The organism is Collinsella aerofaciens, assembly GCF_028207065.1.
Taxonomy (GTDB): Bacteria; Actinomycetota; Coriobacteriia; order Coriobacteriales; family Coriobacteriaceae; genus Collinsella; species Collinsella aerofaciens_AR.
In genome coordinates, this window is sequence record NZ_JAQLFP010000010.1 from 21,965 (window position 1) to 68,896 (window position 46,932).

Genomic DNA, 46,932 nt, shown 5'->3' on the forward strand with positions numbered 1-46,932 from the left:
TTAGTAGTTCATCTGGTGGTAGTAGCGACGCGTGGTGAGCGGGTGGTTGCGGACGTGCTCGAGATGGCAGCTCAGGCGCTCGGTGATGGTGTAGGTGACCATCGGGGAGACGATCTTGCGGAACTCGGGGTCGCTGAACGGCAGCTCGACCTCGGCGGTGTCGAACTTGTTCACGCGGACATGGACGCCCTTCTCGTCGGCGAGCATGTGAGTGAAGTTGTCCACGCGGTCCATGAGCTTACGGGTGTCGTCCTCGCCGTAGAGCATGATGAGGCTCGTGCCCTCCTCGCACAGCTCGATGGTGCCGTGGAAGAACTCGGCGGCGTGGATGGACTTGGTCTTGATCCACTGCATCTCCTCGAGGATGCACATGGCGTAGTCGTAGGCCTCGCCCCAGAGCATGCCGGAGCCGATCACCATGTGGTAGTCGGTGTCCTTGAAGTCCTCGGCCATGGCGGCGCAGCGCTCGTCCTGGGCGTCCTTGGCCTTGATGAGGTACGGGGCGATGTTGCCGAACTCCTCCATGAAGGTGTCGTACTTGGGGAAGGCGCCGGCGTTCTTGAGGAAGCGGGCGACCAGCGTGATCTGGTAGGTGTAGATGGCCTCGCACAGGACGTCGTCCTCGGCGAAGCTGAAGAACTTGTAGTCGGCGTACTCGGTGGCCGGGGTGTTGTCGTTGGAGACATACATCAGCGTGCGGGCGCCCTGCTCCTGGCAGAACTTGGCGGCCTCGATGATCTCGGGGGTGGTGCCGGTACGGGTGGAGAAGACGCAGACCGAGTCCTTGTTGAAGGCCTTGGGCGGGCACGCGAGGAACTCAGCGGCGATCTCGCAGTGGACGTCGACGTCGGCCGTGGTGGTCTCGACCCAATACTTCATCGGGAGCGTGTGGGCCCAGGTGCCGCCGCAGCCGATGAAGAAGATGTTGGAATAACCCTGCTCGCAGACCTCGTCCACGGCAGCCTCAATCTGAGGACGGAGAGCGAGGGCATCGCTCACAACCTTCTCGTAACGAGGCTCATCGAAATTGAACATATCTAATATCCCTTCGTTTAATAGAGTGAAATTCGTTTCAATTGACAACTTGTCATTTCACTACGTATTAATACTTAATGACCTAAAAAAATACCTTTCTAGGAAATGGAAGCTTGGCCGTCTTTCATCTCGGCGAGTTTATGCTCGAATCCAAAGCCGCCGGGTTTAAGGCAATTCTTAGCTGAATAGTCAGCAGCGAATTCCATTGCATCCCGAATGATCTCCGCATCGAGCGGTTGCTTTTTACTCCAGCCATGCGAGAGACAGCTCACAACAAACGCAGCGATATACGAATCTCCCGCGCCCATGGTGTCAAGCGCATCTACGGGTCTTATATTTCCCTGGTACCATCGGGAACCGTCAAAGAACACAGGCCCTGCAGATCCCCGTGTAGCAATCGTGTAGCGACAACCATGCTCTATGGCCCTCTTCAATAGAACTTGAATCTGTTGATCGCTCTCGCCGGAACAGGAAAACAGACCAAGGGTTGTAGCAGGGCAAACAAGATCGAAATATGCGTCGGTTCGATACTTATCTTTAACGGAAAAGTCGTAAACCACCACAGCGGGAAGATCTTGAACTAGGTGCACATCATCCTGCAGCTTTGCATTGACGCTGGTAAAAACCGCATCGAATCCCTGAAGAAACTTGACATCAGAATCGTTGATATGGGTTTTGTGCGCCCAGCAAGCCCCCGTATCGTAACCAACTTCGACACGTTCACCGTTGTAAACATTTACATCGCAAGTCTTGGTTGTTGCTTTTTCAGGCATGCATGATTGCGAAAGGTCAACGTTCAGCGAAGAAAGGGCATCGGTGATTATTCGCCCTCCCAGGTCGTTGCCGATCTCCCCAATATACGCAGCCTGTGCGCCAAGCATGCTTGCATGGGCAGCGACGTTTACGGCATTGCCACCAGGATACATAACGCCTTTGTTGAGATAGCGATCAATAACGTTGTCACCAATTGCTGCGATTTTCACCTCAACGCCTCCCATCACGTACGGTCTTTATTAGTACTCGACCTTGCGGTAATAACGGCGGATGTCGAGCGAATGGTCACGAATTTCCTCGAAATTCTTGCTCACACGCGAGAGAATGGCATTGAGCACCACCGGAGAAAGCATCCAGCGGAATTCATCACTGATACCCGGCAACTCATAATCATGTGTATCGAATACGGTGAAATCATCCGCATATTGCTTACAGAAGCGTGCAACGCGCTCATCAAGAGGCCTAGTCTGCGCCTCCGTCATTGCGAGCGCGACGCAAACGCCCGGCTCAACAAGTTCGATAGTGCCATGGAAGAACTCAGGCGATGTAACGGATTTGGTGCGCAGCCATTGGGACTCCTCGAGCACGCACATGGCAAACGAATACGTGGGGCCCCACAGATTGCCAGAACCAATCCAAATCTGATACGGATCGTCCTTGTGCTTCAGAGCATATGCGCGAGCCATCTCGTCAGCGTTCTTGCCGACGGAAACGAGAGCAGCGGGGAGATTCACAAGCTCATCAGCGAAGCGATCGTAGTCATCGAAAAAGCCCCTGTTCTTGAGAATCTTTCCAATCAGAAGGTACAGCACGAGCTCCATAGGACGACCCTGCTTATAGATCACTCCATAATCGGAAAGTTCACCAAGCGGTGAACCGTCCACGCCAAGCGTAGAGACAATGGTGCAGCCTGCGTCTTTTGCCGCCTTTGCCGCCGCGACCGTCTCTTTGGTGTCGCCCGACTTGGACGCCATGAACGCCAAGGTCCCCTTACCGATGCGCCGATTGCCAACCGTGAGGAAATCTGCCGAAACTTGGGACTGGACGGGAATATCGGACATAACAGAAACCATATAGTCAAACGGCTGCATCATCGCAAGCGAGCCACCTGACGAGGTGAAGAAAATCGAATCGAAACCCTTTTCGCAAATTTCGTCAGCAATGCGTTCAATTTCGGCACGTTGATTGTAGATATAAGCACCGTTATCGAGAATTGCCTGTTCATCAAATGAAACCATGAGATATACCTTTCTAATTCAATTGGGCCAGACGGCGAAATCAACCATTTAGATTGCAAACACTCCGAAGAAGGAGCCGACGATACCAACCGCCATGAGAATAACGAGAATCCAAGCAATTTTGACCTTGTGCTGGACGAGTTCGTAAACTCCAAGTGTCACAAGCAGCGGCAGCAGGCTCGGCATGATACCGTCGATGATGCTTTGGATAGTCTGCGCACTGTCGCCGGTACCGAGAGAACCAGCCACGCTGACCGATACAAGGTTGGGCACCATAGCGCCGATAACCATAAGACCGAGAATTGCAGCCCCCATAGTGAGCTTTGGCATAAGACCAGATTTCTCGATCTTGCTCAAGAAACTGGTTCCGAATCCATAGCCCCATTTAAGGCAGAACCAACGAATCAGATAATGCGGAACATTGAATACGACAAGGAAGAGAAGCGGGCCGAGAATGTTACCCTGCATAGCAAGCGACACACCCAAGCCAGTGGCGATGACACGCAACGTTCCCCAGAACAGAGAGTCGCCGATGCCGGCCAGCGGGCTCATAAGAGCGGCCTTTACGCTGTTGATGGAGGATTCGTCAAAATCCTCTTCGTTAGCGTTTGCCTCTTCCATCGCTGCCGAAATGCCCAGAATTAATGTTGAGACATAAGGAGTGGTGTTGAAGAACTCCATGTGACGCTTAGCAGCAGCAGCCTGGTCATCCTTATTCTTATACACGCGACGAATGATGGGAAGCATGGAGAAGCAGTATCCCATGTGCTGCTGGCGCTCGTAGTTCCAGGAGTACTCCATCGTAAGCGAACGGAAAAATACCGATTTTAGATCACGCTTTGTAATCTTGTTGGAACTGGTGTCATTAGAAGTCGTCATCGTCGAAGCTCCCTTCCGAACTAAGCTGTGGCGTCTGAGCAATGAAGTTTGGCTGGACCACCACGAGAATTACTGCGAGGCAAAGCCCAATGATGGCAATACCAAGGATTGGAATGCTCATGTAGGCACAGAGCGCAAACCCGAGCACGAAGAAAATAGCAGTCTGCTTGTTGACAATCATTGAAGCGAGCAGTGCAATGCCGAGCGCAGGGATGAATCCACCCGCAATAACCAGGCCGTTACTTACAAACTCGGGAATTGCGTTAAGCACCGCGTTCATAACCGGCGTTCCGAGATAGAAAGCAAGGGAGCACACGAAAAAGCGAGGAAGCGATTTGACGATGAATCCACCAAGCAGATGCATCCGCTCCATACCTTTGAGGTCGCCCTTTGCCACGCAGTCGTCCGCTTTATGGACGAAAAACGGCATCACGATCAGCGTAAGCGCGTTATCAATGATGAGATAAAGCGACGCAATCGGGAAAGCGAGCGTCAGCGCAACTTCAGCGCCTTGACCCGTCGAAATTGCAAAGGCAGTGCCCAAAATACCACCGGTGATAACGTCAGGCGGAACGGCCGCCCCGATGGTAACCGATCCAATGAACACCATTTCAAGCGTGGCGCCGACAATAATGCCCGTCTGCAAATCACCCATCACAAGACCGATGAGGACGCCCGTGACAATCGGGCGAGAAGCAAGGCAAGTGCCAAGTGCCCACTCAAATGTCACGCACATTGCGACGAGGCCGATAAGGATCGCTTGAGTCAACATGAGGGATCCCCTTTCTATTGTATGTGCTTAAATCAAAATCTTCTCGTCTCTAGGTACCTGCCTGATCTCCACCTCGATTCCGGCATCACTGAGCTCATGTAGAAGCTCCACGTCGCGATCGGTAGCGAAAACCGTTGAAGATAGGCGTACATCTGCACCCTCACGCGGCTTCGTTCCTCCAATGTTGATATGCTCGATTTCGCTGTAGCCCTTTGCCAGGCGGTAAGCATCTTCGATGCTTTCAACGACAATGAACAAACGGTACTTATCGGTCACACCGCTCCTAAGAGCCTCGATAGAATCATCGACCGATTTGATAACCAATTTGACGCCTGCCGGACGTGCCAGCTTAAGCGTCGTCTTGCGCACGTCATCTTTCACAACCGCATCGCAGGCAATCAAAATGCAATTGGTGTCAAGCTCTTGCGTCCAAGTCATGGCAACCTGACCATGAAGCAAGCGATGGTCAACTCTCAGCAGCTTAATCATCTTTGTTCCTTTCTCAAAAATCCTCGTCTTCTTCTACCGAATTTGGCAGCGAACATAGGCATGTGCCCTTTTGGCGGACACTTGAAACCAATGCAGCGAGCTCGGCGTCATCAAGTGTGCTCAATTTCGAAAACACTTCGAGCACTAGTGGTAGCGACATGCCGGCAATGAGCCTTAGAGAATCGTCACCCAACCTTTCCATAAAAGCGTTATTCACTGACCCACCATAGACATCAGTGATGACAATCCACTGGTCTGCTGGGTCGCGAGAACGGTCCCAAAAATCTATCAACTCGTTTACATCCATCGTGTCCTCATCGACATATGCGCATAGCACCTTAACGCGAGGATCTTCACCGCAAAATAGCTGGAGCGTTTCACGCATCGCTCTAGCAAGTGGCCCATGGCTGGCCAAGAGCAACTTCCTCATTTATCTCCCAATCTCAGTCAATCATCTGTTAATAGAACGTTATATTTTGTATTGTTATCTACAGTATCCTCGAAACTTTCGCTTTGTCAAGACAGATCAATCGAGCTTCCTAAGCGGTAATAATTCGCCCGTAAACGGCAAAAAAACGCCCCTTTGTCGGGGCGTTTTCAATCTCTTGTTATTCGGTTAAGAAAGATCCGGGGTTTGGCTTTCGCTAGAGATAAAACTTTAAGCGCTCAGTGCAGTACACCTGCCGCGAAATAAACAATGGCACTCCCTGCGCGCTGCAACGCTTATCTACAAATAATAAAAGGGCAGATCCCGGCTTTACATTCAAATGTTCTGCCTCGTAAGCACTTGCAAAGCACACCTGCAACGTTCGCTCGTTATTGCCAAGTTCGATATGGCGTCTTCCCAGCACCTCAAGTAGAGAACCCGATAAATCTTCATGTTCCAAAAAGGCAAGAGAAGGAGTGTAGCTATTGGTTTCCAACATCGTTGGCACGCCATCGACTAAGCGCAAACGTCTAGTCTGAAGAATATTCTCGTCCTCCTGGACCTGAAGAAAACGCACGTCGCGCAGCGTAGGATAAATCCAAGCTACTTCGAGCACTACGGTAGAAGGCTTTTTATTTTCTTGAATGCAGGAATGGGTGAAGCTTTCCTGGTCATCGGCTGCATAGGCATTGCGTGTCGTGGTAACAAAAGTCCCTTTCCCTCGCGTGCGCTCAACGATATCGGCATCCTCTAGTTCCTTGATTGCCGATCGAACAGTAATACGACTAACGCCATATTCCTCCATAAGCTCCGTCTCAGTAGGAAGCTTATCCCCTTCGCTATATACGCCACTTTCTATTCGACTCACAAGATCGTGAACGATCTGCTTATACAATGGAACAGCGCTCTCCACTTTAACCATTATTCAACCTATTGCTTTCTACACTCAACGGCTTCAAGTCCCCGCCAATTGATGCCGAGTTGATTAGCCTTAATCGAAAAGAAGTATTTGAAATAATCACCCAACATCACCTGCTTAGTAAAGTGCACTGGCTTACCAGTGCTCATATAAACGGTCTCACTCAATATAAACATCGCAGCTTCTCCTGCGATATTAAGGATGCGCTTCTCCTCATCCGTAGCAAGCCCTGCTTCAAGCACAATAGACGGGAAACAATTATCCTCTAGTCGCAGCCCCGTCTCTCTCTCAATCGTTTCATAAAGTGATGCATTCTCCATATCGACACCCAGTAAAAACCCGAAGTTCTTTACTGGAAGATAAATATGTTCAATCATTGCATTTATGTGGTTAATTGACCTCACGCGTTTGAGGTAAACCGCAGATTCATTCTCTTCCATTCGCAAATGACGACGGACGGCAACGGGCGGCTCGACCTCCTGAAGAGCGAGAACACGAGACGAGGTTTCGATATTATTTTCATGGCAAAAATAAGTGAAACCCTTAAACGTGCTCAAGCTCGAGACGATTTTAGGCTGCCGGATAAATGTGCCCTTGCCATGACGCGTATCAAGCACGTCGTCATCCACAAGAGTTTGAATTGCCTTCCGTATCGTCGCACGGCTAACCTCGTATTCTTCGCAAAAACCATTTTCGCTAGGCAACACGCCACTTTCGGAAAACTCGCCCATCTCAATACGACGGCGCAAATCATCAGCTACTTGTACATATAGCGGCACAGCACTAGTCGGGTTAATCATAACGTTCTCCGTATAACATTCTATGAAACTTCTATACGTTATAAGATAACCTATTACGTATTATTTTGAAAGAAATAGACGGTTCAATCTTATTTTTGAACCGTCTACAATATCAAACACTCCATATGAAGGTGTCGAATGCCACTTGTGGCGCAAACAAGAGGGGCATTTGGCAAAAATGCCCCATTTCGCCTTGAAGTCGCTACCGTGAAATGCCAACGAGCCGCATGGTCGAGTCCAAGCAAATACGACCTCAAGCGGCCAGCTACGGCATGGCTCCCTAGAACGAGACTGCGACATTTGTTTGCATTGTTTTACGAACGCAACATAACGAATTATTTCCGAGCAAAATAACGACCGCTGAAAGCTGCTTTAGTAGTTCATCTGGTGGTAGTAGCGACGCGTGGTGAGCGGGTGGTTGCGGACGTGCTCGAGATGGCAGCTCAGGCGCTCGGTGATGGTGTAGGTGACCATCGGGGAGACGATCTTGCGGAACTCGGGGTCGCTGAACGGCAGCTCGACCTCGGCGGTGTCGAACTTGTTCACGCGGACATGGACGCCCTTCTCGTCGGCGAGCATGTGAGTGAAGTTGTCCACGCGGTCCATGAGCTTACGGGTGTCGTCCTCGCCGTAGAGCATGATGAGGCTCGTGCCCTCCTCGCACAGCTCGATGGTGCCGTGGAAGAACTCGGCGGCGTGGATGGACTTGGTCTTGATCCACTGCATCTCCTCGAGGATGCACATGGCGTAGTCGTAGGCCTCGCCCCAGAGCATGCCGGAGCCGATCACCATGTGGTAGTCGGTGTCCTTGAAGTCCTCGGCCATGGCGGCGCAGCGCTCGTCCTGGGCGTCCTTGGCCTTGATGAGGTACGGGGCGATGTTGCCGAACTCCTCCATGAAGGTGTCGTACTTGGGGAAGGCGCCGGCGTTCTTGAGGAAGCGGGCGACCAGCGTGATCTGGTAGGTGTAGATGGCCTCGCACAGGACGTCGTCCTCGGCGAAGCTGAAGAACTTGTAGTCGGCGTACTCGGTGGCCGGGGTGTTGTCGTTGGAGACATACATCAGCGTGCGGGCGCCCTGCTCCTGGCAGAACTTGGCGGCCTCGATGATCTCGGGGGTGGTGCCGGTACGGGTGGAGAAGACGCAGACCGAGTCCTTGTTGAAGGCCTTGGGCGGGCACGCGAGGAACTCAGCGGCGATCTCGCAGTGGACGTCGACGTCGGCCGTGGTGGTCTCGACCCAATACTTCATCGGGAGCGTGTGGGCCCAGGTGCCGCCGCAGCCGATGAAGAAGATGTTGGAATAACCCTGCTCGCAGACCTCGTCCACGGCAGCCTCAATCTGAGGACGGAGAGCGAGGGCCTCGCTCACAACCTTCTCGTAACGAGGCTCATCGAAATTGAACATCCCTTACTCCTAACTCACTTAGATGAACCCTTCGTTCATCCCATAACGTTATAATACTTTATATAACTAACTATGCAAGTATTATTTTGGTTCTGGTCTTTCATCAAGCCCCTTAAAACAACAATCGGCGTTTTTGGACACAGCGTGCAAGTTCATTGAACGATTCAATATGCATCGACTCTAGTTAAATGACGTCTTATGCAAATACCTTTAATCCGCTTGGGACCGACAAATCTTTTGACTGTCCGCAGAAGCTTTCCCGGAATTCCCTATGGATAGACGCACCGGCAATCGCTTCGTTATCCGGCTTATTGCGCATAGCCGGGGCATCTGGGAGAAAGCGAAATCTACCGCGTGGTCAACTAGCATTTCATCGGAATCGACCGCATCCGCGCCAAATGCATCCACGCCAAATACTAAATCGCAATCGTTGAAACTCGTCCGATCATATGACGGCAATTTCTCGCCTTAAAAATGAGCACGAAATAAGGGGGCAGCTGTTTGCAACTTGCTTTATTCGTAAGTGTTTTTACTGAAAAAAACAATCACCAACCAAACAGCACTATTAATTGTTTGGCTCTTTGCTGTACAGCCATCTTTCGTATACGTCTCTCGTCTATCTCTTATCTCACGGTTGGAGACGAAAGGTGTGCGGGAGTGGATAATTGGACGGCATTTGGGCCTGCGACGGATTATTTCGTCCGAAAATCCACGCTCGTGCGGTGAACGCGCGGGGCCTTTGTCCAATCCGCTGGCATCGTCTCCAGTTCGTCGCAGAGCCGCCGCCCCATATGGGTATACTCTCGGAGATTCGACTCGATTCGCCCCCGTTGGGGCGTCAAAGGAGACTGCATATGTCCACTACCTCAACCGACCCGCGCGCCGCTGCCGCCGCGCTGCTGGTGCCCGGAACCACCTGCCACGGCTTTACCGTCGAACGCCGCGAGACCGTGCCCGAGCTCGACGCAGACGCTTACGTGCTGCGCCACACCGCCTCGGGCGCTCGCCTGCTGCACCTAGCGTGCGACGACGAAAACAAGGCCTTTGCCATTGGCTTTAAGACGCCGCCGGCCGATTCCACTGGCGTGTTCCATATTCTTGAGCACTCGGTGCTGTGCGGATCGGCCAAGTTCCCCGTCAAGGAGCCGTTCGTGGACCTGATCAAGAGCTCCATGCAGACGTTCCTCAACGCCATGACCTACCCCGACAAGACTATCTACCCCGTTGCCACCACCAACGAGCAGGACCTGTACAACCTGATGGACGTGTACCTGGACGCGGTGTTCAACCCGGCCATCTATACCAAGCCCACCATTTTTGAGCAGGAGGGCTGGCACTACGAGCTGGACCTGCCGGAGGGCGCTGGCGGCGACGGCAGCGCCGCCAGCCTGCGCGAGGGCACGCTGCGCTATAACGGTGTAGTGTTCAACGAGATGAAGGGCGCGCTGTCCGACCCCATGAGCGTGCTGGACGACGCCGTCAACGCCGCGCTCTACCCCGACACGGCCTATGCGCACGAGAGCGGCGGCGATCCGCGCGCGATTCCCGCGCTCACCTACGAGCAGTTCCTGGACACGCACGCGCGCCATTACAACCCCTCCAACTCCTACATCACGCTCTACGGCGACCTGGACGTGGACCGCGCGCTGGCCTTTTTGGACGAGCGCTATCTGTCGCAGTCGAGCGCCGCGAGCCGCCGCATGGACGCAGCCGTCGCCGCCGGCGAGGACCCGTCTGCGCTGGCGCCCAATCCGCTGGTCGTGCAGACACCCGTGACCTGCGAGTATAAGCGCGTCGAGATGGCCACCACGCCCGAAAACGCCCTGGTGGGCCTGGGCCTTGTGCTGGGCAGCGCACTCGACCGCAAGCGCACGATCGCCGCGGACATCCTGTTCGAGGCGCTGCTGGGCTCCAACGAAGCGCCGGTTAAGAAGGCCATTCTGGCCGCCGGCCTGGGCGGCAACGTGGTGAGCTACACCGCGGCCGAAAGCCTGCAGCCCTACGAGCTCATCATGCTGCAAAACGCGCAGCCCGGCGTGGCGCGCGAGCTGCGCCGCGTGTTCCAGGACGCCTGCCGCGACCTGTGCGAGCACGGCGTTCCGCGCGAGCGCCTGGAGGCCATCATCAGCAGCAACGAATACGACCTGCGCCAGCGCGACTACGGTATCGCCGACGGCGTGGCCATTGCGTGCGACGCGCTGAGCACCTGGCTCTACGATGACGACGCCGCGACGCTGGCGCTCAAGTATGGCCCGGTGTACGAGGAGCTGCGCGGCGAGCTGGAAGGCAGCTACTTTGAGGACCTTCTGCGCGAGCTCGTGCTGGAGAACGACCACATGGCGCTGGTCGAGCTGGTTCCGGTGGACGCCGCTGAGGGTTCGGAGGGCGCCGAAGCTGCCGAGCTGGCAGCCAAGCGCGGCGCCATGACCGATGCCGAGCTGGCCGACGTGGTCGAGCGCACGGCTGCGCTGCGTGCCGCGCAGGAGGCCGAGGACACGCCCGAGGACAAGGCCACGCTGCCGCGCCTGCGCGTGTCCGACATTGGCGAGGCGCGCCCCGAGCCGCCGCTGGTCGTAGACACGACCGCGCCCATCCCCTGCCTGCGCCACGGCATCCCCACCAACCGCCTGGCCTACGCCATGCAGTATTTCGACCTGAGCTGCGTCGCATTTGAGGACCTGCCCTATGTGACGCTACTCTGCCGCCTGCTCAAACAGCTGCCCACGAGCGAGCACTCGGCCGAGGAGCTCGACAACCTGCTCGCCGGCAAGCTGGGCTTTTTGAGCTTTACGACCGAGGTCATGACGCAGCCCGAAGTGGACGGCGTGCGCCCCTACCTGCTGGTGAGCGCCGGCGCCCTGTCCGAGAAGATCGATGCGCTGGCGAGCCTGCCGCGCGAGGTATGGTCGAGCACGCTTTTGGCAGATGCCGACGCCGACCGCGTGCGCGACGTGCTCACGCAGATTCGCATTGGGCTTGAGCAGGGCTTTATCAACAACGGCCACTCGGCGGCGCTCGGTCGCGCGATGAGCTACAGCTCGCCTTCGGCCGTGGTTCGTGAGCAGCTCTCGGGCGTGGACTTCTACCTGTTCCTGCGCGATTTGCTCGAGCACTTTGACGAGCGCCTGGACGGCCTGCGCGCCAAGCTTGCCGAGCTGGCAGACCGCATCTTTGTGGCCGATGGCTGCATGGCGAGCTTTACCGGCAGCGACGAGGACTTTGACGCGTACTGGGATGCCGCGGGTAACCTGGGGCTTGGCGCGGGCGACGGCGCCGATGCCGGCCGCGACGCGCTCGTGGTGCCGACGCCGTGCAATCGCCACGAGGCTTTTGTCATCCCCAGCGACATCTGCTTTGCGGCAAGCGCGTGCGACCCGCGTCGCCTAGGCATTGACGTGACAGGCGCTTGGGCCGTGGCTGCCAACGCGCTCTCCTACGATTACCTGTGGAACGAGATTCGCGTGAAGGGCGGTGCATACGGCTGCGGATTCCGCGCAGCCGGCGAGCGCCAGACGGCGTTCTACACCTACCGCGACCCGGCAATCGATCCCTCGATTGAGCGCGTGGCGCGCGCGGGCGAATGGCTCGGCAGCTTTGAGCCCGACGGGGCCGCCTTTGAGGGCTTTATCGTGAGCTGCGTGAGCGGCATGGACGCGCCGGTAAAGCCGTACGCGCTCACCAAGCGCCGCAACACGACCTATCTGGCCGGGCTCGATCCGCATGCGCGCGAGGAGCGTCGCGCCCAGATGCTCGCCGCCACGCCCGGTGAGCTGCGCTCGCTCGGCGCCGACGTGACGCGCATTGCGGCCGAGTCGCCCACCTGCGTCTTTGGCGGCCGCGACGTCATCGCCAAGAGCAACGCCGGCTTTAACGTCGTCGACCTGATGGGCTAACCACAGCAAGCAAAACCACTACAAAGGGGACAGGCCCCTTTGTAGTGGTTCGAACACTTGTTCTATACGTACACATGTTCTATAGTATGGGTGATTGCATCGGATCTAAATTGCAACTAGAATATAGTTGCAGAATGTGAGGCGGGATGACTCGAGCCGATAAACTCATCGCCCAACTGTTTAGCTGCCCTTCGACGTATCGGTATGCCGATTTTTTAAAAGTCATGGCCTCATATGGCTTTGAAATGGACAGCAAAGGCAAGACATCCGGATCGCGCATTCGCTTCTACAGGCCCTCAGATGGCAGGATGTTCGTGATGCACGCGCCTCATCCATCTGACGAATTGACAGCGGGGACAATTCGAAACATCGTTCGATTTCTGCAGGATGTCGGAGGCAGTCATGAGTAACGTTTTGGCATACAAGGGCTATTTCGCCCCAGTCGAGTTCGATGCCGAGCAGCATGTACTAACAGGTATGGTCGCCGGCATTAGGGACGCAATTGTATTTGAAGGCTCCACGGCTGAAGAAGTGGAGCAATGCTTCCACGACGCCGTCGACGATTACCTTGAGTTTTGTGCCGAAAAGGGCAAGGAACCAGAGCGGGCTTTTAAGGGCTCGTTCAATGTGAGAACAGGCTCCGAGCTTCACAAGCAGGCAGCACTGGCGGCGGCAAAGAAGGGCGAGTCACTCAATAAGTTTGTGACCGAAGCAATCGCCGCGGCGTTATAGCGTTAACGCATGGGCCAAAACCACCACAAAGGGGACAGGTACCTTTGTGGTGGTTTCGACATTTGCCCAGATAAAACCTGCCAAAATAAACCTGCCCTTTTTGGTAGGTTTGGGAGAGGAAGCCGGGATGGACAAGGCTGAGTTGCGGCGGGCGGTGATTGCTCGGCGCGATGCTCTTGATTTGGACTTGCGGGCGGCGAAGTCTGCTGATATCTGTGCGCGGCTGGTTGAGCTGCTGGGCCGCTTGGATGCCGCGGCGCCGCACACCGTTGCCGTCTATGCCGCGATGGGTTCCGAAGTCGACTCAGCCGCGTTTGCCGCAGCTGCCGCCAAACGTGGCTGGCGCGTGGCCTATCCGTGCATGCTCTCGGCAACAGACGCCGCAGCTTGTGGCCAGCGCACGTGTATGCGGGCAGTTGCTGCCGGCGACGCGGACGCGGCTACGTTTATCGCCCACCCCACGCGGGCCTTTGCGGCCACGGACATCGACAGCAGCCGCTTCCCTATCGTGCCTGCCGAAGCTCTCGACATGATCGTCGCGCCGCTCGTAGCATTCGACCGCACCGGCACGCGCCTAGGCTACGGCGGCGGCTGCTATGACCGCTACCTGCCCATGCTCTCGCCCGTATGTCAAATCGTCGGCATCGCCTTTGACGAACAGCGCGTCGACCACATCCCCACCGACGCCCACGATCTGCCGCTGCCCCACATCATCAGCGCCTAACCGCTGCCACATCAGCCACGGCTACAGCGGCATCATCGCAGCCTAGTGCTCCTCGCCGGCGCGTGCTAGGTCGTAGGGCGTGGTTTGATAGACGTAGTAGTTGAGCCAGTTGGTGTAGAACAGCTGAGCCTGGCTGCGCCAGACGTTTCGCGGCTCGGCGGTGGGGTCGTCGCCCGGAAAGTAATGCGCCGGCACCTGAGGGTTGAGCCCGCGCTTCACGTCGCGCTCGTACTCCAGGCGCAGCGTGTCGGTATCGTACTCGGGATGGCCAAATACAAAAAAGCGACGGCTGTCGGTCGACTTGACAATGTACAGGCCAACCTCGTCGGACACGGCCACGACCTCAAGCTGCGGCTCGGCCTCCACGTCCTCGCGGCGCACATCGGTGTTGCGCGAATGCACGGCATAAAAACGGTCGTCAAAGCCGCGGACCAGCGGGCTTTGCGGCTTCACCAGATAATGCTCGAACACGCCGCTCGCCTTTGCCGGCAGGTCGTACTTCTGAATACCGTAGTGGTGATACAGGCCCGCCTGTGCGCCCCAACAAATATGCAACGTAGAGTGCACGTGCGTGGTGGACCAATCCATGATCTGGCAGAGCTCGGGCCAGTAGTCGACCTCCTCGAACGGCATCTGCTCCACCGGCGCGCCCGTGATGATCAGGCCGTCGTAGTGGATGTCGCGGATGTCGTCGAACGTGCGGTAAAACGTCTCCAGGTGGCCGGCGCTCACGTGCGTGGCCTCGTGCGTTTTGGTGCGCAGCAGGTCCACCTCCACCTGCAGCGGCGTGTTGGAGAGCTTGCGCATGATCTGCGTCTCGGTGGCGATCTTGGTGGGCATGAGGTTGAGGATGAGCACGCGCAGCGGACGGATGTCCTGATGTAGCGCGCGGTACTCGGTCATGACAAAGATGTTCTCGCTCTCGAGTTGCGCAGCAGCAGGAAGGGCGTCGGGAATACGAATGGGCATGGATGCTCCTTACGAGTCAGTTGCAGCTATGGTACAACGAGCGGCCCCATCCGCGCGAGCACATCGCCCCGCGATGCCGTCAGCGGCCCAAATCACTCCAAAAGTAGAGATTACGGCATGCCCCAAGAATCTACGGCGATTTAGCCTAGCAAAGTGACGCCTGGACGCTACAATGGTCCGACGCGAAAAACTCGGCCGAAAGGATACGTATATGTACCAGACGCGTAAGATCGGTGTGGTCGGCCAGGGCCACGTAGGAGCACATGTCGCCAACAGCCTGCTCATGCAGGGCATTGCCGATGAGCTGTACCTGTGCGATATCAACGAGGCCAAGGTGACGTCCGAGGTCCAGGACCTGCGCGACTCCCTTTCGTTTGTCCCGTACAACACCAAGATCGTCAACTGCTACGACCACTACGAGGAGCTGGCCTGCTGCGACGTCATCGTCAACGCCGCCGGCAAGGTCGCGCTGGCCGCCGGTAGCCGCGACGGCGAGCTGTTCTTTACCACCGACGCCGCCCGCACCTTTGCCAAGCGCATCGTCGACGCCGGCTTCGACGGCATCTTCGTGAGTATCTCCAACCCCTGCGACGTCGTGTGCACCGAGCTGTGGCATCTGACCGGCTACGACCCCAAGAAGATCATCGGCTCGGGCTGCGGCCTGGACTCCGCCCGTCTGCGCACCGAGATCTCCAAGAAGGTCGGCGTGAGCCCCAAGTCCATTGACGCCTACATGATCGGCGAGCACGGCTTTAGCCAGCTGGCTGCCTTTAAGTCCGCAACCATCGCCGGCAAGAGCCTCACCGAGCTTCAGGCCGAGAACCCCGACAAGTACGCCTTTGACCACATGGAGGTCGAGGAGCTCGCGCGCAAGGGCGGCTACGTAACCTACCAGGGCAAGCAGTGCACCGAGTACGCCGTCGCCAACTCCGCCGCGCGCGTCTGCGCTGCCGTTCTGCACAACGAGCACGCCGTGCTTTCCGCCTCCACGCTCATGACCGGCCAGTATGGCGAGGAGGGCATCTTCACCTCCCTGCCGTGCGTGATCGGCGCCGAGGGCGTCGAGGAGGTCTACACGCTCGACCTGTCGGAGTACGAGCTCGAGGGCTTCCACAAGAGCTGCCAGCACATCCGCGACAACATCGCCCAGCTCGACTGGTGGGACGCCGAGGCGTACGACGCAAAGTAAGCGTCGGTTGCCGCGACACCTCGCGAATCTAAGCGCGATACCAAGCGGGCCGCGCCGGAAATCCCCGGCGCGGCCCGCTTTTTTGACTCGCGCTGCGCCCTTGCGAATCGAAGGTGAATGGTTTTCCCGTTACCTAGTACTGCTCGATGCCCATGTAGCGACGAACCTCGGGGCTGTGGTCGAACACCTTGCCGCGGGCGGCGCGCAGCTCGCAGCTCATGTTGTAGAAGAAGATCGGCTCCAGGTACGAACGCACGCTGGCAGGCACGTCGCCCACGCCGTACTCGAGTGCGTCGAGCACCATGACCGTATCGGTGTGCGTGTTGAGGAACGCCAGCGCGCGCTCCTCCATGGGGCGGCACTCGCCCGATCCGAGCTGTACAAAGTAGAACACGCCGGGCTCGGTAGCCTCGAACGGGCCGTGGAAGTACTCGCCGGAGTGGATGTAGCAGCAGTGCTGCCACTGCATCTCCATGAGCGAGCAGATGGCCATGGCGTAGGTCTGGCTAAAGTTGGGGCCGGATCCCAGGATGTAGAAGAACTCGTGCTGCTGGCAGAGCTCGGCAAAGCGATCGCCCAGCTCGGCGTTGACCTTCTCGCGGGCAGCGGGCAGCAGCGCATCCATCTGCTTAAGGCCGGCGCACATGTCGGCAAGCGCCTCGTAACCCTCCTGCTGGTGGAGCAGTTCGGCGGCGATCAGAGCGCCGATGCCCTGCGGCACCTCGGCCTGCGACACGCCCTCGCCCCAAGGGTAGACCCAGGTGGTCCACTTGCCGTTGTCGATCTTTGAGCCCTCGCAGTCGGTGAGGGCAACGACCTCGGCGCCGGCTGCCAGCGCCATCTCGCAACCGTCGACGACCTCCTGCGTATTGCCGCTGTGGCTGCAGGCGATGACGAGTGACTTCTCGCCAAGACTCTTGGGGGCCATCAGGCAAAACTCGCGCGCCGTGTAAACCGTCGAGGTAAACGTGGTCGCCTCGCGCTTGAGCAGCTCGTTGGCCGGCATCAGGTCGATCATCGAACCGCCGCAGGCGATCCAAAAGACGTTCTCGATCTTACCCTTGCGCTCGATAATTTCCTGAATCAGATCGTGTGCGTTCACGGTGACGCTCCTCCTTGTGTGGCGGCTTTGGACGACGGCAGCTCGTACCTGCAGTCGTTCTATGTTGTTCTATTTATAGCATGCAAGCAGGTGCCCGTGAAGTCATTTCAGCAAATTTGTTCTATGTTGTTCTATCTATGGACGTTAGATGTCGAACACGTAGCGCGAGCCCACGATCTTTTGACGCCCGAGCAGCAGGGGCCGCCCGTCCGCATCGGTAAAGTACGCCTCCATATAGAAGAGCGGCTCGCCGACCGGCACCTCCAGCAGCGGGGCCGCCTGGGCATCGGCAAGCGCAATCTCCACGGTACAGGGGTCGGACTTGAGCGGCGCGCGGCCCGAATGCTCGGCGACGAGCGCAAAGATCGAGTTATCGGCGAGGTCCTCGTCGGCAAGCGTCTGCAGGTAGGGATGGTCGGCCAGCACAAAGGCGTTGTTCTCGAGCATGACGGGGATGCCGTCGGCCGTGCGCACGCGCTCGACCACGATGAGCTCGCAGCCGGGCTCCACGCCAAAGAACGCCGCATCCTCGCGCGTCGCCGCGACCACCGTACGCGACACCAGACGCGCTCCGGCCACCATGTCGTTGGCGGCACAACCCTCAGTAAAGCTCTGGACGTCGCCTTTCTGGACAATCTTGCGCTTGAGCTTGGGAGCGCACACAAAGGTGCCCCTCCCCTGCTGTCGGTTGAGATATCCCGCGCGCGACAGCTCCTCGATGGCGCGGCGCACGGTGATGCGTCCCACGCCGTAAGACTTCGCGAGCTCCATCTCGGAAGGAATGCGCGAACCGGCCGCGTACACGCCGCGCGCGATCTCGCCCTTTAGGTCGTCCATGACCTGCTGGTACAGCGGCACGGCGGACACGTCGGCACGCTCGGTTTTATCGTCGGTTGCCATCGTTACGCTCCATCTCGCGCATGCTCGGACTCAAACTCTTCAATCGCCGCCATAAACTGCTCGCCAAAGGCGTCGGCCTTTTTCTCGCCGATGCCGTTGACCTGGATAAGCTCGTCGCGCGTCTGCGGGCGCAGGCGGCACAGGCCGCGCAGGGCCTTGTCGGAGAAGACCATATACGGCGCCATCTCCAGCTCGGTCGAGATCTCCTTGCGCAGGGCGCGCAGGCGCTCGAACAGCTCGGCATCGTCGCCCACGCGCGGACGCTGATCCAGCTCGGCCTCCTCGCGCAGCAGGTCCACTGCGCGGCGGGCGCGGGCCGAGGCCTTGCGCTTGGACGCGCGGCGCTTAACAGTAAAGGCAAACGCCTCGTCCTCGACCTCGCCGGCACGCGGACCCAGGCCCACGACCGGATACTGCCCCTGTGAGGTGGCCAAATAACCGCGGCCGCACAGCTGGCCGATGATGTCCTTGATGCGGCCGACCGATTCGCTCGACAGCTCACCATAGCCGCGATCCTCGTCCAGATGCATCTGGCGAATGCGCTCGGTGTTGCCGCCGTGAAGCACATCGGCGATGAGCGACTTGCCAAAGCGCATGGGACGCGTGGCCACATAGCGCACGGCGGCGCGAGCCATACCGGTGACGTCCTCGACCTCGAACTGCGTGAGGCAGTTGCTGCAGTTGCCGCAGCCCTCGGCGTCGTCCGTGGCGGTGGCGCCCGCACCAGACGCAGCCGCATGCTCGGCCGCGGCCTCGTCGCCAAAGTAGCGCAGCATGTATTCGCGCAGACAGCCTGTGGTATTGCAGTAGCCCTCCATCTGGCTGAGCAGGCGATAACGGTTCTGGAGCGCCCACGCGCGCTGCTCGTCGTCGAGCGCCTCGTCGGCCGCATCGCCGCGGTCGATCAAAAAGCGGCGCATGCGAAAATCGTTGCCGTTCCACAGCAAGTGGCAGCTGGCTGGATCGCCATCGCGGCCGGCGCGGCCTGCCTCTTGGTAGTAGGCCTCGATGCTCTCGGGCACGTTGTTGTGGATCACGTAGCGCACGTTGGGCTTGTCGATGCCCATGCCAAAGGCGTTGGTGGCAACCATCACCTGAATATCGTCGTCGATAAAGGCGCGTTGACTTTGACGACGGGCGTCGTTGCCCATGCCGGCATGGTAGCGGCCAACGCGAATGCCGCTGGGGCCCAGCGCCTCGGCAAGCTCACCTGCCAGCGCATCGACTGTCTTGCGGGTCGAACAATACACGATGCCGCTCTCGCTCGAATGCGCGATCACATAGTCGCGCACCCACGCGGCCTTGGCCTTGTCGCCCATCTCCTCGCAGCCAAAGTAGAGGTTCTTGCGATCGAAGCCCGTCACCACCGTCGCGGGGTTTTGCAGGCCGAGCATCTGCTGAATGTCCGCGCGCACACGCTCAGTCGCCGTAGCGGTAAAGGCCGCCACGATGGGGCGCTGCGGCAGGGAATCGATGAACTCACGAATCTGCAGGTAGGCGGGACGGAAATCCTGGCCCCATTGGCTCACGCAGTGGGCCTCGTCAATGGCCACGAGCGGCACGCCAATGCCGCCGTCCGCCGCGGCCTCCTGCGCAAAGGCCAAAAAGCGTGGCTCGAGCAAGCGCTCGGGCGCCACGTACATAAGCTGGTAGCGGCCCTCGCGCGCCCGCTTGAGCACGGTGTTTTGCTGGGCCGGAGTAAGGCTGGAGTTGAGATAACTGGGGCGCGCACCCGCCGCGAGCAGCGCGCGGGTCTGGTCCTCCATAAGCGACAGCAGCGGACTCACCACAAAGGTGATGCCGGGCAGCATGAGCGCGGGTACCTGGTAGCAAATGGACTTGCCGGCGCCCGTGGGCATAACACCCAGCGCATCGCGACCGGCAAGGATCGCATCGACCATGCGGTCCTGTCCCGGGCGAAACGAGGTGTAGCCAAAATAGGCGCCGAGCGTGTCGAGCGCCGTCTGTTGCATGCTATCGGTCATGGTTTCCTAACGTCCAAGTCATCTGCCGCCGATTATACGCCGCCACGCGGACCGGTGCCGTACGGCTGTCAGCCACGCTCATTCTGCGGGTAGTCATTGGGGACGTTCTTGAATGACTAGTCGTTTAAGAACGTCCCCAACGGCTAAGCTCTTGACAGGCGTGGAAACGTCTCAGGTTGAGCATAAGTCAGCGAAAACGCCCCTAAGCGAGCAAGGTGACGTGAAAGAGGAGGGAAGCGTACTTCGGTACGCGACCGACGATTGAACGTCAGATTGCCGCTTAGGGGCGTTTGCAGCGTCGACCGGTCCGCCGTTCGCTAGAACGGCGGAACCAAGGGCGCAGCGTCGGCCCGTTACGCGGTTTGGTAAAACCGCGTAACTTACATGACCATAACGTAACGCGATCCCACGTAGTACTGCTTACCCATCAAAACCGGCTCGCCATTGGGGCCGATAAAGCCGGCACGCAGGTTGAGCAGCGGGTCGTGCGGGGCAATGCCCAGCTCGGCGGCCTGCTCGGCGTTGGCGCGAACGGCCTCGACCGTGCGGTAGCCAACCGAGACAATCGGCGTTCCGCCAACACGCTCGACCTCGGCAAAAATCGACTTGTCCTCAAGATCGGCCGTCAACAGCTCACGGTAAGCGTCAAACGGCACAAAAATGTTCTCCTCAAAGATGGGCTCGCCGTCGGCCGTACGCACGCGCTTGATATGCAGCAGCAGCGCATCCTTCCGCAGGCCAAAAAACTCCATCTCGTTTTGGCGCGCCGGAACGATCTGGCGATCGACCACATGCGCGCCGGCCTTCATGCCGTTATCGGCACACAGCGCGGTAAACGTCTGCAGCGTCGAGGCGTGAAACTGGCGATTGATGTGCGGCGTGGAAACAAAGGTGCCGCGGCCCTGCTGCTTAACCAGGTAGCCATCGGAGCAGAGCTCCTCGACGGCGCGGCGCACCGTAATGCGGCTCACCTCGTACTGCTCGGCAAGCTCAAGTTCGGACGGAATACGCTCCTTGGGTGCATAAACACCTTTCTCAATCGCATCCTTGATCTCGTCGTAAATCTGCTGGTAAAGCGGTGCATTTTTGGGCGCAGGCATATCTGATCACTCTTATCAAAATATCGAAATAACTAATACGTATATAACGTCTTTTTATATGTTATCTCAGTTTGATAAAACGATACACCACATACAGCAAATCCTTACTTGCCGTCGTCCTGCTGCAGGCTGTCCTGTTCACTGAGGCGCGCCTGACGACTCGCTATGCGAGCGGGCTTGTCGGGATCGGGAACGGCCGTGGGCATGGGCTCGTCGACATGACCGCCCCACCAGCCGCCCACAAAGTTGAGCGTGTGGAACACATTGATCACGGCGCCGGGATCAATGTCGCACACTAGCTTGATAATGTCCTGGCTCTCGTAGGTCGAGACAACGGTGTGCAGCAGGTACATCTTTTCACGGCTGTATCCGCCGATGACCTCGGCGCAGCTAATACCATGCTGAAAATGGTCAACATAGGCGGTCATGACCTCATCGGCCTTGCGCGTTGTGATCTGCAGCGTCACACGGTCGTAGCGATGATAGAAGCTGTCGATGGTCTTGGTCGAAATAAACTGGAACACGATGGAGTACGCCGCGTTGTCCCAGCCAAACATAAAGCCAAAGATCGCCAGGATAAAGCAGTTGAAACCAAAGATGACACCCCAGATGGTCTTGCCCGTGTGGTTGGAGACCCATAGCGCGATAAAGTCGGTGCCGCCGGTTGATGCACCGGACTTGAGCGCGATGGCAGCACCCAGACCCGAGACCACGCCACCAAAAATGATGAGCATGATCTTGTCGCCCAAAAACGGGGCGAAATGAAAGATGTTGAGGAACAGCGACGAGAGCATGACCTGCATCATCGAGAAGATGACGAAACGCTTGCTAATGCCGCTCCAGCATAGGAGCGCCACGGGGATGTTGAGCGCGAGCATGCCGAGCGAGATGTCGATATGAACGCCGCCAAGCGAGGTAACGCGATCGAGCAGGACCGCGACGCCTGTGAGACCGCTCGGAAGCAGATCGGCGGGCTGAATGAACGCCTGGATCAGAAATGTCTGGAGAACGGCTGATATGGTGACCGCCACAGCGGTAATAGCGCGGCGAACGATGGTAAGGCGGCCGAGCACGAGCACGCGGTCCGTGAGCTGATCGATGGCGTTCGCCACGTAGGCTCCCTTCGAAGGCAGATGTAGTTGTGGGGCATGTCGGCGATTGTAGCATGGAGCGACAGAGGGCGCCTCAATTCACCCTCTCTCGACAACCAAAACGGGACCGGTAACCCCACAACCAAAGGCCCAAATTCTAAGTGAGTAGACTTTTCGCGACCTCCCGAGCACAGCCAATAACAGCCACCTCTGTGACCTGCGGTTTTACTAAGTCAGAAACGCTTTGTGCCCGGCCTGCGCCAAAAAGTCTACTCACTTAGCCCGAATCGAAGCCAAACGGATCTAAATTGATGCCAAATTAAGCCAATCTGCAGCAAATGACGCGTGAACCAGTGCTTCTCGCGGTGGATTGACACTACAGAGCGGCCAAAATGTCGGTCAGGTTGTCGATGACGACGTCGGCGGCGGACTGGTCCAGGTTGACGCCCTCATGCGGACGCAGTGCCAGGACGCGGGCGCCGGAGCGCTTGCCAGCCTCGATGCCCAACGGCGAGTCCTCGATAACCAGGCACTCGGCGGGGTCAACTCCCAGCGTCTCCATGGCACGCAGGTAGATCTCGGGGTCGGGCTTAAACGCACTGCACTCGTGACCGCTGATGGTGTAGTCCAGCACGTCGGCGATACCGGCAATCTCAACCAGCTCGTCGATGAGCTCGCGGTAGGACGAGCTCGCGATGGCACACTTCACGCCGCGTTCGTGCAGTTCGCGCATCACCGGCTCCGTCTGCTCGTTGAGCAGCTCGGCATACGGAACGGGGTGGACCGGGCTGTAGACCTGCTTGTACTCCACACGCAGGCGCTCGCGCAGCTCGACATCGTCGGGCACCAGCGCCTCCCAAATGGCAGGCTCGTTAGACCCCGAAAGATCGGGAATCTCGTCAAAGTGGAAGCCCTTCTCCTCCATAAACGCCACGCGGCGACGGTTGTAGAACCACTCGGTATCGACCAGCACGCCGTCCATATCAAACAGCACTGCCTTGATCATACGCATCTCCTCCCACCTGCCAAAAAGAGACAGGTTTATTTTGGTAGGTTTTATCTGGGGTTTTGCGGCGCAACGAACACGCCCTCCCAAAACAGAAAAGGGGACGGGGTGTAAACCCCATCCCCTCTCAATCAACCCGTAAGGTCTACTTACTTGTGATTAGTAGGAAAGCTTCCACATGTAGCGACGCATGGTCAGCGGGTGCTGACGGGCCTCGGCGATCTGGTTGCCGTACTCGCGCATAACGGCGAGGTGCAGCAGCGGGTTGAAGTAGGTGACGACGCTCGCCGGCACGGCGTCAGCCAGGCCGTAGTCCTTGGAGTCGATCAGAGCGACCTTGGCGCCCATGCGCTTAAGGAAGGTGAGGGCGCGAGCGTCCATCGGACGGGTAGCACCGTCGGACATGAAGAAGACGTAGGGCTTACCCTCGGTGGAAACCTCGAACGGGCCGTGGAAGTACTCGCCGGTGTTGTAGGCGGCGGCGTCGATCCACTGCATCTCGGTGAACAGGAAGGCGGCGTGAGAATAAGCCATCTTCTCGGAGGCACCGGAGGCCATGAAGTAGATCATCTTGTCGTCCTTGAAGTCTTGGGCGAACTGCTTGGCGAGGCCCTTGGCGGACTGAGCGGCGTTCTCGCAGAGCTCGAAGACGTTGGTGAGGCCGGTGATCATGTCCTCGTAGTGGTCATAGCCCTCGGTCTGCTGAAGGATCTCGAGAGCAAGAGCGATGGCGTAGCCAGGCTTCTCGCACTTGGCAGCGTAGTTGGCATGGAAGCCGTGAACGATGACGTGGTCGGCGTCGACGGTCAGAGCGGAGCCGGCCTTGTTGGTGAGGGAGACGACCGGGCAGTTGTGCTTCTTGGCGGTCTTGTTGGCCTCGACGGTCTCGGGCGTGGAGCCACCGAGGGAGCAGGTGATCACGAAGGTGTGCTCGTTGACCCAGGAAGGCGTGTCGTAGTTGAACTCGTTAGCGGTGAAGATCTGAACGTTCAGCTTGTCCGTGTTGTTGGCCAGGAAGTACTTGGCAGGGTAAAGGTCGGACATGGAAGCACCGCAGCCGACGAAGGCGACGCTGTGGATCTCGTGGTTGGACAGGACGTCAGCGACGATCTGCTTAGGGAGGTTAAGGTCGATCTCGTACATCTGACACATTCCTTTCGATTTTTTGCGGCGCCACATTGCCGGGCGCTCGCAGGGTTACCGTGGTTTGGACCGAGTCGCCGGCCCGTTGAGGATGTGTCAAAGGAACTGTCCCTTTGACACATCTAGGGATGGAAGCCTGCCTGGGGTATGGGATGCCAGGCAGGCCCCCGGGGAAAGCGGTTAGACGCTTGGTCGCGACTAGGCCAGGATGCCGGCCGCGGAGAGGGCGATGCCGCCCACGATGGCGATCACGAGAAGCCAACCGGTGTTGACGTTCTTCTTGATGAGCCAGTACATAAGGCCGGTGAGGCCGAGGGAGATCATCTGGGGCATCATGCCGTCCAGGATGTCCTGAATCACGACGGTGCCCTCAGCGAACTGCAGCGGGGTGGTGGCGCCGATCAGCGTAGCGATCATGCCGCCCACGGACATAAGACCCACGATGCCGCAGACATACATGAGCTTCTCCATGAGGTCGCCGCCCTGGAGCTTGCTCAGGTACTCGTGGCCGCCCTGATAGCCGATCTTGGCTGCGAACCACGTGATCAGCACAGAGGGCACGATGGAGATGAGCATGGCCAGGATCGGGCCCATGATGGAGCCCTGCTGAGCCAGCTGAACACCCAGGCCAAAGGCGATAACGCGGATGGTGCCCTGGAAGAAGGAGTCACCGATGCCGGAAAGCGGACCCATAAGGGAGGTCTTGACCGCGTTGATCGAATCGGGGTCGAAGTTCTCGGGATCCTTGGCGTACTCTTCCTCCATGGAGGCGGCGAGGCCCAGGATGAAAGCGCTCGTCTGCGGGGTGCAGTTGTAGAACGCCATGTGACGGTGGTAAGCCTCTTTCTTAGCAGCGAGCTGCTTGGGGTCGGACTCGTCCGGATAGAGGCGATCGAGCGTGGGAACCATGCCGTAGAGGAAGCCCATGTTCATCTGACGCTCGTAGTTCCAAGAGGCCTGGATGGCCCAGGAGCGCCAGAAGAACTGGCTGACCTTCTTGTTCAGGGACACGTCCTTGGTTGCGGTTGCCATAGTGTGTTCCTCCTTAGTCTTCGTCGTCTTCGAGCGGATCGTAGTCGGAATCGACACCGGCGGCTGCATGGGAACCGTTGAACTTGAAGCCCATGAAGACGACAGCCAGGCACACACCGATCAGAGCGACCGCGATGACGGACAGGTTGAGGTAAGCGGCGAGCAGGAAACCGATGAACAGGAACGGAGTCATACCCTTCTTGATCATCATGGTGAGCAGCAGGGCCAAACCGTAGGCGGTCATGATCTTGGTCGAAACGTTAAGACCAGTGGACAGCCACTCGGGAACCATGTTGACGATGGCCTGAACCAGGTCGGTGCCAACAAAGACGGCGAGGAAGATCGGCAGGAAGTACATGACGGCGTACAGACCGGAGCCGGCGCAGATGTGCATGCGATAGGCGGTCTTGAACTTTCCGTTATCGATCGCGCTATCTGCCACATGGGTGAGGGCGGCGATGATGGAACGGAACACGATGCCGAGGAGCTGACCCAGGACGGCGACCGGGATGGCGATCGTCATGGCGGTCTCGGCGGAAGCATCGGTCAGGCACGCAAAGGCAGCGGCCACGATGCCGCCCAGGACCATATCGGGCGGAACGGCGGCGCCGACCTGCACCAGGCCCATGGACACGAGCTCGACGGCGGCACCGACGGCAAGGCCGGTGGGCACATCGCCCAGCAGCAGACCGACGAGCGTAGCGCCAACGAGGGGCTGCTCGAAGTTAAGACGACCGAGCAGGCGGGAGTCCCACATGCAGAACACGCCGACGAGGCCGACGAGCACCGCACTGATGAACGTATTCATACCCTTCTCCTTTCAGTCAGGCAAAAGCCTGGTTGATTACAGCTTGGCGTCGATGTCGACGCTCTGATACGTAGGGGTCTGCTGGACATAGAGCTTAATGCCCATGTCGAGCAGCTGGTTGACGTCGGCCTTCTGGGTGGCGTCGAAGAAGACGGAGCTGTCCTTGCCGCCGACCTGTTCGGCACCGTCGTGGTTGGCGGTGGCGCCCAGGTTGATGGCGTCGAGCTTGTAGCCCTGGCAGAACTGCAGCATCTCGGCAGTGTTGCCAAAGACGAACATGACGCGCTCGCCGAGGGTGTTGAGCTTGTCCATCTTGGCGAGGGCACGCTCGACGGTGAAGACGTTCAGGCGCACGCCCTGGGGCTTGGCCAGCTTAAGAGCGCCCTTCTTGATGTCATCGTTGGCGGCAGCGTTGTCGACGACGATGATGCGCTCGGCCTGAACCTTGGTGGTCCAGGTAAAGACGACCTGGCCGTGCAGCAGACGGTAGTCAAGACGTGCGAGGACGATCTTGGCGGGACCGGAGCTGTGACGGGACGCCTTGGCCTTCTTGGCGGGAGCCGCGGCGACCTCGACCGGTGCGTTGGGGTTGGTCAGACCGGTGCGGGCCTCGTTGATGAGGGCCGCGAGCTCGGCACCCTTGACGGGGGCGGGGCTCATAGCGAGCGTCAGTGCCAGCGGAATGTTGAAACCGCTGACAACCGTGAACTTCGTGCCGTTCTTGGAAAGCTCGACCATGCTGTTGTTGACCGAGCTGCCGAGCATATCGGTCAGCACATAGACGGTGTCGTCCGCGTTGAACGTGGCGATCATGGCGTCCACCTTATTGGTGATGGGCTCCTTGTCGTCACGAGCAAGCGACACGACGTGGACGTTCGACACGTCGCCGAGAACCATCTCGAGCGTGTCTTTGGCGCCTGCGGCCAGGCCGCCATGAGATGCGAGAATGATCTGATTCATCTTGCCTCCTCCTTTTCGTTATGGTCATTATAACGTCTTATACGTTGCTTATTTTGCTAATTAGTATATAAACCGTTCGCGGGTGAAAAACGACCGTTGGCGGGTTTAACGCAATCGAAACGATGGTCTTGGGTAGGTCGGCGCTGGCTAGGCACCGCCCGGCCAAACGCCGGGCGCTACCTGCTCAAACACTCCGCCAATCCCCTATCGCACGAAGTACCAGGGGCTTTCCTGCACGGTGGGCTCCAGCGTAATGCCCGTGCGCTCGCGGAACAGATCCATGTCCTGCGATTTCTCCGTCCACCACGCGTTGGGCTTAAAGGTCATGCTCTCAATGACATGGTCGACAAACACACTGTTGCGCAGCTTGGAAAAGTCGGTGTTCATGATCACGATGGACGCGAGCACCAAAACGATGCCCAGAACCTTGATCGTACCGGCGGGCTCGGCGTAGACACCAATGCCCAGCAGCACGGTGACGACCGTCTCGAATGACATTACGACGGGAACTTTCGACGTCTCGAGCCCCATGGACAGACCCTGCATATATAAGACATAGGCCACGGCTGTGGGGATGAGTCCAAAGCCAAGGAACAGCAGCAGCAGCTGTGGCGACATTGCTGCGGCGACATCTGGCCACGGAGCCGCGATAGCCGCCATAACCGCACCGCCAAAAACAAGGCCCCAAAACGTGACAGCCAGCGGGTGGACCGTCTTGGTTGCTATCCGGCTAAACACCGCGAGCGACGCGCCACAAAAGCCCGCAATCACGCCCGACGTGACGCCCCAAACCGAAAAATGAAAACCGGAAAGGTCGCCATCGGTCACTGCAAGTACACAGCCACCGATGTTAAAAGCGATGGCAACGAGCTTGTTGGGAGTCACATCCTCGCGATAAAGTACGCGACCGAGCATGACGCCAAACACCGGCGAGGTGTAAAGCAGCACCGAGGCCGTGGACATGCCCACCTCGCCCATGCACTCGTAATAAAGCGTGTTAGCGGTGGCGAGGCCGATAATGCCAAGAAGCGCACAAGGAACAAGCTCTTTAGGACTTGCCTTGAACAGTGCCAGGGGACCCGATGCCTTTCCCTCACGAGCACCTCCCTGGCAACCCATGAATGCCAAGACCGGAGCCATTAAGACGGCACCCGACAACAAGCGAAAGGCAGCCATACTCTGGGACGTAACGCCCATGGCCGAGATGCCGTTTACAAAGATTCCGATGCTGCCCCACATGAGCGCGGCGATCAGCACCAGCACATAGCCCAGATTGCTTTTCTTCAACGCAGCCTCCTCGGTATTGTTTCCAATATGTTTCACACTACGTTATAGTCGTTATATACATTTTTCAAGGCACAAATCGGCAGACGGGAAAATCTGCTTTTCCGCTACAACCCATTAGTGCAAAGAGGCCAGGTTCATATGCACCAACTTGGTGCAAAGTAACCTGTCCCCAATGCACCAACCCCTTAACAAACACGACGACGCCGACGTTTTGGCAACGTCAGCGAGCGCCCGTCATTTGAGCCAAGGTGCCGTGAGATGAAAAGGCGCTGACCTTCTGGTCGCGCCTTTGAAATTGAACGGCAGATTGGCCAAATGCCGGGCGCGCAGCGTCGAGCCGTTACGCCGTTCGGTAGAACGGCGTAACTAGTAGTCCAGCTTCCACATGTAGCGGCGCGTCATGTAGTCCTTGTGAGTGACGGCAGAAAGCGCGCGCATATACACGTTGTTGAGGATCGGCGCAAAGATCAGGTGGTTGAAGTATTCGCTCACGCTGTCCTTGATGTCGTTGAGGCCGAGCTCCTTGGCGTCGAGCTGATAGACGCGCTCGCCACCGTACTGGTTGACGAAGCGGATGCCGCGCTCGTCGTTGCAGCGGCTGCGGCCGACGCTGATGAGCTGGAACAGCGAAGTGCGCTTGTCCAGGATCTCGAAGGGGCCGTGGAAGAAGTCACAGGTGTTGATGGTGCAGGAGTCGATCTGCAGCATCTCCTGCACGTTGCAGATGCTAAAGACGTAGGCGGCACCAAAGAGCGGACCCTGAGCCATGACGTTGATGCAGGGCTTGTCGGCGTTCTGCTCGGCCCACTTGGCGGCGAGCGGACGGGTGTACTCGACGGCCTTGCGATAGATGGGGTCAACCAGGTCGAAGGCGGCCATAGCGGTCTCGTACTCGGCATAGCCCTCGGTCTGCTGCGTGAGTTCCATGGCGATCATGGTCACGACGGCGGAGTTGGTACGGCCCATGCAGGACTCGTCGACGGCCAGGCTGTCATACTGGATCTTGTAGTCGCAGACCTCGGTGAGGCCGGACTCGTCAACATAGATGGCGATGGTACTGGCGCCGTGGTCCTTGGCGACCTGGGCGGCGACGATGGTCTCCTTGGTGCCGCGCATGGACACGACGACGGCCAGGGTGTTCTCGTTAACGTAGGCGGGGGTTGCGTGCACGAACTCGTTGCTGGTGTAGCTGGAGCTCACGACCTGCGTGGCCTCGTGCTCCATAAAGTACTGGGCAGGATAGTTGCCGCCGTTGGATCCGCCGGCGCCAATCCACACGACGCGCTTGATGCCGCCCTTGTCTGCCTTGTCAGCCAAAACCTGGGAGACGACATCCTTAACCTGTTCCTGAGTAGTCATCGTGCATCAGCCTTTCTTCTCGTTTGATGCTCTCGATGGCATACAAGTTACATACATGTTTTGGCTATGTCGACTAGTTGTATGCTATATTTGTCTTAGAAATTATGCTGGTAAGGTTTTCGATGACTCGTTACCAGCAGTTTTATTGTTGTATTGGATACATGCTTGATTAGGCAAGCATACAAGTTAGATACAGGTTAGTCGTATGAGCGCTTCATCTAAAAAGAAACTGACCCAATACGAGCGTCTGGCGAGCACGCTGCGCGACCGCATCGCCGCCGGCACCTACGCCCGTGGAGACAAGCTGCCGTCCGAGATGGAGCTCATGGACGAATCGGGGCTGTCGCGCAGCACCGTGCGCCACGCCCTTAAGGTGCTCGTCGATGAGGGCCTGCTTCGCACCGAGCGCGGGCGCGGTGCCTTTGTGGCCGACACGCCGGCGCTCCACGAGAACAACCTGGTGTTTTCGAGCTACACGGCACAGGTACAGGGTCAGGGCATGAAGCCCACCACGCGTACCGTGGACTCGGGCTTTGCCAAGGCAACGGGCAGCGTGGCCAAGTTCTTTGACGCTACCGTGGGCAGCAAGCTCGTCAAACTTGTCCGTCTGCGTTATCTGGACGATGCGCCACTGTGCCTGGAGACCACCTATTTGCCGCCAAGCTTTGGATCGCTCATCGATCGCGATATCAACGGTTCGCTCTACGCCACGCTGCGCCAAGAATTCCATCGCGCGCCGGCACAGGGGCATAAGACCTTTGAGGTGTGCTATGCCTCGCAAAACGAGGCGTTTTTGCTCAACGTTGAGCGTGGGCAGGCGCTGATCTTGATCACTGACTACGTCTACGACACCGACGGCCGCCCGCTCCATGTCTCCAAGCGCATCCAACGCACCGACCGCGCCAAATACACCGAGCCCATCGGCTAACCACCACAATGGGGACAGACGCCTCCGTGGTGGTTTTAGGCGGGAAGGTCGGGGAACCAGGTTGGTTTGGACTGGTTGGGGGTGCGCTCGGCCAGGACCAGCTCCATCCAGCACATGTCGTACCAGCGGCCGAACTTTTGGGCACAGCGGTCGAAAGCACCCACCAAGCGATATCCCATATGGGCATGGAAGTCCTGGCTGTTGTGCGTTAGATACTCGTCGTCCTTGTCGTGCGGCACGGCGATGAGCGCGCACATGTTGGTGATGCCCATCGCGATCAGGCACTGCTTGAGCGCATCGTGCAGCTTGCGGCCCAGCCCGCCGTGGCGCACGTCGCGTGCCAGGTAAATCGACGTCTCGACCGACCAGTCATAGGCCTCGCGGTTGTTGAGCGGGCTCACATAGGCATAGCCTACCGGAAGCCCGTCCAGCTCCATCACCAAATACGGGTAGCGCTTGAGCGTACGCTCGATGCGCCCGGCGAACTCCTCAACGCTCGGCACCTCGTATTCGCAGGTAATCGCCGTCTTGAGCACATACGGCTCATAAATGGCAAGCAATGCCGGCGCATCATCGGGCGTCGCCAGGCGAATCGTCGGCTCGGACATCTTGGCCATACAGCCCCTCTCAAAAGCAAAGGCCGCCTTGCGCCAAACCCAGGCGCAAGGCGGCCCCTCGTCATTACATCAACCTACAGGACAGCCGCCAGCGCGTCGATGTCCTCCTGTGTCGTGGCCCAGCTGGTGCAAAAGCGCACCACGGTGTGGGTCTCGTCGTACTTTTCCCAGTACTCGATCGAAGCATGCTCGCGAATGCGGGCCATGTCCTCGTTGGGCAAAATCACAAACTGCTGGTTGGTGGGCGTCTCCAAGAAGAACTGGTAGCCGCGCTCATGCAGCACGCGACGAAGCGCCTGCGCCGTCTCAATCGCCTGGCGGCCAATCTCAAAATACAGGCCGTCGGTAAAGAGCGCCTCAAACTGAACGCCCGTCAGACGGCCCTTGGCCAGCAGCGCTCCGTGCTGCTTAATGCGCGGAATGGGGTGTGCCGGAGCGTGCATGCCGCAAAACACCACGGCCTCGCCGCAAAGCGCGCCGCACTTGGTGCCGCCAATGTAGAACACGTCGCACAGCTGCGCCAGCTCGGGCAGGGTAATGTCGCACTCATCGGCCGCCAGCGCATAGGCCAGACGGGCGCCATCCACAAACAGCGGAATCTGGCGCTTCTGGCACACCGCATGAATCGCCGCAAGCTCGGCGGCGGAGTACAGCGTGCCGTACTCGGTCGATAGGCTCACGTACACGGCACCTGGGAACACCGTGTGCTCGTAGCTCTCGTTTTCGTAAAACGCCTGGATATAGCTGTCGAGCTCCTCGGCATGCATCTTGCCCTCGTAGCCGGGAATGGTAAGCACCTTGTGGCCGCCAAACTCGATGGCACCCGCCTCGTGGCAGGCAACGTGGCCGGTCTCGGCTGCAACGACGCCCTCGTAGGGCGCAAGCAGCATGTCAATCACCGTCGCGTTGGCCTGTGTGCCGCCCACCAGGAAAAATACGTCGGCATCGGGAGCCTGACAGGCCTCACGGATGAGCCGCTTGGCACGCTCGGTGTGTGCATCGGTGCCGTAGCCGGGCTGCGGCTCCATATTAGTGTCGACGAGCGCCTGCAGCACTGCCGGATGTGCGCCGTGGGAATAGTCGTTGTTAAACGCGAGCATGGTAATCCTCTCTAGCCGGGCACGAGCCCGATGATTCAGGTGCCGCTATTGTACGCCGCTCGGATAGGCAATGCGCGCGGCAAGGCACTCAAGCGCCAGCACCAGGGCAAAGCCGCAGCTCACGTCACTCAAAAAGTGCGCACCGATCACGATACGACCAAAGGCGACGAACGCCGCAACCACAGCGGCGACCCAAAAGACCGCGCGGCGGCGCGACGGCTTTTCCTTAAAGGCCGCCGCGGGAAGCCCGGCGAGCATAAGGCCGATCGCCGCGTGTGCCGTGTGTCCGCTCGCAAACGACTTAAAGCCGTCCTTGATCACGCCGGCGGCGATATAGGTCCACTTGTCGGGGTTGCCGATCACCCACCACGGCTGAAAATCGAGCCCCTGCGTCACCTCGATCACGCGCATGCGCGGGCGCGACCACAGTGGCTTGACGATCACGTTGAGGATAATGGCCTGAGCGACCCACACGGCAAGCACCATCAACGCCCAGCGCGTGAGATCGTCGGGCGCGGTGTCGCGCGTAAGGCGATAGGCGATGAGGTTGGCCGCGATGACCAGCACAAACGTCAGCACCAACTGAACCACGATGAGTTTGCCGCCAACCCGCAGGGACGAAACGATCTCGTAGCCGACCAGGCCCACGTTGACCAGAACGCCCAGCACGGCGAGCCATTTGCTCCCCCTGGAGTCGGGACGCACCGCGCGTACGAGCATAACGCCTGCGACGCTCGCCGTCAGCTCAAACGGCAGCTCGCCGGCGGCCTCGATAAAGCGGCCGTACATGCTGGCGATGTTGAACAGCGCGCTCGAGATCTGGTAATCGAAGAAGCTGCCCACGCCCAGACAAAGGCACAGGACGACCGCGATAGCGGCGACGTCTTTCTTATAGATGTACCCGAACATGCTTTCCTTTCCATCGGGCGAAGTTTTCAACCTGCAACGTGGCGGGGCAAAGAATCCTTGTCCCGCCACGCCACCTACCTGTTATTCATCATCGCTAGCACCCAGCTGCTGCAGCAGCATGAGTGCGGCCGCCACGGGACCGGCCTCGTCGTTGGCGTCGAGACCGCGGCCCAGGCCGCTGCCCACACCGGCGCCCGCCTTGTAGGGCACCGACAGCTTGCGGCTCTTGGGGAAGCTCACCGCGCCATAGCGGGTCTTAAGCTCAAAGGCCACCTTCTTGGGCACGTCGACGCCCAAAAACGTGATGCGACCGCCGCTGAGCGTGACGCTCTCGAGCCCCAGGCGCTCGCCGCGAATACGGATGCGCGCGCGGTTGAACAGGTTGAGCCCTGCCAACGGCAGCTCGCCATGCGCGGCCTCGGTCTCTTCCTGCACCTCATCGATGCTCTCCAAGTCCTCGGCCGCTGCGAGCTTACGGTACACGAGCACGCGCTGATCCACCGCCGGCAGGTACTCCTCGGACAAGAAGTAATCGGCCGGCAGGTTAATGCCCACGCTCGCCGCCTCCACGCCGGCGTCGTCGTCGCCGCGCGCCTCGGCCACGGCCTGGCCCAGCATCTGTGTAAACAGGTCAAAGCCCACGCTCGACAGATTGCCGTGCTGCTCGGCGCCCATGAGCGAGCCGGCGCCGCGAATCTCCAGGTCGCGCATGGCGATGCGCATGCCGCTGCCCAAGTCCTGGAACTCGGACAGTGCGGTCAGGCGCGCCGTTGCCTCCTCGGTGAGCGGCAGCTCGCCCGGGAACATAAAGTATGCGTAGGCCTGTGTGGCAGAACGGCCCACACGGCCCTTGAGCTGGTAGAGCTGTGCCAGGCCCAGGCGCTGCGAGTCCTCGATGATGAGCGTGTTGGCGAACGCGTTGTCGATGCCGCTCTCCACGATGGTCGTGGCGATGAGCACGTCGATCTTTTTGGTCGCGAACTCGATCATCACGTCCTCGACCTCGCGCGGACTCATCTTGCCGTGCGCCACGCCCACGCGCGCCTCGGGCGCGGCCTCGTGCACGCGCGCCACGGCGTCGTCGATGGTCTTGACGCGGTTGGACACGTAGTACACCTGGCCGCCGCGACCCACCTCCAGGCGAATCGCCGCGCTCACCACATCGGGGTCGTACTCCCCCACGTGCACGATCACGGGGCGGCGCCCGGTCGGCGGCGTGGTGATCAGGCTCATGTCGCGCACGCCGCTCGTGGCCATCTGCATGGTTCGCGGAATCGGCGTTGCCGAAAGCGTGAGCACGTCAATCTGCTCACGCAGGTTCTTGAGCTGCTCCTTGTGCTGCACACCAAAGCGCTGCTCTTCGTCGATGATCACCATGCCCAGGTTCTTGGGGTTCACGTCGGCAGAAAGCAAGCGGTGCGTGCCGATGAGCACATCGATCGTGCCCTCGGCAAACGCCTTGAGCGCGCGCTTTTGCTGCGCCGGGGTGCGGAAGCGGCTGAGCACCTCGACCTCGAGGCCAAACGGGGCAAAGCGCTCAAAGAACGTCTCGTAGTGCTGCTGGGCCAGAATGGTCGTGGGACAGAGCACCATGACTTGGCGGCCGGAGTCCACGCACTTAAACGCCGCGCGCAGGGCGACCTCGGTCTTGCCGAAACCCACGTCGCCGCACAGCAGGCGGTCCATGGGCTTGGGCGCCTCCATGTCCGCCTTAATGTCAGCGATAGCCTCCAGCTGGTCGCGCGTCTCGTCGTAGGGGAAGCTCTCCTCCATCTCAATCTGCTCGGGCGTGTCGGGCGGACAGGCGATACCGGTAATCGACGAGCGGCGCGTATACAGGTCGACCAGGTCAAACGCCAGCTTTTTGGCGTTCTTGCGCGCCTTGTTGGTGGCGCGCGTCCAGTCGGCGGTGTTGAGCCTGGTCAGGCGCGGCTTGTCGCCGTCGGGGCCAACATAGCGTGTGATGCGGTCAACCTGCTCGAGCGGCACGTAGAGCTTGTCGCCGTCGGCATATTCCAGCAAAAAGTAGTCGCGCTCCTTGCCGCCCACTTCCTGGCGCGCGATCTCGCTAAAGAGCGCGATGCCGTGAGTGGCGTGCACCACGTAGTCGCCCGGCTTAAACGGAAACGTGATCTGCGTAATGTCCACCTTGCGGCGGCTGCGCGCGCGGTTGGCGTCCATGCGGGCGTTGAGGTCGGCGATCGAGAACACGGCCAGGTTGGCATCGGGCACCACCACGCCCTGCGGCAAGGCGGCATCGACAAAGGTCACGCGTCCGCGCGAGATGGTGGGCACGGTGGCGCCGGCGGCAGCCTGGGCGGCACCTGCCTCGAGCGAGCGGGCGTTGAGCGCGTCGGCCTTGCGTTCGCGAATTGCAGCATGAGCATCCTGGCGGACAGCACGATCGGCAGAATCCGCCGCTGCCACGCGCACACGGTCGCCAATAGCGCCCGCGTTTTCGGGCGCGGCCGTCAGCGACTCCTCAAAAGTAATACCCTCATCGCCAAAGGTGAGCTCCATCGACTCGCGCGCACCGCGGTCGGGGATGGCAAATACGCAGGCATAGCGCTTGCCCACGACCTCCTGGATGCGCGTCATAAAGCGATTGTCCGAGCCCGCGATGGCCGGCTGCTCAATCTTGAGCTCTGCCGTCACCGCACCGCCGGCACGAATCAAGCTCACGTAGTTAAGGCGCTGCTGGGCACCAAAGTCGAGTTGCTGGGCACGCACGTACAGGCCGTCCAGACGGTCGACCCCCGCCTCGCCGGCACGTGCCTCGATATCCTCGTAGGCACGCAGGCAATCGTCGAACAGCGAGCGCGGCTCGGACAGCACCACGAGCGCCTTGCCGCTCACGTGCGCCAGCGGGCTCACGGTCTGGCCGTACATCACCGGCAAAAAGCGATCGAGCTCGGGCGTGACGATGCGCGCATCCACCATCTCGAGCAGCGCCGCCAGTTTGCTGTCGTCTTGGCTGGCACGATAGAGCGCCACATGCATGTTGTGGACGGCGTCGTCGGTGAGTGCGAGCTCGCGACAGGGGAAAATCTCGATGCTGTCCTCGTTGCCGATGGTCTGCCCCGTGGAACTCACCATGCGGCGGATGCGATCAATCTCGTCGCCAAAGAACTCAATGCGCACGGGTGCCTTCTCCTGCGCGGGGAACACCTCGACGGTGTCGCCGTGCACGCGGAACAAGCCGGGCGCGTCGGCGGCGCCGGCATTGGTGTAGCCCATGCCCACCAGGCGATGCGGCACCTCGTCAAAAGGAATCTCCTCGCCCACCGCAAAGGTCGTGGACTCCCAGTAGCGGCTCTCGACCGGCGGCACGCAGCGCAGCAGCGCACGGGCCGAGGCAACCATGATGCAGTTGTCCCCGCGCACGATGCGCCCCAGAGCCTCGCAGCGCTGCGCCACCACGGCGTCGTCGGGCGCCTGCTCGCGCCACGGATAGTCCTTGCGCTCGGGAAAACGGCACACGTGCGCTAGGCCCACGTAGGCGGCAAGGCTACGCGCGGCGCGATCGGCCGCGTCCTCGCCACTTACGATATAGACCGTGGGGCGCGGACGGCGCGCAAACTGGGCGGCGGCCATAAGCGTGCGGCCCGACTGCGACACGGCCAGCGTCACGTCCTCGCCGGCATCGAGTCCGGCCTCGACGGTCTGCAAGGCCTCGGCAGTGTAGAGCTGCGCGGCTATACGGTGAATGAGCATATGGTCCTCCGGCATCGCAACACCAAAAGCCCGCCGGGGCAAGCTCGGCGGGTCGTACGTCAAAGTTCATTGTTTGTCATGGTAGCGCATGGAGAGGACTCCAACCCAAGGGCAAGCCCGGCCCCGCAAAAAACGCCAGACGGACGAGCCGCCTGGCGTTATCAGAGTGAGCTATACGCCGAGTCTAATCGTAGACGCCCATTTTAAGCAGCGTGAAGGTCGGGGCGCCGTCACCCTGCGCGACGCGGACCGTGCAAGTCTCGATACGGCCCCTGGATGCGTCCGCTTGAATTGCGGCGATGAACTGATCCTTTGGCAGGCCGTAGGTGCTCTCGGGAATGTCGGAAGGAAGTAACATGCCGCCAGCACTGTAGACTTCATAGGTGAGCTCGTAGATGTTGTCGCCAAGGTCAGTCGCGCCCGTAACGATGGCACACGGTGGGTTGTAATTCCCCTGGCCGTATTCCTGCTTCAGGTACAGGTACCCGTCATGCGCTTCGGCCGAATCAGCAAGCATCTGCCCACCCGACCCTTTATCAAAGGTCATGTCAGCATCCGAGAGCGTCAGACCCGTCAGGCGATTGAGCTCCCTATTGATCACATCGGTCGCCATGCGCTGATAGTGACCGTTGTCATAGTCGCCTTTCTCGATTCGATACGGCGCGTTGTCAATAAAATGGCACCAGATAAACTTGACCAGCTTGTATTTCTCGTCATCAGAAAGCCCATCAGTCGAATCGAAAGCACCTGTCTGATACCAGTCCCGATCGAAGTGTTCCTCCGTAAAGTTCGACAGGAACAGATTCGCGGCGGCATAGGTTGCCTGGTCATTGAGGTCGACCTTTACACTGCTGCCGGTCTGCTCAGACTCATCCGCCTCATCCTCGTCGGCGGACGGCTTTTCCTTGGCGCTTCCCTTGTCCTTGTGCTCGGCCGAACCCTCGTCGGACCCCAGCACCGTAATCTGCGATGAGTTGCCCTGCCCAAGCGGACCCAGTACGCCGGTCAGTGCCAGAGCGGCACCGCCGGCAACGAGCACGCCTGCCACGCACATGCCGATAATCACCGCTCGCTTATGCGATTTCTTTTGTACGGCGCCCTGCACGGAAGGCATCCCTGCCGCCGGCATCGGTGCGGACTCAGCAGGCGCGGCCGCCGGAGAAGTGGTGCCCATGCGCGCCCCGCAGTTCGTGCAAAAATCGGTTCCGTCGGGCATCTCGGAGCCACACTTGGTGCAAAACATATTCGGGCATCCCCTCACAACAAACGGCATCTGTCGCCATCATATTGAGCCTTCGCAGCCCAAATGTGTTGCGCAACATTGGCCAAAGCCTTCGGACGCCGGCAAAACGTGCCGGGCCCTACCCCGTCACGCGCACGCTGGGGCACAAATCCGCCAGCGGGCACTCGTCGCATTTGGGCTTACGGGCATCGCAAATCTCGCGGCCAAAAGTGATCCACTGGTGATTGACCGACTCCCAATACTCATGCGGCAGAATCTTGAGCAGATCTTGCTCGGTCTTGAGCGGCTCCTTGGCATGCGTCTTGGGGCTCAGCATCAGGCGGTGCGCAATGCGGTTGACGTGCGTATCCACTGCGATGCCTTCCACGATGCCGTACCCCACGTTGAGTACGATGTTCGCCGTCTTGCGCCCCACGCCCGGCAGCTTTACAAGCTCCTTCATGTCGGCCGGTACCTCGCCGCCGTAGTCAGCAACGATCATCTGGGCGGCCTCCACGGCATGCTTGGCCTTACTCTTATAAAAGCCGAGTGACTTAATGGTGTCCGCCACGTCAGCCACGCTCGCCCCGGCCATGGCCTCGGGCGTGGGCCACTGGGCAAACAGCCGCGGCGTCACCTTGTTGACCTGCGCGTCGGTCGTTTGCGCCGAGAGTAGCACCGCGATCAGCAGGCGGAAGGGATTCTCGTGGTCCAAAAAGCACTCGACCGGGCCATAGCGACGGTTGAGGCGCTCACACACCTCGATGGCGCGCTCGCGCTTGGCGGCATTGGTCTCGCGTGGCATAACGACTCCTCGGCTCAACGGCACAATAAACTTATGGGCACAATTGTCCCACGTCCTAGACGCTTACGCCTCCAAGAATGCGCCGGTCTGACGGCTCCACAGACTCGCGTACTCGCCACCCGCCTCGACGAGCTGCACATGCGTGCCGTCCTCGACGATCTCGCCATCCGCCAGCACCACGATGCGGTCGAGCGCCGCCACGGTGGACAGGCGATGCGCCACCACAATGGAGGTGCGGCCGCGCATCAGGTTCTCGAGAGCTTCCTGCACCAACGCCTCGGACTCGCTATCGAGGGCAGACGTCGCCTCGTCGAGTACCAGAATCGGCGCGTCGGTGAGGATGGCACGGGCAATGGCCACGCGCTGGCGCTGGCCGCCCGAAAGCTTAACGCCGCGCTCGCCCACCATGGTGTCAAAGCCATGGGGCAGGCGGTCGATAAACTCCAGGGCATTGGCCAGGCGCGCCGCCTCACGAATTTGCTCGTCGGTGGCGTCGGGGCGGCCGTAGGCGATATTCTCGCGAATGGAGCGGTGGAACAGCAGCGCCTCCTGTGGCACGTAGGCCACCTGACGGCGCAGGCTCTGCTGCGTACAGCGCGAGACGTCCTGGCCGTCCACGAGCACGCGGCCGCCCTGCACATCGTCCAAGCGCAGCAACAGCTTGGTAAGCGTCGTCTTGCCCGAGCCCGATTTGCCCACCAGGCCCACGCGCTGGCCCGCCGCCACATGGAGCGTCAGGTCGTCGAACACGCTCTCGTCCGCCGCGGCATCACGGTATGCAAAGCTCAGGTGCTCAAAATCAATCGCGCCCTCGCGCACCTTGAGCTCGGAGGCGTTCTCGTCGTCTGCCACCAGACGCGGCTCGTCCAGCACGCGCGTCATCTCGGCCGCATCGCCCAGCGCGCGGTTGATGCGCTGCATCATGGAGCTCACGTAGTTCAGGCGCATGGTGAGGTTATAGGTGTAGGTAAAGATCATGACGAGCGAGCCCGCCGAGATGCCAAACCACGCGTTGCCGCCCGCGACGAACACGCTCACCACAGCCATGGTGATGACGATAAGGCCCGAGGTCGTAAAGTTGCGTTGCATCATGGCGTGCATCGAGACCGTCTCGGCGTCGCGCGCGGCGCGGTCGGCGGTATCGAACAGATCACGTTCAAAGTCCTCGCGCCCGCAAGTCTTGACGGCCAAGATGTTCGTGACCGCGTCGGAGAGCACGCCCGAGAGCTTGTTCTGCGCGGCGGACGTCGCGGCCGAAAGCGGCATGATGCGCTTGTACATAAGCCAGACAAACGCAATGTAGACGACCATGATGCCCACCAGGATCACGGTAAACGTCGGCACCACCGGGGCGAGTGCGGCCACGGTGCAGATGACCGAGGTGATGGTGGGGATGAGCGAATACACCGTTACGTCCACCAGACCCGTATAGCCGCTCATAAAACGGCTTGCCTGGCTCACAAGCGATCCGCCAAAGCGGCTGGTATGGAATGTCATGGATTGGTTGGAGAGCGTGTCGAAGCACAGGCGCGCCAGGTGGTAGTTGCCTGCGATCTCGAGCTTGTAGACGGTGTAGTCCTGCAGCTTGGAGAGGATCTGGCCCACCAGGTTGACGAGCACGAGCGCCAGAATGTAGGGACCGAAGACCTCAAACACCTGGTCACCCGCCACGGGACCGGCTTGAACGCGGTCGACAATGAGGGCCATCACATAGGTATTGGCAAACGTCAGCAAAAAGATGTAGCCCGCCGACGAGAACACCGAGAGAAAGACAATCAGCGGCTGCATGCGCGTGACATCCCAAAAACGCTGTAGCGTGCGGCGCACGGTGGAGCGTTTGAGCGGGCTGGTGCTTCTCTGAGACATGGGCTTCCTTTCGCGTCTGATAGGGCGAAACGCCATTGTTGCACATTGAAGCGCACTTCAGGCAAGCACGATGCGAAAAGCAGCGGGGCATCCGCGTTTGCGCCGGCGCCCCGCCGTCTTGTTGCAATTAGTCCTCGTCTTCTTGGTCTGTGGGAAAGCCCGCGGGCGTGAGCCCCAAGATCTCATCGGCTTGGTCGGCGTCTTCCAGCGCGTCGATGTCCTTGAGCTTGCGCTCCATGACGTTGGTGCGCGTGGTAATGATGCCCTCGACCGTTTTGCCCGCGGTCTCGATCTGCTGCTGGGCGCGGCGCAGCGCCGCCTGATAACGCGGCAGCTCGGCCTTGACGGCGGAGAGCACGCGCAGTACGTCGTCGGTACGTTTTTGCAGCCTAAACGTCTGGTAGCTCATCTGCAGGCTGTTGAGAATGGCGGCCATGGTGCTGGGGCCGGCAACGTTGACGTGATAGTCGCGGCCCAGGGTCTCGATAAGCCCGGGGCGACTGACGACCTCGGCATACAGGCCCTCAAACGGCACGAACATAATGCCAAAGTTGGTGGTCGCGGGTACGCTCAGGTACTTTTCGCAGATGTCCTTTGCCTCGCGCTTCACCATCATATCGAGCGCCTTGCGCGCAGCGGCAACGGCCTCCGCGTCGCCCGACTCCTGCACGTCGAGCAGGTGCTCGTACGCGTCGCCCGGAAACTTGGAGTCAATCGGCAACAGCACGGGGTCGTCCTCGTCCACCGGCAGCTTGACGGCAAACTCAACGCGTTCCGAGGCGCCGGGCTTGGTGGCGACGTTTTCCAGATACTGGTCGGGCGTGAGGATGTCCGCCAGGATCGCGCCCAGCTGCACCTCGCCCAAAATGCCACGCGCTTTGACGTTGCCCAGCACGCGCTTAAGGTCGCCCACGCCGGTGGCGATAGACTGCATGTCGCCCAGGCCCTTGTACACGGCCTCGAGCTGGTCGCTCACCTGCTTAAACGATGCCGACAGGCGATCGTTGAGCGTACGGGAGAGCTTCTCGTCCACCGTCGCACGCATCTGATCGAGCTGCACGTTGTTGTCTTTGCGGATGGCGCCCAACTGGGCATCGACCGTCTCGCGCACCTTGTCCAGGCGGTGCTCGATGCCTTCGCGGTTGGCGCCAAGCTGTTGGGCCGTCTCGCGGCGCAGGTCATCCATACGGTCACCCGCCTGCGAGAACTCGCGCGCAATGGTCAGGTAGCGCTGCTGCTCTACGGCGGCGTCGGTCGTCTGCTGCTGCGCGATGGCATTGGCCGTGCGGCGGGTTTCGGCCAACGCGACGTTCAGGGTGTCGAGCGTGCTGTTGGCCTGCTCGAGCGCTGCCAGCGTTTCCGCGCTACTGTCGCCACGCTCCCGCAACTCGGCACGCAGGCTCTTGAGCTGGAGGGCGCAAGCCACAGCAACCCCCACCGCCACCAAGGCGATAACAACAAGCACAATATCAATAGCAGACATAAACTCCGCCCAACAAACCCAATCGAGCACCAATCAAACCTCGATCAATCTTACCCCGCCATACGCACCGGGCGCCCGGCCCCTTCTTGGGCGCCCCTCTCCTCCGCATATTCCATAATGCGGCGCGCCGTTTTCCTGCTCACCTTTGAGTCATCGCCGGCCAAGTATGCGTATACGTTTCCTTTATTCAGGCGCAGAGCACGGCAGAGGCCATAGCGCGTTACACCCGATTCCTCCAATGCTTCCAGCGTTTTCTTTCTCATCAGGGCGTTCACCCTTCTATCGGCCGCCGGCTTTTCCTTCACCGCTCTATACGCACGCCAAACGTTGGCATAACGATTAGGGAGCTCACTTTTGGCGCATAGAGACGCCATGCTACCCGCTTGACCGTACAAGGATAAAACGTCTCGATAATCCCGTTCCATCCACGAGCCCTCGGATAAACCCAGAACGTATTCGGCTTTTCCTTGCGCCAAAGCGAGCAAAAACAGAGCCTCCGCCACGCGCGGCGCATCCGTCGTCGCCTGCTCAACCAATTTTCTAAAACTCAGCGACTGCTGTCCGGATAGCTCTCGGCAATAGCCTTTTAAGAATCCCTCAAAGGTCAGATTCAACCGAGCACCTCCTTTTTGTATTACCTGTATCCCTTATTATTATTCATCTTCAATAATACTATTCAGTCGCACGACAGGACCCACAGGATGCAAGGATTCCACTCGTGGCGATAATCCCTACACCCTAGAAGTCCTAATGCGACAAACGCTAGCTCTCCCAGCCGGCGCGGATGGTTGTTATGACGTCATCTAGGCGCTGGCCCAGGGCCGCTAGATGTTGGAGCACCTCGTTGGGCGATGCACCGTTGAGGATGCACGTGAGGGCATATGAGGCCAAGAAGATTGCCGCAAGCCCCAGCGGGATCAGCACGATCATCGCCAGCGTACGCAGGCGCTGGGCCCAGCGACGGTGACGCGCACGATGCTTGTCGAACGCGAGCTCCTGCGCATATGAATCTTGCTGTACGGAATAGGCCTCTGGTGCCGATTCGCACCCGGGCACAGCTGCAGGTACAGCAGCGGGCACGACATTTTGCGCAAAGGGCTGGACTGCCGCCCCTTGCATTTGTATCTCCATGAGTCGTTGCTGCTGACGCAGCATGCGCTCAGCTTGTTGCTGCGGAGTCTCAAGAAACAAATCCATGCTGGCCTCCAAAATCGGAGCATTCGACGCTTACGCCCAGCATCCCGCACCGCCATGACCGCGACAACGCAATCCGTAGCAATAGCCGCAAAGTTTCTTGTTGACAAAAGCTGTCGAAAACCTCAACAACTCCCCTACCAGCACTTTCTCTGAGCTTTTTTCGCCAACAATCTTTTGGCCTTCCACCCTTACGCCAACTGACCAAAATCTAACCAATAGCTTGACGAAAATTGTGGAGACCGGGACCCCACAAAAACGTGCCGCCCCAAAAAGGGGCGGCACACAACCTTTTTTATCAGCTTTTCTGTATCGAGCACGCGACGACCCAACGCCGGAGCGCAAGGCGGGGAAATACCTTTGCCTCGCGCGACTCTGCGAAGCCGTGAGCGAGAGGGAAAGGTATTTCCCCGCCCTGCGCTCCGCAGCAGCCAGCGCCAAGCGCTAGTAGTTCACCACCTGCTCCTCAAAGTACGCCTTGGGGTGGTTACACACCGGGCACACCTCAGGTGCCTCGGCACCAACGTGCAGATGTCCGCAGTTCAGGCACTTCCACACCTTTACGCCCTCGCGCTCAAACACCTCGCCCGACTCAATGCGCTCGACGAGCTTGTTGTAGCGCTCCTCGTGGGCCTTCTCGACGGCGGCGACGCCACGGAACTTCTCGGCGATCTCGGCAAAACCCTCCTCCTCGGCGGTCTTGGCAAACTCGTCATACATCGTGGTCCACTCGTAGTTCTCGCCCGCGGCGGCGTCGCGCAGGTTGTCCAGAGTGCCCGGAACGGCGCCGTCGTGCAGATATTTAAACCACAGTTTGGCGTGCTCGGACTCGTTACCCGCCGTCTCGGCAAAGATATTCGAGATCTGAACGTAACCGTCCTTTTTAGCCTTGGATGCATAGTAGCGATACTTGGTGTGCGCCTGGGACTCACCGGCAAAAGCGGTCTCAAGGTTCTTCTTGGTTTGGGAGCTCTCAAAATCCATAGGTGTACTTCCCTTCAATACATGCCGCCCATAGGCTTTGAGCGGCCTTATTTTATGGTACCCCCTGCCGAAAATCTAAACCTTACAATCCTGTTCTTCAGATTTGCACGGGCTAAATGCTCAGCCAGCGATCGCCCTCGGCTCGGCAAAAGCCCTCACGCTCCAGGTCAGCTAGAATACCCGCGATCAAGTCGCACTCGACCGGCCCGCGACCGGCTGCCGCTTCCATCTCGTTAACGCCCACCACGGTATCAGCAAGCGTAATCCCCGCCGGCCGGCCATCGCGCGCTGCCAGCAACATACGCACGATATGCGCGCGCTTTTGGCGACGTGAGCCCTCAAACTTTGATTGACGGCTATAGCCCGCCGACCGCCTGGACGGATTGGGCAACGTCTTTTTTAGATATGCGCCGTAATCCAGCAACGCGTAATACCACGCGCGCGGCGTGTCGGCATCATCGAGCGGCACGGCAAAGGGAGCGATCTCGTCGGTCGCCGCACCGGGGGCCGCCGGACAGGCGGCTTGGATCAGCGGCACCAGCTCGCGATCGGGAACAGCCGGCATATCGGGAAAGAAATGATGCAGAAAGACCGTGCGCACGTTGGTCTCCAGATACACGCCTGGAAGATCGAACGCGAACGACCGAATGCCCTGCGCCGTCGCTGGCCCAATACCGGGCAGGGCGACCAGATCGCGCGTCTCGCGCGGGAACTTCCCGCCCCAGTCCTCTACTAGCTGCTGTGCAGCCCTATGAAGTGCTAGAGCACGACGGTTGTAGCCCATCCCCTGCCAAGCGTCCAAAACATCGGAAGGCGCGGCCTGGGCAAGCGCCTGCACGGTTGGAAAGCGATCGAGCCACGCGGGCATACGCGTCTCCACACGCGGCACCTGCGTTTGCTGCAGCATAACCTCGGAAAGCCAAATAATGTACGGGTCGCGCGTGCGGCGCCACGGAAGGTCGCGATAGCGCAGGACCCCTTCCGAACGAATCATCGAACGAAAGGGGTCCTGAATCATGGCAATGCTCCTTATGCGGCGCTATTCCTCCCGGCAAGCATACGCGCAGGCGGCGTACTCGGGAAACGCATCGCGATCGGCGAACTTGGGATCGACGGCCGGGAACTGGCGATGGGCGACGATATCGCCGAGCGAAACGGAATCGAGATAGTCGCGCATCAGTGCCTGGGCTCCGGCCCACAGGGGATGATAGCAGCACGTGCCCATGCGCGCACAGTCGCCATCGGGCGCGGTGCAGTCGTTCATAACCATGGGGCCCTGAACGGCCTCTACAACCTGACGGATCGTGACATCGTCGGGGCTCACCTTAAGGCGCATGCCGCCATGAACACCACGCAGGCTCTCCACAATGCCGGCCTGAACCAAACCGTGTTGGATCGAACGGGCAAACGAATACGGGACATTGACCTCTTCGGCGGCAGTGCGAACAGAAAGCAGACGCTCCGGGTCCTCGGCAAGCATCGCGAGCATGCGAAGGGCGTAATCAGTCTTCCTCGATATGTCCATTTTTCCCCTTTCAAGGAATAGGAACAGCTCGAACGAGCTCCGGGGCCGAGCTTACGTCGAGACGTCAATGACCGTATGGACGCCCAAATAGCAAAACGGGTGTCCACTGAATGCCGCGTTTGAAGCCTCTTGCATCAAAAACGGCCCACAGTGCAATTCAGTATAACCTAACCCCCTGCTTCGTTGAACAGGTGTTGCGCAACAAACGTCTTGTTTGAGCACATGTCTCAAACGGAGCTTGTCCGGGAATTGGAAGGATTTGGTTTTGGGCGAAAGGTACCGATGGGATCAAGGTCCTATCAAATCAAAACCACCCCTAAAAGGGGTGGTTTGCTCTTAGGGTATAACCCTTGGATTTCCGGCACGCGTCTAAAGGCGCCGGCCCTCACGGGGTTCGGGCCGCACTGCAGGTTGACCCGTGACGGGCCGGTCAAACCGGCGCTATTTGCGCCCCGGCCCCCTATCGAAGGGGTCCTCGTACTCCTTGACGCTCAGCCGGTCGAGCGCGATGTCGGCCTTCTCCTGCTCCCGGATGTACTTCGCGATCGTCGCCTCGTTCAGGCCG

42 protein-coding genes and 1 pseudogene are annotated in these 46,932 nt (G+C 59.3%); 6 read left to right on the forward strand and 37 right to left on the reverse strand.

Annotated elements, in window-relative coordinates; all coding sequences use genetic code 11:
• The 10 genes from PMX72_RS04285 to PMX72_RS04330 all read right to left on the reverse strand — a co-directional run bounded on the left by PMX72_RS04285 (position 1) and on the right by PMX72_RS04330 (position 8,740).
• Complete coding sequence (locus PMX72_RS04285) at positions 1 to 1,035, reverse strand: SIS domain-containing protein (protein WP_147349540.1); 1,035 nt, start codon at positions 1,033 to 1,035, stop codon at positions 1 to 3.
• Positions 1,036 to 1,133: 98 nt separating this feature from the next.
• A complete protein-coding gene (locus tag PMX72_RS04290; protein ID WP_270226973.1) occupies positions 1,134 to 2,018 on the reverse strand; it encodes a PfkB family carbohydrate kinase in 885 nt (294 codons plus the stop codon).
• A 30-nt stretch (positions 2,019 to 2,048) separates the two neighbouring features.
• Positions 2,049 to 3,047: an SIS domain-containing protein gene (locus PMX72_RS04295; protein WP_055310759.1), complete on the reverse strand. Its 999-nt coding sequence runs from the start codon at positions 3,045 to 3,047 to the stop codon at positions 2,049 to 2,051.
• A gap of 48 nt (positions 3,048 to 3,095) precedes the next feature.
• Positions 3,096 to 3,926 (reverse strand): PTS system mannose/fructose/sorbose family transporter subunit IID, encoded by an 831-nt coding sequence (locus PMX72_RS04300; protein WP_055310758.1) that lies wholly within the window; start codon positions 3,924 to 3,926, stop codon positions 3,096 to 3,098.
• Positions 3,913 to 4,698 (reverse strand): PTS mannose/fructose/sorbose/N-acetylgalactosamine transporter subunit IIC, encoded by a 786-nt coding sequence (locus PMX72_RS04305; RefSeq protein WP_055310757.1) that lies wholly within the window; start codon positions 4,696 to 4,698, stop codon positions 3,913 to 3,915. The genes PMX72_RS04300 and PMX72_RS04305 overlap by 14 nt, the downstream gene beginning before the upstream one ends.
• Before the next feature lie 27 nt (positions 4,699 to 4,725).
• The gene (locus PMX72_RS04310; protein ID WP_099432598.1) at positions 4,726 to 5,187 is read right to left on the reverse strand and encodes a PTS sugar transporter subunit IIB; all 462 of its coding nucleotides are present in this window, start codon (positions 5,185 to 5,187) and stop codon (positions 4,726 to 4,728) included.
• A gap of 13 nt (positions 5,188 to 5,200) precedes the next feature.
• Positions 5,201 to 5,617: a PTS sugar transporter subunit IIA gene (locus PMX72_RS04315; protein WP_055287649.1), complete on the reverse strand. Its 417-nt coding sequence runs from the start codon at positions 5,615 to 5,617 to the stop codon at positions 5,201 to 5,203.
• Positions 5,618 to 5,831: 214 nt separating this feature from the next.
• A complete protein-coding gene (locus tag PMX72_RS04320; RefSeq protein ID WP_055287651.1) occupies positions 5,832 to 6,536 on the reverse strand; it encodes a GntR family transcriptional regulator in 705 nt (234 codons plus the stop codon).
• A gap of 8 nt (positions 6,537 to 6,544) precedes the next feature.
• The gene (locus PMX72_RS04325; RefSeq protein WP_117790910.1) at positions 6,545 to 7,333 is read right to left on the reverse strand and encodes a GntR family transcriptional regulator; all 789 of its coding nucleotides are present in this window, start codon (positions 7,331 to 7,333) and stop codon (positions 6,545 to 6,547) included.
• A gap of 372 nt (positions 7,334 to 7,705) precedes the next feature.
• Positions 7,706 to 8,740 (reverse strand): SIS domain-containing protein, encoded by a 1,035-nt coding sequence (locus PMX72_RS04330; protein ID WP_271746173.1) that lies wholly within the window; start codon positions 8,738 to 8,740, stop codon positions 7,706 to 7,708.
• A gap of 854 nt (positions 8,741 to 9,594) precedes the next feature.
• On the opposite strand from PMX72_RS04330, the gene PMX72_RS04335 reads away from it, so the two are divergent.
• The 4 genes from PMX72_RS04335 (at position 9,595) to PMX72_RS04345 (ending at position 14,089) form a co-directional block, all read left to right on the forward strand.
• The gene (locus tag PMX72_RS04335; protein ID WP_271728832.1) at positions 9,595 to 12,633 is read left to right on the forward strand and encodes an insulinase family protein; all 3,039 of its coding nucleotides are present in this window, start codon (positions 9,595 to 9,597) and stop codon (positions 12,631 to 12,633) included.
• A 146-nt stretch (positions 12,634 to 12,779) separates the two neighbouring features.
• Positions 12,780 to 13,043 carry a type II toxin-antitoxin system HicA family toxin gene (locus PMX72_RS10305; RefSeq protein ID WP_117629026.1) on the forward strand — a complete coding sequence of 88 codons (264 nt, stop codon included), beginning with the start codon at positions 12,780 to 12,782 and terminating at the stop codon, positions 13,041 to 13,043.
• On the forward strand, positions 13,036 to 13,365 hold the full coding sequence (locus PMX72_RS04340) for a type II toxin-antitoxin system HicB family antitoxin (RefSeq protein WP_022094981.1): 330 nt from the start codon (positions 13,036 to 13,038) through the stop codon (positions 13,363 to 13,365). Before PMX72_RS10305 ends, PMX72_RS04340 begins: the two co-directional genes overlap by 8 nt.
• A 127-nt stretch (positions 13,366 to 13,492) precedes the next feature.
• Positions 13,493 to 14,089, forward strand: coding sequence for a 5-formyltetrahydrofolate cyclo-ligase (locus PMX72_RS04345; RefSeq protein WP_271728833.1), 597 nt, complete (start codon positions 13,493 to 13,495; stop codon positions 14,087 to 14,089).
• A gap of 42 nt (positions 14,090 to 14,131) precedes the next feature.
• On the opposite strand, the gene metA is transcribed toward PMX72_RS04345, so the two are convergent.
• On the reverse strand, positions 14,132 to 15,058 hold the full coding sequence (gene metA / locus PMX72_RS04350) for a homoserine O-acetyltransferase MetA (protein ID WP_006235124.1): 927 nt from the start codon (positions 15,056 to 15,058) through the stop codon (positions 14,132 to 14,134).
• Positions 15,059 to 15,269: 211 nt separating this feature from the next.
• Here metA and PMX72_RS04355 point away from each other — a divergent pair, with 211 nt between their 5' ends.
• Complete coding sequence (locus PMX72_RS04355; protein WP_271728835.1) at positions 15,270 to 16,247, forward strand: L-lactate dehydrogenase; 978 nt, start codon at positions 15,270 to 15,272, stop codon at positions 16,245 to 16,247.
• Between the two features lie 133 nt (positions 16,248 to 16,380).
• Here PMX72_RS04355 and PMX72_RS04360 read toward each other — a convergent pair whose 3' ends face one another.
• The 12 genes from PMX72_RS04360 to PMX72_RS04415 form a co-directional block, all read right to left on the reverse strand.
• Complete coding sequence (locus PMX72_RS04360; protein WP_271728836.1) at positions 16,381 to 17,349, reverse strand: SIS domain-containing protein; 969 nt, start codon at positions 17,347 to 17,349, stop codon at positions 16,381 to 16,383.
• A 144-nt stretch (positions 17,350 to 17,493) separates the two neighbouring features.
• Positions 17,494 to 18,249, reverse strand: coding sequence for a GntR family transcriptional regulator (locus PMX72_RS04365; protein ID WP_271728837.1), 756 nt, complete (start codon positions 18,247 to 18,249; stop codon positions 17,494 to 17,496).
• Positions 18,250 to 18,251: 2 nt separating this feature from the next.
• Entirely contained in the window at positions 18,252 to 20,234 is a 1,983-nt protein-coding gene (locus PMX72_RS04370) for a RecQ family ATP-dependent DNA helicase (RefSeq protein ID WP_271728839.1), read from the reverse strand.
• Positions 20,235 to 20,614: 380 nt separating this feature from the next.
• Positions 20,615 to 21,334, reverse strand: coding sequence for a GntR family transcriptional regulator (locus PMX72_RS04375; protein ID WP_117640942.1), 720 nt, complete (start codon positions 21,332 to 21,334; stop codon positions 20,615 to 20,617).
• 104 nt (positions 21,335 to 21,438) lie between these two features.
• On the reverse strand, positions 21,439 to 22,446 hold the full coding sequence (locus PMX72_RS04380; RefSeq protein WP_117640941.1) for a YitT family protein: 1,008 nt from the start codon (positions 22,444 to 22,446) through the stop codon (positions 21,439 to 21,441).
• Between the two features lie 355 nt (positions 22,447 to 22,801).
• Positions 22,802 to 23,431 (reverse strand): HAD family hydrolase, encoded by a 630-nt coding sequence (locus PMX72_RS04385; RefSeq protein ID WP_158549388.1) that lies wholly within the window; start codon positions 23,429 to 23,431, stop codon positions 22,802 to 22,804.
• A 159-nt stretch (positions 23,432 to 23,590) separates the two neighbouring features.
• Positions 23,591 to 24,574: an SIS domain-containing protein gene (locus tag PMX72_RS04390; RefSeq protein ID WP_233503150.1), complete on the reverse strand. Its 984-nt coding sequence runs from the start codon at positions 24,572 to 24,574 to the stop codon at positions 23,591 to 23,593.
• Positions 24,575 to 24,772: 198 nt separating this feature from the next.
• Entirely contained in the window at positions 24,773 to 25,606 is an 834-nt protein-coding gene (locus PMX72_RS04395) for a PTS system mannose/fructose/sorbose family transporter subunit IID (protein ID WP_117640939.1), read from the reverse strand.
• Positions 25,607 to 25,619: 13 nt separating this feature from the next.
• Positions 25,620 to 26,414, reverse strand: a complete 795-nt coding sequence (locus PMX72_RS04400) for a PTS mannose/fructose/sorbose/N-acetylgalactosamine transporter subunit IIC (RefSeq protein ID WP_006235136.1) — start codon at positions 26,412 to 26,414, stop codon at positions 25,620 to 25,622.
• Positions 26,415 to 26,450: 36 nt separating this feature from the next.
• Positions 26,451 to 27,374, reverse strand: a complete 924-nt coding sequence (locus PMX72_RS04405; protein ID WP_117640938.1) for a PTS sugar transporter subunit IIAB — start codon at positions 27,372 to 27,374, stop codon at positions 26,451 to 26,453.
• A gap of 204 nt (positions 27,375 to 27,578) precedes the next feature.
• Positions 27,579 to 28,661 carry a DMT family transporter gene (locus PMX72_RS04410; RefSeq protein WP_271728840.1) on the reverse strand — a complete coding sequence of 361 codons (1,083 nt, stop codon included), beginning with the start codon at positions 28,659 to 28,661 and terminating at the stop codon, positions 27,579 to 27,581.
• A 366-nt stretch (positions 28,662 to 29,027) separates the two neighbouring features.
• A complete protein-coding gene (locus tag PMX72_RS04415; protein WP_006235139.1) occupies positions 29,028 to 30,020 on the reverse strand; it encodes an SIS domain-containing protein in 993 nt (330 codons plus the stop codon).
• A gap of 205 nt (positions 30,021 to 30,225) precedes the next feature.
• Here PMX72_RS04415 and PMX72_RS04420 point away from each other — a divergent pair, with 205 nt between their 5' ends.
• Positions 30,226 to 30,948 carry a GntR family transcriptional regulator gene (locus tag PMX72_RS04420; protein ID WP_271728841.1) on the forward strand — a complete coding sequence of 241 codons (723 nt, stop codon included), beginning with the start codon at positions 30,226 to 30,228 and terminating at the stop codon, positions 30,946 to 30,948.
• A 35-nt stretch (positions 30,949 to 30,983) separates the two neighbouring features.
• Here PMX72_RS04420 and PMX72_RS04425 read toward each other — a convergent pair whose 3' ends face one another.
• The 14 genes and pseudogenes from PMX72_RS04425 to PMX72_RS04490 all read right to left on the reverse strand — a co-directional run.
• Complete coding sequence (locus PMX72_RS04425) at positions 30,984 to 31,565, reverse strand: GNAT family N-acetyltransferase (protein WP_271728842.1); 582 nt, start codon at positions 31,563 to 31,565, stop codon at positions 30,984 to 30,986.
• Between the two features lie 74 nt (positions 31,566 to 31,639).
• Positions 31,640 to 32,665, reverse strand: coding sequence for a threonine aldolase family protein (locus tag PMX72_RS04430; protein ID WP_271728843.1), 1,026 nt, complete (start codon positions 32,663 to 32,665; stop codon positions 31,640 to 31,642).
• A gap of 45 nt (positions 32,666 to 32,710) precedes the next feature.
• Positions 32,711 to 33,574, reverse strand: a complete 864-nt coding sequence (locus tag PMX72_RS04435) for a phosphatase PAP2 family protein (protein WP_117848814.1) — start codon at positions 33,572 to 33,574, stop codon at positions 32,711 to 32,713.
• An 81-nt stretch (positions 33,575 to 33,655) separates the two neighbouring features.
• Positions 33,656 to 37,288, reverse strand: coding sequence for a transcription-repair coupling factor (gene mfd / locus PMX72_RS04440; RefSeq protein ID WP_271728853.1), 3,633 nt, complete (start codon positions 37,286 to 37,288; stop codon positions 33,656 to 33,658).
• Between the two features lie 184 nt (positions 37,289 to 37,472).
• Positions 37,473 to 38,531 (reverse strand): zinc ribbon domain-containing protein, encoded by a 1,059-nt coding sequence (locus PMX72_RS04445; protein WP_271728844.1) that lies wholly within the window; start codon positions 38,529 to 38,531, stop codon positions 37,473 to 37,475.
• Positions 38,532 to 38,649: 118 nt separating this feature from the next.
• The gene (nth, locus tag PMX72_RS04450; protein ID WP_271728845.1) at positions 38,650 to 39,315 is read right to left on the reverse strand and encodes an endonuclease III; all 666 of its coding nucleotides are present in this window, start codon (positions 39,313 to 39,315) and stop codon (positions 38,650 to 38,652) included.
• 63 nt (positions 39,316 to 39,378) lie between these two features.
• Positions 39,379 to 41,181 carry an ABC transporter ATP-binding protein gene (locus PMX72_RS04455; protein ID WP_271728846.1) on the reverse strand — a complete coding sequence of 601 codons (1,803 nt, stop codon included), beginning with the start codon at positions 41,179 to 41,181 and terminating at the stop codon, positions 39,379 to 39,381.
• A gap of 127 nt (positions 41,182 to 41,308) precedes the next feature.
• Positions 41,309 to 42,664, reverse strand: a complete 1,356-nt coding sequence (locus PMX72_RS04460; RefSeq protein WP_271728847.1) for a DNA recombination protein RmuC — start codon at positions 42,662 to 42,664, stop codon at positions 41,309 to 41,311.
• A gap of 50 nt (positions 42,665 to 42,714) precedes the next feature.
• Complete coding sequence (locus PMX72_RS04465) at positions 42,715 to 43,278, reverse strand: hypothetical protein (RefSeq protein ID WP_271728848.1); 564 nt, start codon at positions 43,276 to 43,278, stop codon at positions 42,715 to 42,717.
• A 148-nt stretch (positions 43,279 to 43,426) separates the two neighbouring features.
• A complete protein-coding gene (locus PMX72_RS04470; protein ID WP_271728849.1) occupies positions 43,427 to 43,861 on the reverse strand; it encodes a hypothetical protein in 435 nt (144 codons plus the stop codon).
• A gap of 441 nt (positions 43,862 to 44,302) precedes the next feature.
• Positions 44,303 to 44,842, reverse strand: coding sequence for a rubrerythrin (rbr, locus tag PMX72_RS04475; protein WP_117646627.1), 540 nt, complete (start codon positions 44,840 to 44,842; stop codon positions 44,303 to 44,305).
• A gap of 112 nt (positions 44,843 to 44,954) precedes the next feature.
• Positions 44,955 to 45,860 (reverse strand): HhH-GPD family protein, encoded by a 906-nt coding sequence (locus PMX72_RS04480; RefSeq protein WP_271728850.1) that lies wholly within the window; start codon positions 45,858 to 45,860, stop codon positions 44,955 to 44,957.
• A gap of 21 nt (positions 45,861 to 45,881) precedes the next feature.
• Complete coding sequence (locus tag PMX72_RS04485; protein WP_089573240.1) at positions 45,882 to 46,367, reverse strand: RrF2 family transcriptional regulator; 486 nt, start codon at positions 46,365 to 46,367, stop codon at positions 45,882 to 45,884.
• A gap of 441 nt (positions 46,368 to 46,808) precedes the next feature.
• Positions 46,809 to 46,932, reverse strand: a pseudogene (locus tag PMX72_RS04490) (IS200/IS605 family transposase); the annotation flags it as partial.

Coding starts and splice junctions, on each gene's coding strand:
- PMX72_RS04285 (WP_147349540.1), bottom strand. CDS start 1,035: ATGTTCAATTTCGATGAGCCTCGTTACGAGAAGGTTGTGAGCGATGCC.
- PMX72_RS04295 (WP_055310759.1), bottom strand. CDS start 3,047: ATGGTTTCATTTGATGAACAGGCAATTCTCGATAACGGTGCTTATATC.
- PMX72_RS04300 (WP_055310758.1), bottom strand. CDS start 3,926: ATGACGACTTCTAATGACACCAGTTCCAACAAGATTACAAAGCGTGAT.
- PMX72_RS04305 (WP_055310757.1), bottom strand. CDS start 4,698: ATGTTGACTCAAGCGATCCTTATCGGCCTCGTCGCAATGTGCGTGACA.
- PMX72_RS04310 (WP_099432598.1), bottom strand. CDS start 5,187: ATGATTAAGCTGCTGAGAGTTGACCATCGCTTGCTTCATGGTCAGGTT.
- PMX72_RS04315 (WP_055287649.1), bottom strand. CDS start 5,617: ATGAGGAAGTTGCTCTTGGCCAGCCATGGGCCACTTGCTAGAGCGATG.
- PMX72_RS04320 (WP_055287651.1), bottom strand. CDS start 6,536: ATGGTTAAAGTGGAGAGCGCTGTTCCATTGTATAAGCAGATCGTTCAC.
- PMX72_RS04325 (WP_117790910.1), bottom strand. CDS start 7,333: ATGATTAACCCGACTAGTGCTGTGCCGCTATATGTACAAGTAGCTGAT.
- PMX72_RS04330 (WP_271746173.1), bottom strand. CDS start 8,740: ATGTTCAATTTCGATGAGCCTCGTTACGAGAAGGTTGTGAGCGAGGCC.
- PMX72_RS04335 (WP_271728832.1), top strand. CDS start 9,595: ATGTCCACTACCTCAACCGACCCGCGCGCCGCTGCCGCCGCGCTGCTG.
- PMX72_RS10305 (WP_117629026.1), top strand. CDS start 12,780: ATGACTCGAGCCGATAAACTCATCGCCCAACTGTTTAGCTGCCCTTCG.
- PMX72_RS04340 (WP_022094981.1), top strand. CDS start 13,036: ATGAGTAACGTTTTGGCATACAAGGGCTATTTCGCCCCAGTCGAGTTC.
- PMX72_RS04345 (WP_271728833.1), top strand. CDS start 13,493: ATGGACAAGGCTGAGTTGCGGCGGGCGGTGATTGCTCGGCGCGATGCT.
- metA (WP_006235124.1), bottom strand. CDS start 15,058: ATGCCCATTCGTATTCCCGACGCCCTTCCTGCTGCTGCGCAACTCGAG.
- PMX72_RS04355 (WP_271728835.1), top strand. CDS start 15,270: ATGTACCAGACGCGTAAGATCGGTGTGGTCGGCCAGGGCCACGTAGGA.
- PMX72_RS04365 (WP_271728837.1), bottom strand. CDS start 18,249: ATGGCAACCGACGATAAAACCGAGCGTGCCGACGTGTCCGCCGTGCCG.
- PMX72_RS04370 (WP_271728839.1), bottom strand. CDS start 20,234: ATGACCGATAGCATGCAACAGACGGCGCTCGACACGCTCGGCGCCTAT.
- PMX72_RS04375 (WP_117640942.1), bottom strand. CDS start 21,334: ATGCCTGCGCCCAAAAATGCACCGCTTTACCAGCAGATTTACGACGAG.
- PMX72_RS04385 (WP_158549388.1), bottom strand. CDS start 23,431: ATGATCAAGGCAGTGCTGTTTGATATGGACGGCGTGCTGGTCGATACC.
- PMX72_RS04390 (WP_233503150.1), bottom strand. CDS start 24,574: ATGTACGAGATCGACCTTAACCTCCCTAAGCAGATCGTCGCTGACGTC.
- PMX72_RS04395 (WP_117640939.1), bottom strand. CDS start 25,606: ATGGCAACCGCAACCAAGGACGTGTCCCTGAACAAGAAGGTCAGCCAG.
- PMX72_RS04400 (WP_006235136.1), bottom strand. CDS start 26,414: ATGAATACGTTCATCAGTGCGGTGCTCGTCGGCCTCGTCGGCGTGTTC.
- PMX72_RS04405 (WP_117640938.1), bottom strand. CDS start 27,374: ATGAATCAGATCATTCTCGCATCTCATGGCGGCCTGGCCGCAGGCGCC.
- PMX72_RS04415 (WP_006235139.1), bottom strand. CDS start 30,020: ATGACTACTCAGGAACAGGTTAAGGATGTCGTCTCCCAGGTTTTGGCT.
- PMX72_RS04420 (WP_271728841.1), top strand. CDS start 30,226: ATGAGCGCTTCATCTAAAAAGAAACTGACCCAATACGAGCGTCTGGCG.
- PMX72_RS04425 (WP_271728842.1), bottom strand. CDS start 31,565: ATGGCCAAGATGTCCGAGCCGACGATTCGCCTGGCGACGCCCGATGAT.
- PMX72_RS04430 (WP_271728843.1), bottom strand. CDS start 32,665: ATGCTCGCGTTTAACAACGACTATTCCCACGGCGCACATCCGGCAGTG.
- PMX72_RS04435 (WP_117848814.1), bottom strand. CDS start 33,574: ATGTTCGGGTACATCTATAAGAAAGACGTCGCCGCTATCGCGGTCGTC.
- mfd (WP_271728853.1), bottom strand. CDS start 37,288: ATGCTCATTCACCGTATAGCCGCGCAGCTCTACACTGCCGAGGCCTTG.
- PMX72_RS04445 (WP_271728844.1), bottom strand. CDS start 38,531: ATGTTTTGCACCAAGTGTGGCTCCGAGATGCCCGACGGAACCGATTTT.
- nth (WP_271728845.1), bottom strand. CDS start 39,315: ATGCCACGCGAGACCAATGCCGCCAAGCGCGAGCGCGCCATCGAGGTG.
- PMX72_RS04455 (WP_271728846.1), bottom strand. CDS start 41,181: ATGTCTCAGAGAAGCACCAGCCCGCTCAAACGCTCCACCGTGCGCCGC.
- PMX72_RS04460 (WP_271728847.1), bottom strand. CDS start 42,664: ATGTCTGCTATTGATATTGTGCTTGTTGTTATCGCCTTGGTGGCGGTG.
- PMX72_RS04470 (WP_271728849.1), bottom strand. CDS start 43,861: ATGGATTTGTTTCTTGAGACTCCGCAGCAACAAGCTGAGCGCATGCTG.
- rbr (WP_117646627.1), bottom strand. CDS start 44,842: ATGGATTTTGAGAGCTCCCAAACCAAGAAGAACCTTGAGACCGCTTTT.
- PMX72_RS04480 (WP_271728850.1), bottom strand. CDS start 45,860: ATGATTCAGGACCCCTTTCGTTCGATGATTCGTTCGGAAGGGGTCCTG.
- PMX72_RS04485 (WP_089573240.1), bottom strand. CDS start 46,367: ATGGACATATCGAGGAAGACTGATTACGCCCTTCGCATGCTCGCGATG.